General features: G+C 52.5%; 59 protein-coding genes, 4 tRNA genes and 1 pseudogene (1 of these 64 cut by a window edge). 25 read left to right on the top strand and 39 right to left on the bottom strand.

The features are described from left to right. The coding region (locus C0K55_RS14180; RefSeq protein ID WP_123059625.1) for an autotransporter outer membrane beta-barrel domain-containing protein at positions 1-281 on the top strand (281 nt) is incomplete at its 5' end. 122 nt (positions 282-403) lie between these two features. Here the strand turns inward: C0K55_RS14180 and luxS are convergent. From luxS to pncC, 13 genes are all read right to left on the bottom strand, one after another. Continuing rightward, positions 404-919, bottom strand: a complete 516-nt coding sequence (gene luxS / locus C0K55_RS14185) for an S-ribosylhomocysteine lyase (RefSeq protein ID WP_001516930.1) — start codon at positions 917-919, stop codon at positions 404-406. Positions 920-1,068: 149 nt separating this feature from the next. Further along, positions 1,069-2,625 carry a glutamate--cysteine ligase gene (gene gshA, locus C0K55_RS14190; RefSeq protein ID WP_001516931.1) on the bottom strand — a complete coding sequence of 519 codons (1,557 nt, stop codon included), beginning with the start codon at positions 2,623-2,625 and terminating at the stop codon, positions 1,069-1,071. A 72-nt stretch (positions 2,626-2,697) separates the two neighbouring features. Then, positions 2,698-3,126 (bottom strand): YqaA family protein, encoded by a 429-nt coding sequence (locus C0K55_RS14195; RefSeq protein WP_001287460.1) that lies wholly within the window; start codon positions 3,124-3,126, stop codon positions 2,698-2,700. Further along, complete coding sequence (gene yqaB / locus C0K55_RS14200) at positions 3,123-3,689, bottom strand: fructose-1-phosphate/6-phosphogluconate phosphatase (protein ID WP_001516932.1); 567 nt, start codon at positions 3,687-3,689, stop codon at positions 3,123-3,125. The genes C0K55_RS14195 and yqaB overlap by 4 nt, the downstream gene beginning before the upstream one ends. A 277-nt stretch (positions 3,690-3,966) precedes the next feature. After that, positions 3,967-4,043 (bottom strand) — tRNA-Arg (locus C0K55_RS14205). A 198-nt stretch (positions 4,044-4,241) separates the two neighbouring features. After that, positions 4,242-4,318: transfer RNA gene (locus C0K55_RS14210), tRNA-Arg, on the bottom strand. A gap of 198 nt (positions 4,319-4,516) precedes the next feature. Beyond that, positions 4,517-4,593, bottom strand: a tRNA-Arg gene (locus C0K55_RS14215). A gap of 3 nt (positions 4,594-4,596) precedes the next feature. Then, positions 4,597-4,689 (bottom strand) — tRNA-Ser (locus C0K55_RS14220). A 315-nt stretch (positions 4,690-5,004) separates the two neighbouring features. Beyond that, positions 5,005-5,190, bottom strand: a complete 186-nt coding sequence (gene csrA, locus C0K55_RS14225; RefSeq protein ID WP_000906486.1) for a carbon storage regulator CsrA — start codon at positions 5,188-5,190, stop codon at positions 5,005-5,007. Between the two features lie 234 nt (positions 5,191-5,424). Next, on the bottom strand, positions 5,425-8,055 hold the full coding sequence (gene alaS / locus C0K55_RS14230; protein WP_105263614.1) for an alanine--tRNA ligase: 2,631 nt from the start codon (positions 8,053-8,055) through the stop codon (positions 5,425-5,427). A 129-nt stretch (positions 8,056-8,184) separates the two neighbouring features. After that, the gene (recX, locus tag C0K55_RS14235) at positions 8,185-8,685 is read right to left on the bottom strand and encodes a recombination regulator RecX (RefSeq protein WP_000137971.1); all 501 of its coding nucleotides are present in this window, start codon (positions 8,683-8,685) and stop codon (positions 8,185-8,187) included. A 67-nt stretch (positions 8,686-8,752) separates the two neighbouring features. Further along, positions 8,753-9,814, bottom strand: coding sequence for a recombinase RecA (gene recA, locus C0K55_RS14240; RefSeq protein WP_001516934.1), 1,062 nt, complete (start codon positions 9,812-9,814; stop codon positions 8,753-8,755). Between the two features lie 79 nt (positions 9,815-9,893). Then, positions 9,894-10,391, bottom strand: a complete 498-nt coding sequence (gene pncC / locus C0K55_RS14245) for a nicotinamide-nucleotide amidase (RefSeq protein ID WP_000132228.1) — start codon at positions 10,389-10,391, stop codon at positions 9,894-9,896. A gap of 181 nt (positions 10,392-10,572) precedes the next feature. Between pncC and C0K55_RS14250 the strand changes: the two genes are divergently transcribed. Then, positions 10,573-10,812, top strand: a complete 240-nt coding sequence (locus C0K55_RS14250) for a hypothetical protein (protein WP_016249109.1) — start codon at positions 10,573-10,575, stop codon at positions 10,810-10,812. 39 nt (positions 10,813-10,851) lie between these two features. On the opposite strand, the gene mltB is transcribed toward C0K55_RS14250, so the two are convergent. After that, on the bottom strand, positions 10,852-11,937 hold the full coding sequence (gene mltB, locus C0K55_RS14255) for a lytic murein transglycosylase B (RefSeq protein WP_001516936.1): 1,086 nt from the start codon (positions 11,935-11,937) through the stop codon (positions 10,852-10,854). A 255-nt stretch (positions 11,938-12,192) separates the two neighbouring features. Here mltB and srlA point away from each other — a divergent pair, with 255 nt between their 5' ends. From srlA to gutQ, 7 genes are all read left to right on the top strand, one after another. After that, a complete protein-coding gene (srlA, locus tag C0K55_RS14260; RefSeq protein WP_000573320.1) occupies positions 12,193-12,756 on the top strand; it encodes a PTS glucitol/sorbitol transporter subunit IIC in 564 nt (187 codons plus the stop codon). After that, positions 12,753-13,712, top strand: a complete 960-nt coding sequence (gene srlE / locus C0K55_RS14265; RefSeq protein ID WP_000196931.1) for a PTS glucitol/sorbitol transporter subunit IIB — start codon at positions 12,753-12,755, stop codon at positions 13,710-13,712. The genes srlA and srlE overlap by 4 nt, the downstream gene beginning before the upstream one ends. Positions 13,713-13,722: 10 nt before the next feature. After that, positions 13,723-14,094, top strand: coding sequence for a PTS glucitol/sorbitol transporter subunit IIA (gene srlB, locus C0K55_RS14270; protein WP_016242534.1), 372 nt, complete (start codon positions 13,723-13,725; stop codon positions 14,092-14,094). Positions 14,095-14,097: 3 nt separating this feature from the next. Further along, on the top strand, positions 14,098-14,877 hold the full coding sequence (gene srlD / locus C0K55_RS14275; protein ID WP_001077342.1) for a sorbitol-6-phosphate dehydrogenase: 780 nt from the start codon (positions 14,098-14,100) through the stop codon (positions 14,875-14,877). A 202-nt stretch (positions 14,878-15,079) separates the two neighbouring features. Further along, positions 15,080-15,439 carry a transcriptional regulator GutM gene (gutM, locus tag C0K55_RS14280; RefSeq protein WP_000252920.1) on the top strand — a complete coding sequence of 120 codons (360 nt, stop codon included), beginning with the start codon at positions 15,080-15,082 and terminating at the stop codon, positions 15,437-15,439. Between the two features lie 66 nt (positions 15,440-15,505). Continuing rightward, positions 15,506-16,279, top strand: coding sequence for a glucitol operon DNA-binding transcriptional repressor SrlR (gene srlR, locus C0K55_RS14285; RefSeq protein ID WP_000804554.1), 774 nt, complete (start codon positions 15,506-15,508; stop codon positions 16,277-16,279). After that, complete coding sequence (gutQ, locus tag C0K55_RS14290) at positions 16,272-17,237, top strand: arabinose-5-phosphate isomerase GutQ (protein ID WP_016262458.1); 966 nt, start codon at positions 16,272-16,274, stop codon at positions 17,235-17,237. Before srlR ends, gutQ begins: the two co-directional genes overlap by 8 nt. Here gutQ and norR read toward each other — a convergent pair. Beyond that, positions 17,234-18,748, bottom strand: coding sequence for a nitric oxide reductase transcriptional regulator NorR (gene norR, locus C0K55_RS14295; RefSeq protein ID WP_105266370.1), 1,515 nt, complete (start codon positions 18,746-18,748; stop codon positions 17,234-17,236). The genes gutQ and norR overlap by 4 nt on opposite strands. A 186-nt stretch (positions 18,749-18,934) precedes the next feature. On the opposite strand from norR, the gene norV reads away from it, so the two are divergent. Together norV and norW are read left to right on the top strand one after the other, a co-directional pair. After that, positions 18,935-20,374 carry an anaerobic nitric oxide reductase flavorubredoxin gene (gene norV, locus C0K55_RS14300; RefSeq protein WP_000029627.1) on the top strand — a complete coding sequence of 480 codons (1,440 nt, stop codon included), beginning with the start codon at positions 18,935-18,937 and terminating at the stop codon, positions 20,372-20,374. Continuing rightward, positions 20,371-21,504 (top strand): NADH:flavorubredoxin reductase NorW, encoded by a 1,134-nt coding sequence (gene norW, locus C0K55_RS14305; protein ID WP_000064723.1) that lies wholly within the window; start codon positions 20,371-20,373, stop codon positions 21,502-21,504. Before norV ends, norW begins: the two co-directional genes overlap by 4 nt. 749 nt (positions 21,505-22,253) lie before the next feature. Here the strand turns inward: norW and hypF are convergent. The 13 genes from hypF to hycA all read right to left on the bottom strand — a co-directional run bounded on the left by hypF (position 22,254) and on the right by hycA (position 34,177). After that, entirely contained in the window at positions 22,254-24,506 is a 2,253-nt protein-coding gene (gene hypF / locus C0K55_RS14315; RefSeq protein ID WP_105266369.1) for a carbamoyltransferase HypF, read from the bottom strand. A 151-nt stretch (positions 24,507-24,657) separates the two neighbouring features. Beyond that, on the bottom strand, positions 24,658-25,185 hold the full coding sequence (gene hydN / locus C0K55_RS14320) for an electron transport protein HydN (RefSeq protein ID WP_105224738.1): 528 nt from the start codon (positions 25,183-25,185) through the stop codon (positions 24,658-24,660). Further along, positions 25,163-25,495, bottom strand: coding sequence for a hypothetical protein (locus tag C0K55_RS26200; protein ID WP_071985576.1), 333 nt, complete (start codon positions 25,493-25,495; stop codon positions 25,163-25,165). The genes hydN and C0K55_RS26200 overlap by 23 nt, the downstream gene beginning before the upstream one ends. Before the next feature lie 21 nt (positions 25,496-25,516). Further along, positions 25,517-26,272 (bottom strand): hypothetical protein, encoded by a 756-nt coding sequence (locus C0K55_RS14330; protein WP_001516942.1) that lies wholly within the window; start codon positions 26,270-26,272, stop codon positions 25,517-25,519. Positions 26,273-26,314: 42 nt separating this feature from the next. Next, positions 26,315-26,785, bottom strand: a complete 471-nt coding sequence (gene hycI / locus C0K55_RS14335; RefSeq protein WP_000132959.1) for a hydrogenase maturation peptidase HycI — start codon at positions 26,783-26,785, stop codon at positions 26,315-26,317. Beyond that, positions 26,778-27,188, bottom strand: a complete 411-nt coding sequence (gene hycH / locus C0K55_RS14340; protein WP_001291934.1) for a formate hydrogenlyase assembly protein HycH — start codon at positions 27,186-27,188, stop codon at positions 26,778-26,780. The genes hycI and hycH overlap by 8 nt, the downstream gene beginning before the upstream one ends. Continuing rightward, a complete protein-coding gene (gene hycG, locus C0K55_RS14345; RefSeq protein ID WP_000067394.1) occupies positions 27,185-27,952 on the bottom strand; it encodes a formate hydrogenlyase subunit HycG in 768 nt (255 codons plus the stop codon). Before hycG ends, hycH begins: the two co-directional genes overlap by 4 nt. Then, positions 27,952-28,494 carry a formate hydrogenlyase subunit HycF gene (gene hycF / locus C0K55_RS14350; protein WP_000493799.1) on the bottom strand — a complete coding sequence of 181 codons (543 nt, stop codon included), beginning with the start codon at positions 28,492-28,494 and terminating at the stop codon, positions 27,952-27,954. Before hycF ends, hycG begins: the two co-directional genes overlap by 1 nt. A gap of 9 nt (positions 28,495-28,503) precedes the next feature. Next, a complete protein-coding gene (hycE, locus tag C0K55_RS14355; protein ID WP_001288146.1) occupies positions 28,504-30,213 on the bottom strand; it encodes a formate hydrogenlyase subunit HycE in 1,710 nt (569 codons plus the stop codon). Between the two features lie 17 nt (positions 30,214-30,230). Beyond that, positions 30,231-31,154 carry a formate hydrogenlyase subunit HycD gene (hycD, locus tag C0K55_RS14360; protein ID WP_001516944.1) on the bottom strand — a complete coding sequence of 308 codons (924 nt, stop codon included), beginning with the start codon at positions 31,152-31,154 and terminating at the stop codon, positions 30,231-30,233. A gap of 2 nt (positions 31,155-31,156) precedes the next feature. Continuing rightward, positions 31,157-32,983 (bottom strand): formate hydrogenlyase subunit 3, encoded by a 1,827-nt coding sequence (gene hycC / locus C0K55_RS14365; RefSeq protein ID WP_105266368.1) that lies wholly within the window; start codon positions 32,981-32,983, stop codon positions 31,157-31,159. Continuing rightward, positions 32,980-33,591 (bottom strand): formate hydrogenlyase subunit HycB, encoded by a 612-nt coding sequence (hycB, locus tag C0K55_RS14370; protein ID WP_001079169.1) that lies wholly within the window; start codon positions 33,589-33,591, stop codon positions 32,980-32,982. The genes hycC and hycB overlap by 4 nt, the downstream gene beginning before the upstream one ends. Positions 33,592-33,715: 124 nt before the next feature. After that, positions 33,716-34,177, bottom strand: coding sequence for a formate hydrogenlyase regulator HycA (gene hycA / locus C0K55_RS14375; RefSeq protein WP_000158067.1), 462 nt, complete (start codon positions 34,175-34,177; stop codon positions 33,716-33,718). A 212-nt stretch (positions 34,178-34,389) separates the two neighbouring features. Here hycA and hypA point away from each other — a divergent pair, with 212 nt between their 5' ends. The 7 genes from hypA to C0K55_RS14410 all read left to right on the top strand — a co-directional run bounded on the left by hypA (position 34,390) and on the right by C0K55_RS14410 (position 40,632). Further along, complete coding sequence (hypA, locus tag C0K55_RS14380; RefSeq protein WP_001516945.1) at positions 34,390-34,740, top strand: hydrogenase maturation nickel metallochaperone HypA; 351 nt, start codon at positions 34,390-34,392, stop codon at positions 34,738-34,740. Between the two features lie 3 nt (positions 34,741-34,743). Further along, on the top strand, positions 34,744-35,616 hold the full coding sequence (gene hypB, locus C0K55_RS14385; protein ID WP_000337678.1) for a hydrogenase nickel incorporation protein HypB: 873 nt from the start codon (positions 34,744-34,746) through the stop codon (positions 35,614-35,616). Continuing rightward, entirely contained in the window at positions 35,607-35,879 is a 273-nt protein-coding gene (gene hypC, locus C0K55_RS14390; protein ID WP_000334875.1) for a hydrogenase 3 maturation protein HypC, read from the top strand. Before hypB ends, hypC begins: the two co-directional genes overlap by 10 nt. Then, positions 35,879-37,000, top strand: coding sequence for a hydrogenase formation protein HypD (gene hypD / locus C0K55_RS14395; protein ID WP_001212982.1), 1,122 nt, complete (start codon positions 35,879-35,881; stop codon positions 36,998-37,000). Before hypC ends, hypD begins: the two co-directional genes overlap by 1 nt. Continuing rightward, positions 36,997-38,007 (top strand): hydrogenase maturation carbamoyl dehydratase HypE, encoded by a 1,011-nt coding sequence (gene hypE, locus C0K55_RS14400; protein WP_001059917.1) that lies wholly within the window; start codon positions 36,997-36,999, stop codon positions 38,005-38,007. The genes hypD and hypE overlap by 4 nt, the downstream gene beginning before the upstream one ends. Positions 38,008-38,080: 73 nt before the next feature. Next, positions 38,081-40,159, top strand: coding sequence for a formate hydrogenlyase transcriptional activator FlhA (flhA, locus tag C0K55_RS14405; RefSeq protein WP_105266367.1), 2,079 nt, complete (start codon positions 38,081-38,083; stop codon positions 40,157-40,159). Positions 40,160-40,203: 44 nt separating this feature from the next. Further along, positions 40,204-40,632: a TOBE domain-containing protein gene (locus tag C0K55_RS14410; protein WP_001516948.1), complete on the top strand. Its 429-nt coding sequence runs from the start codon at positions 40,204-40,206 to the stop codon at positions 40,630-40,632. Positions 40,633-40,672: 40 nt separating this feature from the next. Here C0K55_RS14410 and C0K55_RS14415 read toward each other — a convergent pair whose 3' ends face one another. Then, positions 40,673-41,017 (bottom strand): nitrous oxide-stimulated promoter family protein, encoded by a 345-nt coding sequence (locus C0K55_RS14415; RefSeq protein ID WP_000015482.1) that lies wholly within the window; start codon positions 41,015-41,017, stop codon positions 40,673-40,675. 31 nt (positions 41,018-41,048) lie between these two features. Beyond that, positions 41,049-41,218, bottom strand: a pseudogene (locus C0K55_RS26205) (hypothetical protein). Between the two features lie 75 nt (positions 41,219-41,293). Here C0K55_RS26205 and mutS point away from each other — a divergent pair. Then, complete coding sequence (gene mutS / locus C0K55_RS14420; RefSeq protein WP_105266366.1) at positions 41,294-43,855, top strand: DNA mismatch repair protein MutS; 2,562 nt, start codon at positions 41,294-41,296, stop codon at positions 43,853-43,855. 41 nt (positions 43,856-43,896) lie between these two features. Here the strand turns inward: mutS and C0K55_RS14425 are convergent, their stop codons facing one another. Beyond that, positions 43,897-44,430, bottom strand: coding sequence for a hypothetical protein (locus C0K55_RS14425; protein ID WP_016249118.1), 534 nt, complete (start codon positions 44,428-44,430; stop codon positions 43,897-43,899). 92 nt (positions 44,431-44,522) lie between these two features. Here C0K55_RS14425 and pphB point away from each other — a divergent pair, with 92 nt between their 5' ends. Next, positions 44,523-45,179, top strand: a complete 657-nt coding sequence (pphB, locus tag C0K55_RS14430; protein ID WP_016249119.1) for a protein-serine/threonine phosphatase — start codon at positions 44,523-44,525, stop codon at positions 45,177-45,179. 50 nt (positions 45,180-45,229) lie between these two features. Here the strand turns inward: pphB and ygbI are convergent, their stop codons facing one another. Further along, the gene (gene ygbI / locus C0K55_RS14435) at positions 45,230-45,997 is read right to left on the bottom strand and encodes a DNA-binding transcriptional repressor YgbI (protein ID WP_016249120.1); all 768 of its coding nucleotides are present in this window, start codon (positions 45,995-45,997) and stop codon (positions 45,230-45,232) included. A 195-nt stretch (positions 45,998-46,192) separates the two neighbouring features. Between ygbI and ltnD the strand changes: the two genes are divergently transcribed. The 5 genes from ltnD to C0K55_RS14460 all read left to right on the top strand — a co-directional run bounded on the left by ltnD (position 46,193) and on the right by C0K55_RS14460 (position 51,229). Beyond that, a complete protein-coding gene (gene ltnD / locus C0K55_RS14440; protein WP_000847962.1) occupies positions 46,193-47,101 on the top strand; it encodes an L-threonate dehydrogenase in 909 nt (302 codons plus the stop codon). Beyond that, on the top strand, positions 47,098-48,360 hold the full coding sequence (gene otnK, locus C0K55_RS14445) for a 3-oxo-tetronate kinase (protein ID WP_061090683.1): 1,263 nt from the start codon (positions 47,098-47,100) through the stop codon (positions 48,358-48,360). The genes ltnD and otnK overlap by 4 nt, the downstream gene beginning before the upstream one ends. Further along, positions 48,357-48,995 carry a 3-oxo-tetronate 4-phosphate decarboxylase gene (gene otnC / locus C0K55_RS14450; protein WP_001278988.1) on the top strand — a complete coding sequence of 213 codons (639 nt, stop codon included), beginning with the start codon at positions 48,357-48,359 and terminating at the stop codon, positions 48,993-48,995. Before otnK ends, otnC begins: the two co-directional genes overlap by 4 nt. A gap of 4 nt (positions 48,996-48,999) precedes the next feature. Next, on the top strand, positions 49,000-49,776 hold the full coding sequence (locus C0K55_RS14455; RefSeq protein WP_016249123.1) for an HPr family phosphocarrier protein: 777 nt from the start codon (positions 49,000-49,002) through the stop codon (positions 49,774-49,776). An 88-nt stretch (positions 49,777-49,864) separates the two neighbouring features. After that, entirely contained in the window at positions 49,865-51,229 is a 1,365-nt protein-coding gene (locus C0K55_RS14460; RefSeq protein WP_000104436.1) for a GntP family transporter, read from the top strand. Positions 51,230-51,487: 258 nt separating this feature from the next. On the opposite strand, the gene rpoS is transcribed toward C0K55_RS14460, so the two are convergent. The 7 genes from rpoS to ispD form a co-directional block, all read right to left on the bottom strand. Further along, positions 51,488-52,480 (bottom strand): RNA polymerase sigma factor RpoS, encoded by a 993-nt coding sequence (gene rpoS / locus C0K55_RS14470; RefSeq protein ID WP_000081550.1) that lies wholly within the window; start codon positions 52,478-52,480, stop codon positions 51,488-51,490. Positions 52,481-52,542: 62 nt separating this feature from the next. Continuing rightward, positions 52,543-53,637, bottom strand: a complete 1,095-nt coding sequence (gene nlpD, locus C0K55_RS14475; protein WP_306667652.1) for a murein hydrolase activator NlpD — start codon at positions 53,635-53,637, stop codon at positions 52,543-52,545. A 184-nt stretch (positions 53,638-53,821) separates the two neighbouring features. Then, positions 53,822-54,448: a protein-L-isoaspartate O-methyltransferase gene (gene pcm / locus C0K55_RS14480; protein WP_000254703.1), complete on the bottom strand. Its 627-nt coding sequence runs from the start codon at positions 54,446-54,448 to the stop codon at positions 53,822-53,824. Continuing rightward, the gene (gene surE / locus C0K55_RS14485) at positions 54,442-55,203 is read right to left on the bottom strand and encodes a 5'/3'-nucleotidase SurE (protein ID WP_001516955.1); all 762 of its coding nucleotides are present in this window, start codon (positions 55,201-55,203) and stop codon (positions 54,442-54,444) included. The genes pcm and surE overlap by 7 nt, the downstream gene beginning before the upstream one ends. Continuing rightward, positions 55,184-56,233, bottom strand: coding sequence for a tRNA pseudouridine(13) synthase TruD (gene truD / locus C0K55_RS14490; protein WP_000568971.1), 1,050 nt, complete (start codon positions 56,231-56,233; stop codon positions 55,184-55,186). Before truD ends, surE begins: the two co-directional genes overlap by 20 nt. Beyond that, entirely contained in the window at positions 56,230-56,709 is a 480-nt protein-coding gene (gene ispF, locus C0K55_RS14495) for a 2-C-methyl-D-erythritol 2,4-cyclodiphosphate synthase (RefSeq protein ID WP_001219242.1), read from the bottom strand. Before ispF ends, truD begins: the two co-directional genes overlap by 4 nt. Then, positions 56,709-57,373 carry the 3' portion of a 2-C-methyl-D-erythritol 4-phosphate cytidylyltransferase gene (gene ispD / locus C0K55_RS14500; protein ID WP_000246161.1) on the bottom strand. Its footprint extends 46 nt past the window's final position, so the window shows 665 of its 711 coding nt (coding positions 47-711); its start codon lies beyond the right edge, outside the window — the gene reads right to left on this strand; its stop codon occupies positions 56,709-56,711. Before ispD ends, ispF begins: the two co-directional genes overlap by 1 nt.

Below are 57,373 nucleotides of genomic sequence, written 5' to 3' on the forward strand. Positions count from 1 at the left end.
AAGCGTATCTGCAAGGCCATAATGCTCTTGATGAGCATAAAGAGCGTTCCTTCCAGCCTTTTGTGGAAGCCAACTGGATTTATAACTCCCGCAATTACAGTGTGAAGATGGATGGCATCAGCGATGAAATCATCGGTGCGCGTAACATCGGTGAGTTAAAAGTCGGGGTGGAAGGTCAGCTTAATCCGCGTCTGCAACTGTGGGGCAACGTCGCCCAGCAGTTGGGTGACAACGGTTACAGCGATACCCAGGGAATGCTGGGCATGAAATATCTCTTTTAATGCCACTTTGCCGCCCGTCGCGGTATACGGGTGGCGCGCTCCCTGCATCAACCTGATAAGCGTAGCGCATCAGGCAAGCCGGACGGTGCTACTGCATGTCCGGCTTCTTCTGCTTAAACTGACTAGATGTGCAGTTCCTGTAATTTCTCTTTCGGCAACGCCAGCTCTTCGTTGCTGTTGATACGCACACCACGTTCCAGGATGCTACGTGCAATATCCTGCGCTTCCTGCAACGAGTGCATCTGGTAAGTGCCACACTGGTAGACATTCAGTTCCGGGATCTGATTCTGATCCTGCACTTTCAGTACATCTTCCATTGCCGCTTTCCAGGCATCAGCGACACGCTTCTCATCTGGCGTACCAATCAGACTCATATAGAAACCGGTGCGACAACCCATTGGCGAGATATCGATGATCTCAACGCCGTTGCCGTTAAGATGGTTGCGCATAAAACCAGCAAACAGATGCTCCAGAGTATGGATACCTTTTTCTGGCATTACTTCTTTGTTCGGCACGCAAAAACGCAGATCGAACACAGTGATTGCGTCGCCATGCGGGGTGTTCATTGTTTTCGCCACCCGAACTGCAGGCGCTTCCATCCGGGTATGATCGACTGTGAAGCTATCTAACAACGGCATTTAGCCACCTCCGGTAATTTTTTTTAAAATATTCTGAACTCTTTGTTCCCAGGCGAGTCTGAGTATATGAAAGACGCGCATTTGTTATCATCATCCCTGAATTCAGAGATGAAATTTTGGCCACTCACGAGTGGCCTTTTTCTTTTCTGTCAGGCGTGTTTTTCCAGCCACACCTTGAACGGTTCGGTATCTGCAGCTTCCATTTCCTGCTGACGGCGTTTAGACGCTTCGCGTTCGGCAATAAAATCCTCTTCACGCAGAATTTCCAGCGGCTCTTCACGCAGCAAATTGCGGTAAGCCTCACCAAATGCTTTACCAGTTCCGCCAATGCCAGTATCAATCATAGACCGTAAGATACGGGCAGAGAAAGTCAGATCGGGATTATCAAAGCAGGCTACCAGCTCATCACACACTTTCTGATACGCTTCGCCGCCGTTAATGCTGTCCAGGGTTTGCGCAACACGTTTCAGATCCCGGAACAGATCTTTGCCCACCTGCGGCAGCGGGAATTGTGCAGTTTCACAGCCAATTCCCAGCGTCAGCCCCGGCTTACGCCCTTCAAGGATCACCCGGTTCCAGTTGACGCGTGTACAGGCAAGTTCGCTACTGCTCATTTCCGGCGCGTCAGCTAACGCACACCAGACCATAAACAGGTCGAGGAAACGCACCTGCTGCTCATCAACACCTATCGGTGAGAAGGGGTTGATATCCAGCGAACGCACTTCGATATATTCAATGCCGCCGCGCAACAGCGCATCAGAAGGCGACTCACCGCTGCGAGTAACGCGTTTCGGACGAATCGGCGCATACAGTTCATTTTCAATCTGCAGTACGTTACTGTTGATTTGCAGTCGCTTGCCGTCTTTCTCAAGACCAATCTTCGCGTACTCTTCCGACGGCGTTTTAATTGCCCGCTTCAGACCAGCTACGTACTCGTAGAGATCGTTAAAGGTAATACCAAGATTACTTTGCGATTTATTGGTATAGCCCAGATCGCTCAAACGAAGAGAGGTCGCATACGGAAGGTAGTACATGCCACTCTCGGTTTTCTCAAACGGCAGCGACGTTGGTTTACCTTGCAGGAAAGAAGAACAAATCGCCGGGGAAGCGCCAAACAAATACGGGATAACCCAACCGAAACGATAGTAGTTACGGATAGCACGGAAGTAGCCCGCTGAGATTTTCTCTTTGGCGTCAACGCCCGAGATATCACCACACTTCGCCTGCCAGAATGCCATTGGTAAAGAGAAGTTGTAGTGTACGCCGGAGATGGTTTGCATCAGCGCGCCATAGCGATTTTTCAGCCCTTCACGGTACAGCGTTTTAAAGCGACCGGTATTGGAAGTGCCATACTGCGCCAGTTCGATATCCTGACCTTCCGCGATGTAACATGGCATACTTAACGGCCACATCCGCTCATCGCCAATGTTACGCGCGGTATAGCGATGCAAATCGCGCATAAAGGTCAGCATATGTTCAATATCGCCATCGACCGGCGTAATAAATTCCAGCAACGCTTCGGCAAAATCGGTCGTGATCCATTTATGCGTCAGTGCGGAACCTAATGCTTCAGGATGACCCGTTGTTGCTAGTGTGCCATCTGGATTAACACGTAAAGTTTCGCGCTCAAGACCGCGCTGTATCCCCGTTAATGCCTGAGGATGTTTTTCCAGCCAGGCCAGCGCCTGTGATACGTCCGGGATCAAATTGACCTCCCGCCTGTCAAAATCGTTTTAATTAGCATAACTGTAATGGTGGCCATGTGTGCAGGCCTACAATTAGTGCCACCACATCATGCCCTGAACGGTGGCTACTGCAACCGCAACGTAGCGCAACGCTTTACCAAGGCACAAAAAAAAGATTACTGGTCCCCACGAGATGCGCATCCATCCCGCTAACAGACACAGTAAGTCGCCAATCACTGGCATCCAGCTTAATAAGAGTGTGACTGCGCCATAGCGTTTCAGCCAGCCAATGGCTTCTTCTTGCCAGCGCGATGTTTTGCGCAATGGAAAGAAACGCCCAAGGATAACGTTAGTTAACCCTCCAAGGCTATTACCCATTGTTGCTGTTAATACTAAAACCCAGGGATGACTCACCCCAGAAAGTAACATTGCCACCAGCACAACTTCCGAATTGCCGGGTAATAGTGTAGCGCTGAGAAAACTACTGGCAAACAACGAGAAGAGCGATAGCGCCTCACTCACAACAAGCGAACATCCACAACGTCCATGCCTGCGGCGCGAGCAGCCTGAATACCGAAATCAGCATCTTCAAAGACTACGCACTGTGTTGGTTGCACTCCCATACGCTGTGCGCACAACAAAAATGTGTCTGGCGCAGGTTTATGATGTTTGACGTGATCGGCAGCAACGACCGCGTCGAAATAATGACGCAATCCCAGATGTGTTAACAGCACCTCAGCTATAGCGCTTTCACTCCCCGTACCGACAGCCATTGGGCGACGACCATGCCAACTCTTCACTACGTCAACAAGAGGAAGCGGCTCGACGCTATCCAGCAGCATGCTTCTTACCGCCTCTGTTTTTTCACGCGCCAGAGCATGTGGGTCGAGATCGGCCTGGTTCAACTCAATGATCGCCTGGGCAATACGCCAGGTAGGCGAACCATTAAGTGCGATCATGGCCTGTACATCGTACTGAAGACCGTAACGTCCTAATACTTCGCGCCACGCTTTACGGTGCGTAGGCTCGGTATCCAGAATGGTGCCATCCATATCAAATATTAAACCAGCATAACGCTCGTACATGGCCTTCTCACAAATCGAAAAATATGACGCTACTTTAGCGTAATTGCTTGATTTTGTCGCTGATGGCGAAGGGGAAGATTATTCAGGAAATGGATAAAATCGTCATTTAGAAATGAAATATTTTTGAGGGGATCTTTTGGAGAAGATGGTGTATCCGGGAGGATGACTCACTGGCGTTCGCCCTTCGGGCCGTTGCTGGCGCAACGTTATCCTTCCTGGTGCTTGCGTCAATTTTGCAGACCATGAAGATTATCAATCGTGGATAATACGAAGAGAATGGTGCATCCGGGAGGATTCGAACCTCCGACCGCTCGGTTCGTAGCCGAGTACTCTATCCAGCTGAGCTACGGATGCATCGGGAAAGCTTATTTTACTGCTGATATTGATATCGCTACTAAAGCCATATCAAGCAAGAGATGGTGCATCCGGGAGGATTACTCGCCTTGCGGCTCGCCCTTCGGGCCGTTGCTAAAGCAACGTTATCCTCCCTGGTGCCTGCGGTTAGTACCACCACCTCTTCGATACCTTCATCGCTGAAGGTTACGGAGAATATGGTGCATCCGGGAGGATTCGAACCTCCGACCGCTCGGTTCGTAGCCGAGTACTCTATCCAGCTGAGCTACGGATGCATCGGGAAAATTTATTTTACTGCTGATATTGATACCGCTACTAAAGCCATATCAAGTAAGAGATAGTGCATCCGGGAGGATTACTCGCCTTGCGGCTCGCCCTTCGGGCCGTTGCTAAAGCAACGTTATCCTCCCTGGTGCCTGCGGTTAGTACCGCCACCTCTTCGATACCTTCATCACTGAAGGTTACGTAGAATATGGTGCATCCGGGAGGATTCGAACCTCCGACCGCTCGGTTCGTAGCCGAGTACTCTATCCAGCTGAGCTACGGATGCAAATGGCGGTGAGGCGGGGATTCGAACCCCGGATGCAGCTTTTGACCGCATACTCCCTTAGCAGGGGAGCGCCTTCAGCCTCTCGGCCACCTCACCACACGCCTCTTACGAGTGCTTCGAAGAACTTGTTTATCGCTCATCGTCGCTGCGTGGCGCACATATTACTTTCTGAGACTTATAAGTCAAACAATTTTTCCCACACTTTTATCGTTTGCACACTTCACGCTCAATTAGTCTGTAAAAACGCCAAAAAGAGTGTTTTATCAACAGAAAAACGGGCATCTGAAAGGTAGCGGTAATACAGAAAAAGGGAGACTAAAGATGAATGAACGGGTGTAACGCGAAAAGAAAATGAAGTGAAGGAGAAATTTTGAGGGTGCGTCTCACCGTTAAAGATGAGACGCGGAAAGATTAGTAACTGGACTGCTGGGATTTTTCAGCCTGGATACGCTGGTAGATCTCTTCACGGTGAACAGAAACTTCCTTCGGGGCATTTACGCCAATACGTACCTGGTTGCCCTTTACCCCTAAAACTGTCACGGTGACCTCATCCCCAATCATGAGGGTCTCACCAACTCGACGAGTCAGAATCAGCATTCTTTGCTCCTTGAAAGATTAAAAGAGTCGGGTCTCTCTGTATCCCGGCATTATCCATCATATAACGCCAAAAAGTAAGCAATGACAAACACATTACATGTAAGCAGTCATGGCATTACATTCTGTTAAACCTAAGTTTAGCCGATATACACAACTTCAACCTGACTTTATCGTTGTCGATAGCGTTGATGCGAATGCCGCAGACTCACTCTGCGGCATTGCCTGACGCTTATATTATTGCAATTTCGCGCTGACCCAGCCTTTCACACTGGCTAACGCTGCAGGTAAGGCCGCAGCATCCGTACCACCGGCTTGCGCCATGTCAGGACGTCCACCACCCTTGCCGCCCACCTGCTGAGCGACCATACCAATCAGTTCCCCTGCTTTCACACGATCTGTGACGTCCTTAGATACGCCTGCAATCAGAGAAACCTTACCTTCGGCTACCGTTGCCAGCACGATAATTGTCGACCCCAGCTGATTTTTTAAATCGTCAACCATGGTACGTAACATTTTCGGCTCAACACCGCTAAGCTCGCTAACCAACAGCTTAACACCATTAACATCAATTGCCTTACTGGAAAGATTCGCACTCTCCTGCGCAGCAGCCTGTTCTTTAAGCTGTTGTAACTCTTTTTCCAACTGACGCGTACGTTCCAGCACTGAACGCACTTTATCAACCAGATTGTTGCTATCGCCTTTCAGCAGATGCGCGACTTCGCTTAAGCGATCGCTGTCCGCATGAACAGTGGTGATAGCACCTTCTCCGGTTACCGCTTCGATACGGCGAACGCCTGCAGCAGTACCCGATTCAGAGATGATGCGGAACAGGCCGATATCACCGGTGCGGCTGGCGTGAGTACCGCCACACAGCTCGGTAGAGAAATCGCCCATGCTCAGCACACGTACGCGTTCATCATACTTCTCACCGAACAACGCCATCGCGCCTTTCGCTTTAGCCGCCTCAAGATCCATGATGTTGGTTTCGATCGGCAGGTTGCGACGAATCTGTGCGTTCACCAGGTCTTCGACCGCCCGAATCTCTTCAGGTTTCATCGCTTCGTTATGCGAGAAGTCGAAACGCAGCACTTTGTCGTTAACCAAAGAACCTTTCTGGGAGACATGAGTACCCAGAACCTGGCGCAATGCAGCGTGCATCAGGTGCGTTGCGGAGTGGTTCAGACGAATACGGGCGCGGCGCGCTTCATCAACATCAGCCTGCACCGCGTCGCCCACTTTCAGAGAACCCGCAGCAAGTTTACCGATGTGACCTATCGCCTGGCCGTATTTTTGAGTGTCTTCCACCGCAAAAGAGAAGCTTGCGCCTTTCAGTTCGCCTTTATCGCCAACCTGGCCGCCTGATTCTGCATAGAATGGCGTTTGATCCAGTACGACAACCGCTTCCTGGCCTGCATTGATTGCATCAACAGCTTTGCCATCAACAAACAGTGCAGTCACTTTGCCGTTCAGTTCCAGATGGTCATAGCCTTTAAATTCAGAAGCGCTATCAACACGGATCATCGCGTTGTAATCAGCGCCAAAGCCACTGGCTTCACGTGCGCGACGGCGCTGCTCTTCCATTGCTGCTTCAAAACCGGCTTCATCGACTTTGATGTTGCGCTCACGACAAACGTCAGCCGTCAGGTCAACCGGGAAACCGTAGGTATCGTACAGACGGAAAGCCGTTTCGCCATCCAGCGTATCACCAGAAAGTTTCGCTAACTCTTCGTCCAGCAACGCCAGACCGCGCTCCAAAGTACGCGCAAACTGCTCTTCTTCAGTTTTCAGCACCTGCTCAACCAGCGCCTGCTGGCGTTTCAGGTCTTCACCCGCAGAGCCCATAACGTCGATCAGCGGACCAACCAGTTTGTAGAAGAAGGTTTCTTTCGCGCCCAGCATATTGCCGTGACGTACCGCGCGACGAATGATACGACGCAGTACATAACCACGGTTTTCATTGGATGGCATGACACCATCTGCTATCAGGAATGCGCAGGAACGAATGTGGTCAGCGATAACACGCAGCGATTTGTTGCTCAGATCGGTCGCGCCAGTGACTTTTGCAACCGCCTGAATCAGCGTGCGGAACAGGTCAATGTCATAGTTAGAGTTAACATGTTGCAGCACCGCAGCAATTCGCTCCAGCCCCATACCGGTATCAACAGACGGCTTCGGAAGCGGTTCCATAGTGCCATCGGCCTGGCGGTTGAACTGCATGAAGACGATGTTCCAGATCTCAATGTAACGGTCGCCGTCTTCTTCTGCGCTTCCCGGAGGGCCACCCCAGATATGGTCGCCGTGATCATAGAAAATTTCGGTGCACGGGCCGCACGGACCAGTGTCGCCCATCTGCCAGAAGTTGTCAGATGCGTATGGCGCACCTTTGTTATCACCGATGCGAATAATACGTTCGCGTGGGATCCCAACTTCTTTTTCCCAGATTTCGTAGGCTTCGTCGTCGCTTTCATAGACGGTAACCCACAGACGCTCTTTCGGCAGGGCAAACCATTTTTCGCTGGTCAGCAATTCCCATGCAAACTGAATAGCATCGTGTTTGAAATAGTCACCGAAGCTGAAGTTGCCCAGCATTTCGAAGAAGGTGTGATGGCGTGCGGTGTAACCGACGTTTTCCAGGTCGTTGTGTTTACCACCCGCACGCACGCAGCGTTGGGAAGTGGTAGCGCGGGAATAATTACGCTTGTCGAGCCCAAGGAACACATCCTTGAACTGGTTCATCCCGGCGTTGGTAAACAACAAAGTTGGGTCGTTATGGGGAACCAGGGAACTGCTGGCAACTACCTGATGCCCCTTACTGTGGAAAAAGTCGAGAAACGCCTGACGGATCTCAGCGGTGCTCTTGCTCATAATTATCCTGAAATCAAGCTAAAGAAATATCGCTACCAGCAGCAACGTGTTGTTAACCGCCGGGCTGGTAACTGAAAAAGTGGGAATAAGATAAGTTTTCTTGACTGGGAAGTAAAATACCGTATGCGTTCAGTCGGCAAAATTTCGCCAAATCTCCTGGATATCTTCCATCAGATAGCCACGATAGAGCAGAAAACGCTGGATCTTAACTTTTTCTGAAAAGATGGTTGGCAAAGGTTCACCATATTTTCGCGTCGCTTGATCACGCGCCAGCGCGCACCAGTCGATGTCACATTCACGCATCGCTTTTTCTGTCGCCTCTCGGGAGATCCCTTTCTGGCTCAGTTCCTGACGAATACGTGCCGGTCCATATCCTTTGCGACTGCGACTGGCGATAAAGCGTGCAACAAAGCGGCTGTCATCGAGATAACCGTGTTCATGACACCAGGCGATAACACGCTCATAATCTTCTGCCGTGGCATCAATCTCTTCCGGGCCATTTTTGCCCATAATCGGTGCTGCAAGTTTACGGCGCAGTTCCTGCTCACTGTGATCACGTACCGCCAGAATACGTACCGCGCGATCCAACAGGCGAGTATATATCGGGCGACGGGGCGTTAATTCGGTCATGGCATCCCCTTAAAACTTAAAAAGCAAAAGGGCCGCAGATGCGACCCTTATGTATCAAACAAGACGATTAAAAATCTTCGTTCGTTTCTGCTACACCTTCGCTGTCATCAACAGAGAAATCTGGCGTTGCATTTGGGTTGCTCAGCAGCAACTCACGCACTTTCTTCTCGATCTCTTTCGCAGTTTCCGGGTTGTCTTTCAGCCATGCTGTCGCATTTGCTTTACCCTGGCCGATCTTCTCGCCTTTATAGCTGTACCATGCACCCGCTTTCTCGATCAGCTTCTCTTTCACGCCCAGGTCAACCAGTTCGCCGTAGAAGTTGATGCCTTCGCCGTAGAGGATTTGGAATTCAGCCTGTTTAAACGGCGCAGCGATTTTGTTCTTCACAACTTTCACGCGAGTTTCGCTACCCACCACGTTTTCGCCCTCTTTCACCGCGCCAATACGGCGGATATCGAGACGAACAGAAGCGTAGAATTTCAGCGCATTACCACCGGTAGTGGTTTCAGGGTTACCGAACATCACGCCAATTTTCATACGGATCTGGTTGATGAAAATCAGCAACGTGTTGGATTGCTTCAGGTTACCCGCCAGCTTACGCATCGCCTGGCTCATCATACGTGCCGCAAGGCCCATATGAGAGTCACCAATTTCGCCTTCGATTTCTGCTTTCGGCGTCAGCGCCGCAACGGAGTCAACAACGATAACATCTACCGCGCCAGAACGTGCCAGAGCGTCACAGATTTCCAGAGCCTGCTCACCAGTGTCCGGTTGAGAGCACAGCAGATTATCAATATCGACGCCCAGTTTACGTGCATAGACTGGGTCCAGCGCGTGTTCAGCATCGATAAACGCACAGGTTTTACCTTCACGCTGCGCAGCGGCAATCACCTGTAGCGTCAGCGTAGTTTTACCGGAAGATTCCGGCCCGTAGATTTCGACGATACGACCCATCGGCAGACCACCTGCCCCAAGCGCGATATCCAGTGAAAGCGAACCGGTAGAGATGGTTTCCACATCCATGGAACGGTCTTCACCCAGGCGCATGATGGAGCCTTTACCAAATTGTTTCTCAATCTGGCCCAGTGCTGCCGCCAACGCTTTCTGTTTGTTTTCGTCGATAGCCATTTTTACTCCTGTCATGCCGGGTAATACCGGATAGTCAATATGTTCTGTTGAAGCAATTATACTGTATGCTCATACAGTATCAAGTGTTTTGTAGAAATTGTTGTCGCAACGTCTGTAATGCATAAGCCGTCGCCTGACGTCGTACTGCATCACGGTCACCGCTGAAGCATTCCCGGCGGGTAATGCCTTCGCCGCTGGCAGAAGCAAACGCAAACCAGACGGTGCCTACAGGCTTCTCTTCACTGCCGCCATCCGGTCCGGCAATGCCGCTGATAGACACGGCATAATCAGCTCGAGCCGCTTTCAGTGCACCAATTGCCATTTCCACCACGACGGGTTCACTCACCGCGCCATGCTGCGCCAGCGTCTCTTCACGTACGCCGATCATCTGCGCTTTAGCCTCGTTACTGTAGGTGACAAATCCGCGTTCAAACCAAGCGGAACTGCCAGCAATATCGGTAATAACTTTCGCGACCCAACCGCCGGTACAAGACTCAGCGGTTGTGACGGTTGCGCCACGGGCTTTCAGTGCCAGCCCGACCTGTTCACTCAATTGCATCAGTTCACTGTCAGTCATCACAACCTCTGTCAGTCAAAAATTTATGCCGGACAAGATAGCACTTTCCCGCAGAAGATGGGGACGAGCGATTCATTTTACGAGTCGCATTCCGAAATAAGACTGTTACGACCAACCGGTAAAGAAAAAAGGCTACCATGCCGCGTTCACATTGATATGTATTCACAGGGAGAGAAAAGCAATGGCAACAAAGAAAACGGATAACACCCCACAAAACGTGCTCAAACAGACCACGCAAATGCGCATGTGGGTCACCATTGGCGGCATCAGCGCCCTGGTTGCAGTAGTATGTAAGATTTTATCTTCTGGCTATCTTGAACCTTTCGACTTCGGTCAGGCTGCATTAGGCGTTGTCTGCCTGGGATATACGATATCGCTGTCGAAAAAAATCAAGCAATTACGTAATTCGAATAAACAGTAATAAAGCAGAGGGAAGTTTAAACTCCCCTCTTGTCAGTTGTTACTGTACGCGCGCCAGCGCCACAGCCTGTCCTAACTGCCAGACTGCCATTGCATAATGGGTGCTGTGGTTGTAACGAGTAATGGTGTAGAAGTTCGGCAGACCATACCAGTACTGGTAACCCGTCCCAACATCCAGACGCAGCAAGCTGGCCTGCTGATGATTCCCCAACGGCTGCTGCGGCGTCAAACCTGCCGCAGCAAGCTGCGAAATGCTGTACTTAGTTTTGAAACCATTTGGTAAACCTGGAGCCTGGCCGTTTGCCATCACCGCCACCAGGTCACCTTTCACCCAGCCGTGCGCTTTGAAATAGTTTGCCACACTACCAATAGCATCAACCGGATCCCACAGGTTGATATGACCATCACCGCTAAAGTCCACGGCGTATTGTTTGTAAGACGATGGCATAAACTGTCCATAGCCCATCGCTCCGGCAAAGGAACCTTTCAGATTGAGCGGATCATCCTGCTCATCGCGCGCCATTAGCAGGAAGGTTTCCAGTTCGCCAGAGAAATATTCCGCGCGGCGTGGATAGTTAAATGACAGCGTTGCCAGCGCATCAAGGATGCGGGTTTTACCCATCACGCGTCCCCAGCGGGTTTCGACGCCAATAATTCCGACGATAATTTCTGGCGGTACACCATATACCTGCCACGCGCGATTCAGCGCATCTTCATATTGATTCCAGAAAACCACGCCGTTCTGCACGTTATCCGGAGTAATAAATTTTTTGCGATAACGCAGCCATGCACCGTTCGGGCCTGATGGCGGCTGCACCGATGTGGTCGGTGCCTGGTTATCCATCAACCGCAGTACCGAATCCAGACGTTTCGCCTGGGAAAGGATTTCTTGCAGTTGCTGACGATCGAAGCCGTGTTTGCTCACCATTTTATCGATGAACTGCTGGGCATTCGGGTTGTTGGCGAAGTCACCGCCCATCTGCATCACATTGTGCTGCGGCTCAAGCAGGAAGCCGCCAGACGGCGTTCCGGTGGTCGTTTCAGTCTCGGTAGGTTTTGGCTTGCTGCTGCAGGCGGCAAGCAACACAAAAAGGGGAAGCAATGTTACATAACGACGCTTGAACATGAGGAGTCCATTTAACAGATTCAACCTGGGGCAAGTATGGTAAAGCATCGCGCCCTGCACAAGGAAGCGGTAGTCGCTCCCCGATACGGACTTTACATAACTCAAATACCCTTCATCGACACACCTTCACCATAACTTTCAAATTAAAATATTTATCTTTCATTTTGCGATCAAAATAACACTTTTAAATCTTTCGATCTGATTAGATTAGGTTGCCGTTTGGTAATAAAACAATAAATTCTGAAGGAGAGAACAATGATAGAAACCATTACTCATGGCGCAGAGTGGTTCATCGGGCTGTTCCAGAAAGGCGGAGAGGTGTTTACCGGGATGGTGACCGGCATTCTTCCGCTGTTGATTAGCCTGCTGGTAATCATGAACGCACTGATTAATTTTATCGGTCAACATCGTATTGAACGTTTTGCTCAACGTTGTGCCGGTAATCCTGTTTCCCGTTACCTGCTGCTACCGTGCATTGGTACGTTTGTCTTTTGTAACCCCATGACCTTAAGCCTCGGTCGCTTTATGCCGGAAAAGTACAAACCCAGCTACTATGCGGCGGCTTCTTATAGCTGCCACTCAATGAATGGCCTCTTCCCCCATATCAACCCCGGCGAATTGTTTGTTTATCTTGGAATTGCCAGCGGTCTGACAACGCTGAACCTGCCACTTGGCCCGCTGGCCGTCAGTTATCTGTTGGTAGGCCTGATCACTAACTTCTTCCGCGGTTGGGTGACCGACCTGACCACCGCCATTTTTGAGAAAAAGATGGGCATTCAACTTGAACAGAAAGTTCGTCTGGCAGGAGCAACATCATGACACGTATTCGGATCGAAAAAGGGACGGGGGGCTGGGGCGGCCCGCTGGAGCTGGAAGCCACTCCGGGGAAAAAAATCGTCTATATCACCGCCGGTACACGTCCTGCGATTGTCGACAAACTGGCACAGCTTACTGGCTGGCAGGCTATCGACGGATTTAAAGAAGGTGAACCCGCAGAAGCGGAAATCGGCGTCGCGGTAATCGACTGTGGCGGTACACTGCGCTGCGGCATTTATCCCAAGCGGCGTATTCCCACTATCAATATCCACTCAACGGGCAAGTCCGGTCCGCTGGCGCAGTACATCGTGGAAGATATTTATGTCTCCGGTGTAAAAGAAGAAAACATCACTGTAGTGGGTGATGCTGCTCCACAATCCTCTACCGTAGGTCGTGACTACGATACCAGCAAGAAAATCACCGAACAAAGCGATGGCTTACTGGCGAAAGTAGGAATGGGCATGGGGTCTGCGGTTGCCGTGCTGTTCCAGTCTGGCCGCGACACCATCGACACCGTATTAAAAACCATCCTGCCGTTTATGGCGTTCGTCTCGGCGCTTATCGGCATCATTATGGCTTCCGGTCTTGGCGACTGGATAGCCCACGGTCTTGCTCCGCTGGCCAGTCATCCTCTGGGACTGGTGATGCTGGCACTCATCTGCTCCTTTCCGCTGCTTTCGCCTTTCCTCGGCCCTGGCGCGGTTATCGCGCAGGTTATCGGCGTATTGATTGGCGTGCAGATTGGTCTCGGCAATATTCCGCCGCATCTGGCTTTACCGGCGCTGTTTGCCATCAACGCGCAGGCGGCCTGCGATTTTATCCCGGTCGGTTTGTCTCTGGCGGAAGCCCGTCAGGACACGGTTCGCGTCGGTGTCCCTTCTGTACTGGTGAGCCGCTTTCTGACCGGCGCGCCTACCGTACTTATCGCCTGGTTTGTCTCCGGTTTTATCTATCAATAGAGGTTAAAACATGACCGTTATTTATCAGACCACCATCACCCGTATCGGCGCGAGTGCGACTGACGCTCTCAGCGATCAGATGCTCATCACCTTTCGTGAAGGCGCGCCTGCGGATCTCGAAGAGTATTGCTTCATTCATTGCCACGGCGAATTGAAAGGTGAACTCCATCCCGGTTTGCAATTTTCTCTCGGACAGCATCGCTATCCGGTAACCGCCGTTGGCAGCGTGGCGGAAGACAACCTTCGCGAACTGGGTCATGTCACCCTGCGCTTCGATGGTTTAAGCGAAGCGGAATTTCCGGGCACTGTCCATGTGGCAGGCCCCGTACCCGACGATATCGCGCCGGGATCAGTTTTGAAGTTTGAATCTGTTAAGGAGTAAAAAATGAATCAGGTTGCTGTTGTCATCGGTGGTGGGCAAACCTTAGGCGCGTTCCTGTGCCACGGTCTGGCTGCCGAGGGGTATCGCGTGGCGGTTGTCGATATTCAGAGCGACAAAGCTGCAAATGTGGCGCAAGAAATTAATGCAGAATATGGCGAAGGCATGGCATATGGTTTTGGTGCTGATGCCACCAGCGAGCAGAGCGTACTGGCACTCTCTCGTGGGGTAGATGAGATCTTTGGTCGTGTGGATTTACTGGTCTACAGCGCCGGAATTGCTAAAGCAGCGTTTATCAGCGATTTCCAACTGGGGGATTTTGACCGCTCGCTACAGGTAAATCTGGTGGGCTACTTCCTTTGTGCGCGTGAATTTTCGCGCCTGATGATCCGCGACGGCATTCAGGGACGGATTATTCAGATCAACTCGAAATCAGGCAAAGTGGGCAGCAAACACAACTCTGGTTACAGCGCCGCGAAATTTGGCGGAGTCGGTCTTACCCAGTCACTGGCGTTGGATCTTGCGGAGTACGGCATTACGGTGCATTCACTGATGCTCGGTAACTTGCTGAAATCACCTATGTTCCAGTCACTATTGCCGCAATACGCCACTAAGCTGGGCATAAAACCGGATCAAGTCGAGCAATATTACATCGATAAAGTGCCACTTAAGCGCGGCTGTGATTATCAGGATGTACTGAATATGTTGTTGTTCTACGCCAGTCCCAAAGCGTCGTACTGCACCGGGCAGTCGATTAATGTCACTGGCGGTCAGGTCATGTTCTGATCAACAGCGGAGATCCTTTAAGGATCTCCGCGAGACTGCCTGATGCGCTACGCTTATCAGGCCTACGACACCCATACAACACATTGAATTAACAAAACTTTTAAGACCTAATAAGGCGTTCACGCCGCATCCGGCATGAATAAAGCACACACTGTAAACATTCTCAGCGGAAATCCTCCGCCACCACATATAAGGAGAAGTTATGGTATCCGCTCTCATCACCGTCGCCGTTATCGCCTGGTGTACACAACTGGCCTTAGGCGGCTGGCAAATTTCTCGTTTTAACCGTGCCTTCGATGCACTTTGCCAGCAAGGCCGCGTTGGCGTGGGCCGTTCCAGCGGGCGCTTTAAACCGCGGGTCGTAGTCGCCATCGCCCTGGACGATCAGCAGCGCATCGTCGACACCTTGTTTATGAAAGGACTGACCGTTTTCGCCCGACCGCAAAAAATTCCTGCCATTACGGGTATGCATTCTGCTGATTTACGGCCCGATGTGATCTTTCCCCATGATCCATTATCGCAGAATGCTCTATCATTGGCGCTTAAACTGAAACGTAGATAATTTCGTTGTGAATGCTACTTGCTTGCGAAGTTATCATTTTGAAACCTAAATCAGGTAATCACGCCTATGAAACCTCGTCAGCGTCAGGCCGCCATTCTGGAGTATCTGCAAAAGCAGGGGAAATGCTCGGTTGAAGAATTGGCGCAATACTTTGACACCACAGGCACAACCATTCGTAAAGATCTGGTCATTCTGGAACATGCCGGAACCGTCATTCGTACCTATGGCGGCGTGGTGTTAAATAAAGAGGAATCCGATCCGCCAATCGATCATAAAACGCTCATCAACACCCACAAAAAAGAGTTGATAGCGGAAGCCGCCGTCAGTTTTATCCACGATGGCGACTCAATCATTCTCGATGCTGGCAGTACCGTATTGCAGATGGTGCCAATGCTCTCGCGCTTTAATAACATCACAGTGATGACCAACAGTCTGCATATTGTCAATGCGCTATCCGAACTGGATAACGAGCAAACCATCCTGATGCCTGGCGGAACATTTCGCAAAAAATCGGCCTCATTTCACGGGCAACTTGCCGAGAATGCCTTCGAACATTTCAGCTTCGATAAATTGTTTATGGGCACCGACGGCATCGATCTGAATGCAGGCGTAACGACTTTCAACGAGGTCTACACCGTCAGTAAAGCGATGTGTAATGCTGCGCGCGAAGTTATTTTGATGGCTGACTCATCGAAGTTTGGTCGTAAAAGCCCCAATGTAGTTTGCAGTCTTGAAAGCGTCGATAAACTCATTACCGACGCAGGCATTTCTCCAGCGTTTCGTCAGGCGCTGGAAGAGAAAGGGATCGACGTGATCATCACCGGAGAAAGCAATGAGTGAAGCACTACTGAACGCGGGACGTCAGACGTTAATGCTGGAGTTGCAGGAAGCAAGCCGTTTACCTGAACGTCTGGGCGATGATTTTGTTCGCGCCGCCAATATCATCCTGCACTGCGAAGGCAAAGTGGTGGTTTCGGGAATTGGCAAATCGGGCCACATTGGTAAGAAAATCGCCGCAACGCTTGCCAGCACTGGCACGCCTGCTTTTTTTGTCCATCCGGCAGAGGCACTGCACGGCGATCTGGGGATGATTGAAAGCCGCGATGTAATGCTGTTTATCTCGTACTCCGGTGGCGCAAAGGAACTGGATCTGATTATTCCGCGTCTGGAAGACAAATCTATTGCTCTGCTGGCAATGACCGGTAAACCGACGTCACCGCTGGGTCTGGCGGCGAAAGCGGTGCTGGATATTTCCGTAGAACGCGAAGCCTGCCCGATGCACCTTGCGCCGACTTCCAGCACCGTCAATACCCTGATGATGGGCGATGCGCTGGCGATGGCGGTCATGCAGGCGCGTGGGTTTAATGAAGAAGATTTTGCCCGCTCCCATCCAGCCGGCGCGCTGGGCGCTCGCTTGCTGAACAAAGTGCATCATCTGATGCGCCGTGATGATGCTGTCCCGCAGGTGGCGTTAACCGCCAGCGTGATGGACGCGATGCTGGAACTCAGCCGCACCGGGTTAGGGCTGGTGGCAGTGTGTGATGATCAACGACTGGTGAAAGGCGTCTTTACCGACGGCGATTTACGTCGCTGGCTGGTTGGCGGTGGTGCACTCACCACGCCCGTTAATGAAGCGATGACGGCTGGTGGCACCACATTACAGGCACAAAGCCGCGCCATTGACGCCAAAGAGATCCTGATGAAGCGCAAAATCACCGCCGCACCGGTGGTAGATGAAAACGGTAAACTCGCCGGCGCGATTAACCTGCAGGATTTCTATCAGGCCGGGATTATTTAATCCTTCAATCCCAGACGTTTCGCCAGCCGATGCAGGTTGGCGACGTCGATTTCCAGCATCCGCGCACAGGCGGCCCAATTGTGATTATTTTGTGCCAGCGCCTGGCGAATGGTTTCGCGCTGGAACTCTTCTGTCGCTTTACGCAGGTTTTGTTTAACGACGGGCACTGTCGTCACTTCTGGCGACGGCAACGTCACCTCAGGAAAAGCAAAATGTTGCGCCTCAAGAATTACTTCATCACCGCTGCGGGTCGCTCTCGCCAGCACTACCGCCCGATGAATAGCATGTTCCAGTTCGCGCACGTTTCCCGGAAAACGGTAGTGTTGCAATAAATTCCGCGCACTGGCGCTCAACACCACGCGAGAAAGTCCCAGTCGCAGACGGCACTGCTCGCAGAAATAACCCGCCAGCAAAATAACGTCATCGCCCCGCTCACGTAGCGGCGGCACGGAAAGCGGAAACACACTCAGGCGATGGAATAAATCGGCGCGAAATCGCCCTGCCAGTACTTCTTCGTGCAAGTCGCGGTTAGTCGCTGCCAGTACGCGCACATCCACCCGCAAACTGCGGTCATCGCCAACGCGCTGAATATCGCCATACTGCAACACCCGCAGTAGCTTGACCTGCAATGCCAACGACAACTCACCGATCTCATCCAGAAACAGCGTACCGTTATCCGCCATTTCAAACTTACCACTGCGGTTACTGATAGCGCCGGTAAACGCCCCTTTCACATGCCCGAACAGCTCACTTTCCGCCACGCTTTCCGGCAGTGCGGCGCAGTTGAGATAAACCAGCGGATTCACCGCCCGCGGCGAGGCTTCATGAATCGCTTTCGCCACCAGCTCCTTACCTGTTCCCGTCTCACCGCTAATTAAGACGTTGAGATCGGACGCTGCCACAATCTCAATCTCTTTTTTCAGTTGCGTCATACCTGGCGACAGGCCAATCATCTGCATCTCTTTCACCGCTTCAAACGGCACGGCATGACCCGGCAACATATTCTGGCTTTCCAGTTGTTCAATCAGCAACGCATTGCTTAACGCCCCCGCCGCCAGTGCGGCAATCAGCCGTAACTCTTCATCGCTGAAAACATCGAACTGATCGGGCTGCATCCCGTCGAGCGTCAATGCGCCAATCAGGTTTTGCCCGGCAAACAATGGCAGACCAACACAGGCATGAACCTTCAGACTCTCCTGCCCGGGAATCAAACCGTCATAGGGATCGGGTAATTCGCTGTCTGCAGGAAAACGCACCACGTCCCCGGCACGGGCAATCGCTTCCAGCCGCGGATGCCCTTCCAGCGCAAAGCGTCTGCCGAGCACATCTTTTGCCAGCCCGTCGATGGCGAGCGGAATAAATTGCCGCGAGTCGTAGCGCAGCAACGCTGACGCATCACACTCCAGCACCTGACGCAGCGTGGTAATCAGGCGTTGAAAACGATCCTGATGGCCAATCCCGCGCTGCAATTCGATGGCGATATTCGCCAGCACATCAACGGAAAAACTCATCTTTGCCTCACTGTCAATTTGACTATAGATATTGTCATATCGACCATCTGATTAATAGTCATTTTGACTACTCATTAATGAGCATAAATTAATTTATAGAGTAAAAACAATCAGATAAAAAACTGGCACGCAATCTGCAATTAACAAGACATCTTTTTAGAACACGCTGAATAAATTGAGGTTGCTATGTCTATTGTGGTGAAAAATAACATTCATTGGGTTGGTCAACGTGACTGGGAAGTGCGTGATTTTCACGGCACAGAATATAAAACGCTGCGCGGCAGCAGCTACAACAGCTACCTCATTCGCGAAGAAAAAAATGTGCTAATCGACACTGTCGACCATAAATTCAGCCGCGAATTTGTGCAGAACCTGCGTAATGAAATCGATCTGGCAGATATCGATTACATCGTAATTAACCATGCAGAAGAAGACCACGCCGGGGCGCTGACCGAACTGATGGCGCAAATTCCGGATACGCCAATCTACTGTACTGCCAACGCCATCGACTCAATTAATGGCCATCACCATCATCCGGAGTGGAATTTCAACGTGGTGAAAACCGGCGACACGCTGGATATCGGTAACGGCAAACAGCTCATTTTTGTCGAAACACCAATGCTCCACTGGCCGGACAGCATGATGACTTACCTGACGGGCGATGCAGTGCTGTTCAGTAACGATGCCTTTGGTCAGCACTACTGCGACGAGCATCTGTTCAACGATGAAGTGGATCAGACCGAGCTTTTCGAACAGTGCCAGCGTTACTACGCCAATATCCTGACGCCGTTCAGCCGCCTGGTAACGCCGAAAATTACCGAGATTCTGGGCTTTAACTTGCCGGTCGATATGATTGCCACCTCTCACGGTGTGGTGTGGCGCGATAACCCGACGCAGATTGTCGAGCTGTACCTGAAATGGGCGGCGGATTATCAGGAAGACAGGATCACTATTTTCTACGACACCATGTCGAATAACACCCGCATGATGGCTGACGCTATCGCCCAGGGGATTGCAGAAACCGACCCGCGCGTAGCGGTGAAAATTTTCAACGTCGCCCGGAGCGATAAAAACGAAATCCTGACCAATGTCTTCCGCTCAAAAGGCGTGCTGGTTGGGACTTCGACGATGAATAACGTAATGATGCCGAAAATCGCCGGGCTGGTGGAGGAGATGACCGGATTGCGCTTCCGTAACAAACGCGCCAGCGCTTTCGGCTCCCACGGCTGGAGCGGCGGTGCGGTTGATCGTCTTTCTACGCGCTTGCAGGATGCAGGCTTCGAAATGTCACTTAGTCTGAAAGCCAAATGGCGACCGGATCAGGACGCGCTGGAGTTATGTCGTGAACACGGTCGTGAAATCGCCCGTCAGTGGGCGCTCGCGCCGCTGCCGCAGAGCACAGTGAATACGGTGGTTAAAGAAGAAACCAGTGCCACCACAACAACCGACCTCGGCCCACGGATGCAGTGCAGCGTCTGCCAGTGGATTTACGATCCAGCAAAAGGCGAGCCAATGCAGGACGTCGCGCCGGGAACGCCGTGGAGTGAAGTTCCGGATAACTTCCTGTGCCCGGAATGTTCCCTCGGCAAAGACGTCTTTGATGAACTGGCATCGGAGGCAAAATGAGCAACGGTATTGTGATCATTGGTTCGGGCTTCGCCGCCCGCCAACTGGTGAAAAATATTCGCAAACAGGACGCCAGTATTCCATTAACCCTGATTGCTGCCGATAGCATGGATGAGTACAACAAACCTGATCTCAGCCATGTTATCAGTCAGGGACAACGTGCCGACGACCTTACCCGCCAGACGGCGGGAGAATTTGCCGAACAGTTTAATCTGCGCCTGTTTCCACAAACCTGGGTGACGGATATTGATGCCGAAGCCCATGTGGTGAAAAGCCAGAATAATCAGTGGCAGTACGACAAGTTAGTGCTGGCAACCGGTGCCAGCGCCTTCGTCCCGCCGGTGCCTGGGCGTGAGTTAATGCTTACTTTAAATAGTCAGCAAGAGTATCGCGCCTGTGAAACGCAACTACGGGAAGCACAGCGCGTGTTGATTGTCGGTGGCGGCCTGATTGGTAGCGAACTGGCGATGGATTTTTGTCGGGCAGGCAAAGCAGTCACGCTGATCGACAACGCCGCCAGTATTCTGGCATCGTTAATGCCACCGGAAGTAAGCAGTCGCTTACAACATCGGTTGACGGAGATGGGCGTCCATCTGCTGTTGAAATCTCAGTTACTGGCGCTGGAAAAAACGGATTCTGGCATCCGTGCAACCCTGGACCGCCAGCGCAGCATCGAAGTGGATGCGGTGATTGCCGCCACCGGGCTGCGCCCGGAAACCGCCCTGGCACGACGCGCCGGGCTGACGATTAATCGCGGCGTTTGCGTCGATAGTTATCTGCAAACCAGCAATGTCGATATTTACGCGCTGGGCGATTGCGCGGAAATTAACGGTCAGGTATTGCCGTTTCTGCAGCCGATTCAACTTAGCGCAATGATGCTGGCAAAAAATCTGCTCGGCGCTAATACGCCTCTGAAACTACCGGCGATGCTGGTAAAAATCAAAACGCCGGAGTTACCACTGCATCTGGCAGGGGAAACCCAGCGTCGGGATTTACGCTGGCAGATTTGTGCCGAAAACCAGGGAATGGTGGCACGCGGTCTGGACGATACCGATCAGTTACGTGCCTTTGTGGTCAGTGAAGATCGGATGAAAGAGGCGTTTGGATTGTTGAAAACGTTACCGGTGTAGGCGCATCTGGCTACTGTGCCCAAAATGCCAGCGTCGCATCAGGCAACACGGTTGTCGGATGCGGCGCGAGCGCCTTATCCGACCTACGGAGAGCGCATATGTTGATCACATAATGCGTTCATGTCACATTCGCCTACTGTGCCCAAAATGCCGGATGCGACGCTGGCGCGTCTTATCCGACCTACGGGGAGCGCATATGTTGATCACATAATGCGTTCATGACGCATCCGCCTACTGTGCCCAAAATGCCGGATGCGACGCTGGCGCGCCTTATCCGACCTACAGAGAGCGCATATGTTGGTCACATAATGCGTTCATGTCGCATCCGCCTACTGTGCCCAAAATGTCGGATGCGACGCTGGCGCGCCTTATCCGACCTACGGGGAGCGTATATGTTGGTCACATAATGCGTTCATGACGCATCCGCCTACTGTGCCCAAAATGTCGGATGCGACGCTGGCGCGCCTTATCCGACCTACAGAGAGCGCATATGTTGGTCACATAATGCGTTCATGTCGCATCCGCCTACTGTGCCCAAAATGTCGGATGCGACGCTGGCGCGTCTTATCCGACCTACTACGGAGAGCGCATATGTTGGTCACATAATACGTTCATGACGCATCCGCCTACTGTGCCCAAAATGTCGGATGCGACGCTGGCGCGTCTTATTCGACCTACGGGGAGCACATGTGTAGGCCGGATAAGGCGTTTACGCCGCATCCGGCAATGGTGTCCAAATGCAACACGTTTTATCCGTTCTGGACTTCTTCCGCCAGCCAGCGAGCCGCAGCAATAACCCCCTGCCCCAGAGATAATCCACCATCACCCGCAGGTAAACTCTGCGGGAAAAGCAATGTGAAATCAGCGAGATAATGCGCCAGACGTGCACGCAGCAGGCGGTTATGAATAACCCCGCCGCTGAATACCAGCGTAGTGATACCGCGCATCGTAGCCTGCTCGCGCATCAACTCGGCAAACCCCTGCGCCAGCGCATCATGAAACGCCCACGCCCGTTGATTAACCGGAGCTTGCCAGTTCAGCCACTGCCGCCAGAAAATGGCGAGATCCAGGTGATTATTGACCAACGGCATTGTCACCGGATGCTTCACGCCGTGGCATGAAGACGCCAGCGCCTCCAGCGTACAAGCCGCTTCCCCTTCATAACTTAACGTGGCTGGCGCACAGCCCAGCGCCGCCGCCACGGCATCGAACAAACGCCCGCACGATGACGCCAGCGGCGCGTTAATGCCTCGTTCAATGGCCCGCGCCAGCACGCTCCAGTTTTGCTGTTGCACACTTACCGTTTCAGGATAATTCTGCCACTCCGGCACAAAGCGCAGGCACTGCGCCAGCAGGTTACGCCACGGCTGCTTTGCGGCAAGATCACCACCAGGAAGCGCCACTGCAGGCAAGCCGCCCAGGCGCTCGCATTCACGATAGTTCACCCGCAGGCACTCGCCGCCCCACAAAGCGCCGTTCTCGCCCATACCGATACCGTCAAGCGTCAAAGCAATGACATCACCGCCATCCAGCGGCCAGTTATGCTCCGCCAGACACGCCGCCGCATGAGCATGATGATGCAACACCGTTTGCGTCGGCAGATTCATTTCACTCGCCCACTGGCTGGAGACATAGCCCGGATGCGCGTCATGCACAACACATTGCGGGGTGAAATCGTAGATGTTCTGCATCAGGCGTAACGCTTCGCGCCACTGCATCTGGATACCATCGTCGCTTAAATCGCCCAGATGCTGACTCAACACGGCTTGTTCACCACGCACCAGGCTGAAGGTGTTTTTCAGATCTGCGCCAAGACACAGCATCGGCGGCACATTTTTAAAACCCGGCGGCAAAGCCAGCGCATCCGGTACATAGCCACGCGAACGGCGCAACATTTCGCCACTTTCGCGCACTACCGAGTCATCCATCCGCTGCACAATATCGCGGTTATGCAACAAGAATCCGTCGGCAATGTCCTGCAAATCCTCCAGCGCCTGTTCATTGCTGATAGCCGGAGGTTTGCCACTCAGGTTGCCGGAGGTCATCACCAGCGGGCATTGCAGTTCCTGCAACAACAAATGTTGCAGTGGATTCGCAGGCAACATCACCCCAACTTCGTTAAGGCATGGGGCAATGTCGTCACAAAGTTCGGGAACGAATTTTTTATCCACCAGCACAATCGGCGCGGCAGGCGTGGTGAGCAACTGACGGACAGCCTCTGGTAGGTTTTCTACCGTTGGCAACATAACCGCCAGCGGTTTCGCCGGGCGATGTTTGCGCGCTCGTAGTGTTGCTATCGCGTCACTGTTACGTGCATCACAGGCGAGATGAAATCCGCCAATCCCTTTGATGGCGACGATTTTTCCCGCTTTTAACTGTGCTATAGCAGCCTGTAAAGCAGCCTCTTGTTTGGCATGAACATCATTACTTACCCATTCAAGATGCGGACCACATTCCGGGCAAGCCACCGGCTGGGCATGGAAGCGACGATCGAGCGGGTCGCGGTATTCTTTGTCACAGGCCGGACATAACGGAAACGCTGCCATCACGGTAAATGGGCGGTCATAAGGCATCGCGCGAATAATGGTGAAACGCGGGCCGCAGTGGGTACAGTTGATAAACGGATAACGATAACGCCGTTCGCCCAGGGTATTCATTTCAGCAAGACAGGCAGGGCACGTGGCGGCATCCGGAACAATTTGCGTATTCATGGTGCCGCCTGTGCTCTGGCGGATAGTGAACTCAGTGGGCAGTTGTGACCAGATAAACGGCTCACGATCAACGCTATCAATACGCGCCAGCGGCGGGCAGTGTTGATGCAATTGAACAAGAAACGTTTGCGGATCTTCCAGCAGCCGGACTTCCACGCCATCGCCGTCATTACAGACATCGCCGTGAAGATTTAATTGCTGTGCCAGTTGCCAGACAAACGGACGAAAACCAACGCCCTGCACTTTGCCACGAATACGCAGTTGAACACCGCAAGATGTGTTTTTTGCCATTGAGTTATTCCCGCCATCATGAATCCATAACCCACCCTACCGGATGCGACAGCATCGCATCCGGTAGTCACAGGTCAGCAATATCGCCCGCTCCGTATTCTACGAATATTTCGGGGAATTCCTTTGATGCCAGAATAGTTATGTAAGATTTTTAGAACATCATCGCCGTGCGGCGGCGTTTTTCTGCGCTCAGTTGCTCAAGTTTATTACGATCGACACAAATCAGCGCATGCGTCGGGCACGCAGACATACACGCAGGGCCGTCTTCACGATGGTTACACAGATCGCATTTATTGGCTTCGGCTTTATCGGCACGTACATTCAGCCCCGCGCCGCTGTTGCGAATCACCGGACGCACCACCACTTCCATCGCGCCGTACGGGCAAGCCACAACGCAGGTTTTGCAACCAATGCAGCGTTCCTGCATGACATGAACAAACCCTTTATCACGGCTGATAGCACCATTCGGGCAGACATTAGCGCACGGAGCATCTTCACACTGACGACAAACAGTAGCAGTGGAAATGTTCACACCTTTAATGACATGGATACGCGGTAAAAAAGTTTCCGGAGTCAGCGAAGCGCAATCCTGATTTTCCTGATGAGAAACCACGCACGCTACTTCACAGGTACGGCAACCAATACATTTACTCGCGTCAGCAATGATGAAACGGTTCATCAAATTCTCCAGCAATGACAGTTAATGCGCCGATACATTCATAAATCATGCCAGTTTTTAATTTGCTGTTATATAAGGAAAATAATTTTCTGGGGCCGACAAAAACACTGTCATCGACACTAGTGACGATGACATGTGATGACGGTAAGGCAATGAGAGAATCGCAGTGAATCAATTTTCTGATGAATGTTTTATCGTCGCCAGTATAAAAAAGTGATTGCCAGTAATGGTGAAGATTTAGATTAGGCAACCCTGCCGGATGCAGCTTACACGTCGCACGAACCATCCAGGCCCGATAAACGTAGCGCATCAGGCAATTTAGCGTTTGCTGTCAGAGCTGATTCACCCCATCAAGCACATCCCCCTTTATCAAACAACGCTGCGTCAGCGCCAGATCTTCCGTTTGCGGGTCGCGCCCGGCGATGGGTTTGATGATGAGTTTACGGTTGGGGGTATAAGCAAAACGCGTGAGAGCGGGATAGCTTAACTTGCCAAACCAGCCGTGAACGCGCTGCCATTTGGCGTCTTTTACCTGATACAGACTGGTTATCCAGTAACCAGAATCAAACTGCATATCCAGCAATTGCGTGTGACCATTGCCTTGCAAATCCAGCAAATCATCTACGCCAGTTTTGCTTGCGGTGTAAAAACCATCGACCTGGAAAACACACGGGCGACCTTGCTGATTAAAGGTCATCAGGATCAAAAACGAGGAAGGCGCCAGCCCGTTTCCCGAAACGCCTCGCCAGATAACCAAATCCTGAATGCCATTACGATCGAGGTCAGCACGGTAAAATTGCGCATTACCCGCCATATTTTGCAGCACACCCACAGGCACAAACCAGGATTTACCAGCGCGGTCTTTAGCGGTTAATTGCCAGTAATCCTCTTCATTTGGCATCTTCTCAAGCGTCACGCCAGCAACGCCCACTTTTCTAAAATGCCAGTTTTGATCGGTAAAATAAGGCATGGTCAGGAGAGATTTCAGCGCACGCTTTTGCGCGTATTCGCTGTCACTCATCGGCAGATATTCGGTAAAGCTGGTGGCCTGCGCAGGCAGCACAAAGCCCAATAAAAAAGCGCACATCCCTGTCCTGATTTTCAATTCCCTGAATTCCTTAACGAAGAACTACTCTTCTTCCGCCGCTAACTGCGCAAATCCGCCGTTTCCTTCCCAGCCTTCCAGCCGTTGATAAACGGTTTCCACCGCATCTTTAATCGGCTGGGTCATCGGGTAGTAAAAGCCGACGATATCCGGCTGGATGCCGAGGAAAATCACTTCGCCAATATCTTCTTTCAATTGGTCGATAAGGTAATTCAACGGCATGTTATGGGTCGTCATCATAAACATCTCAGCGATGTCATCCGGGTCGATGATGCGGATCTCGCCGGGGTTTAGCCCCATATCAGTGGCGTCGACAATCAGCAGTCGTGTCGGGCGCAGCTCGCGGATGGCGACAATGTCGTTTTCCGGTGCGCTACCGCCGTCAATCACCACCCAGTTACCTTTCGGCGCGGCGGCGCACTTTTCTGCCAGCAACGGGCCCGCGCCATCATCGCCCATCATGCTATTGCCAACACAAAGTAAAACGTCAGTCACGCAATCTCCTCACCATCAAATAGATGGCGTTTTCCTGATGAATATCATGCAGCATACTTAACAGCATTGTACTCCATTCCTTCTGCTGCGAAGTTTGCGCTGCCCGGGCTTTATCGAATGCATTGGCCAGCATCGGCACATGGTTAATGTCGATGACGATCTCACCGTATTTCGGCACGCCTTCCATTTTTCGGCGGGCTTCGCTGCCCGCCTCCAGTGTCGCAATCCATGCCAGGTATTCATCCCACGGGCAGGTAAGCGCCGCTTCCAGGCAATCGATAACCCCAAGGTGGTGACCAATCGCCAGGCTGTAATAGACCACCTGCTGCGCCTCAGAAGGCGTGGCATCGTTCTCATCAATAAATTTACGGCTCAGTTGACTGAACACCACCTTTTCACTCATCGGATACGCGCCTCTTCAACAACATGATTCAGATGGCTGACAATCTCGTTCAGACGCGGATCGTTTTCCGCCTCCAGCCAGCGTGCAACCTGCTCTTCGCCCTGCCCTAACTGCGTCAGGAAATCATCAGCAATCTGGCGACCGTAACGGTAACCCGCCAGGCGGCGCGCTTCGCGATCCACTTTTACGCGCAGCGGCTGCACCATTTCCGGGTGCAGGATTTCTGCTGGTTGTTCATCCAGTTCGCCGGGGCCACGGGCGTGGATTTTCTGTTCCAGCAAACCGAGCGCCATCGCAAAGCCGTACAGCGTGGCGGCAGGCGTTGGCGGGCAACCCGGAATGTAGACATCCACCGGGACGATTTTATCTGTACCGCCCCACACGCAGTAGAGATCGTGAAAAATGCCGCCGCTGTTACCGCAGGCACCGTAGGAGATACAGATTTTCGGGTCCGGCGCGGACTGCCACGCACGCAGCGCAGGGGATCGCATTGCACGGGTGACCGCGCCGGTAAATAGCAAAATATCCGCATGACGCGGGGACGGAACGACTTTAATGCCGAAGCGTTCTGCATCGAACAGCGGCGAAAGCGTGGCAAAAATTTCGATTTCACAGCCGTTACAGCCGCCACAGTCCACGCGGTAAACGTAGGCAGAACGTTTGATTTTTTTCAGTAACGACGCCTTCATGCTGGCGATGGATTCATCCACCGTCATCGGGACCGGAATGCCGTTGGCGTCACGGGGGCCTAATAAATTGCTCATCAGATGGCCTCTTTCATATGGCGAGTCAGTTCAATACGGTCGGACGGCACCAGGCATTTCTGGCGCTTACATTCCGGGCAAGTCTCAAAGCTTTCGCGGTGGTTTTCCGCGCGGCTGTCGCCGTTGTGCTTAAGCAGCGCAATGGCGTAGTCGATCTCTTTCTGTACGGCGAAAGGACGATTGCAGACGCGGCAGTTGCACAGCGCGAAACGGGACTGTTGCAGGAAGTCTTCTTTCTTCCACACTGCCAGTTCGTACTCTTGCGACAGTTTAATCGCCGCTGTCGGGCAGACTTCTTCGCAGCGGCCACAGAAGATGCAACGACCAAGATTGAACTGCCACGCCAGCTCACCAGTGGCGAGGTCGGTTTCAACCGTTAAGGCGTTTGACGGGCAGGCATTGACACAGGCCGCACAGCCGATGCACTGCTGCGGGTTCTGCTCTGGCTTACCACGGAAGTTTTTATCAACCGCAATCGGCTCCAGCGGATAAGACGAGGTCGCCGTGCCGGTTTTGATGACTTTTTTGATAAAGGTAAACATGGCGATTCCTTATTTCAGCGGCGAGTTTTTACGCTCAATGCTGTAGCGCTCAAGTTCTTTGTACGGCACCACTTTGCTCTTCTTCTTACGCACATCGACCACGGTCATGCGGTCGGTACAGGAGTAGCAAGGGTCGAGGCTACCGATAATCAGCGGTGCATCAGAAACGGTGTTGCCACGCAGCATATAGCGCAGGGTCGGCCAGTTAGCGTAGGTTGCCGCGCGGCAGCGCCAGCGGTACAGCTTCTGGTTGTCGCCGGTCATGCTCCAGTGAATATCATCACCACGCGGCGCTTCGGCAAAGCCCAACGCAAAACGGTGTGGAATATAGGTGAATCCTTCCACCGCCAGCGGGCCACCTGGCAAGTTATCCAGGCCGTAGTCGATCATATTGAGCGAAGTAAAGACTTCGTTGATACGCACTTTCAGGCGCGAAATAACGTCACAACCCTGTTCGCTGTGTACTTCCATCGGCAGCAAGCCATAACCAACAAACGGGTGATCGGCACGGGTATCACGAGCGTGGCCGCTGGCGCGAACCATCGGCCCAACGTTACTGAAGTCGCGGGCGATTTCTGGATCAAGACGACCAATTCCGACGGTGCGCTGTTCCATGTTTGGCGTACTCAGCAGCACATCCACCAGTTCCCGCACTTCACGACGCATTTGCTGCGCCAGTTGGCGGGTCTGGATCATGTCATCTTTCAGTAGATCGCGACGAATCCCGCCGATCAAGTTCAGACCGTAAGTTTTACGCGCCCCGGTGAGGATCTCCGCCATTTTCATGGAGGATTCGCGCACGCGGAAGAACTGCATAAAGCCGGAGTCAAAGCCAGTAAAGTGGCAGGCAAGGCCGAGGTTGAGCAGATGCGAGTGCAGACGTTCCACTTCCAGCAGAATGGCGCGGATCATCTGCGCACGCTCTGGTACCTGAATGCCCATCGCGTTTTCCACCGACGTGGTGTAGGCGGTGCTGTGGGCGAAGCCGCAGATCCCGCAAACACGGTCAGAGAGGAACGTCACTTCGTTATAACCCATGCGGGTTTCCGCCAGTTTTTCCATGCCACGATGGACGTAGAACAGGCGGTAGTCGGCGTCGATAATGTTTTCACCATCGACGAACAGACGGAAGTGCCCCGGTTCGTCAGAAGTGACATGTAGCGGACCAATCGGTACAACGTTATTTTTCTTATCACCCAGTTCGTTGATGAACTCGTAGGTTTCAGCATCGGTGGTCGGTGCCGGACGCTGACGATAATCCATGCTGTCTTTACGCAGCGGGTAGAGTTCATCCGGCCAGTCATCCGGCAGCACCAGACGACGTTCATCCGGCAGGCCAACCGGAATCAAACCGTACATATCGCGCACTTCACGCTCGCCCCACACCGCCGCCGGAACGCGCGGCGTCACGGACGGATATTCTGGTTTGTTGGCGTCAACTTCGACACGCACGGTTATCCAGCACCTGGTGCCCTTCTCCATCGACAGCACGTAGTAAACGGCATAATGGCCATTCAGTTTGCGCTCGTCGTTACCAAACAGCACCGACAGCCAGCCACCCTGTTTGTAGTAGAGAAACTCCACCACTTCCGGCAGGTAGTTCACCTTTACGGTAACGGTAAGCTGATCTTTGGTCTGCCAGGCGTGGTCCAGCACGACGCCCGGAAATGCCTCATTCAGCGCGGCGAGATAATGTTGACCTAATTTTTCTTCAGACATGCTCAAACTCTCTTTAATCACGCCGCCAGCAAGGAGACGAACGCTAAAAATGCAAAGCCAAAACCAGCCCAGGTCATGCGCGGAGTAATATCAAGACGCAGACGGGCCATGCTGTTTTCGAATAGCGCGATAACCAGTACACCGACCACCAGTTTGACGATGGCAATCACCAATGCCAGCAGCAGCCCACCGGCGGTGAAGGTTTCCATTTGTCCCCACGGGATAAACACCCCGACGAACATCTGCAACACCACCAGTTGTTTCAGGCTGATACCCCATTTCATTACGCCAAAGCCGCTACCGCTGTATTCAGAGAGCGGCCCTTCCTGCAACTCCTGCTCGGCTTCCGCCAGGTCGAACGGCAGTTTGCCCATTTCGATAAAGGTGGCGAATGCACAGGCGCAGAGCGCCAGCACCAGTGGAATACTTTGGCTCAGCGGCCAGTGATAAACGGTGTCGGTGATGTTGCTGATGTTGGTGGAACCGGCAACCTGTGCGGCGACCCACAGCCCAAGCAGCAGCATCGGCTCAACCAGCACACCCAGCATCGCTTCACGGCTCGCGCCGATAGCGGTAAACGGGCTACCGGTATCCAGACCGGAAATGGCAAAGAAGAAACGCGCGATAGCGAAGAGATACAGTAAGGTGATCAAATCACCCAGTTGCGGCAGCGGAGAACCGACGGTCACTACCGGTAACGCAGTGGCGATAGTCAGCATGACGCCCACCATCACATACGGCGTCAGGCGAAACACCCAGCCAGAGGCATCCGGGCCAACGCTCTGGCGACCCAGCAGTTTGATAATGTCGCGATACTCCTGCAGCACGCCTGGTCCGCGACGGTTATGCAGACGGGCGCGCGCCACGCGGGTAATACCGGAGAGCAGCGGCGCAACGGCAAATAACACCAGCGCCTGAATTAACGGATACAAAACACTCATTCTCAGGCTCCTCGTGAAACAATAATCACCACCAGTACCGCCAGTTCAACCAGCGCCATCCGGCGGAACAGCAACGCACTTCCCTCGCTCTGCCAGCCCGGCACCAGCGACACCGGATTCAGCACTTTGCGCAGTTTCAGCACCGGCGCAAACGCCTGTTTCACCGGCATGGCAAAACCGTGAGCAGTAATCACCATTGATTTTTCGTGGTCATAGCCACACACCCATGCCGCGCCACGGGAACGTGACTGCAGACGGTCGCCTTTGCAAATCGCCATAATGATGAATGGCAGCAGCGGGCAGGCAATCAGCAGCAACGTGATCATCGGTTGAGAAACGGTGGTGTTAGCAGGCTCCAGCGGCAGAGGTACAGCAGCAGACAGCATCGGCAGCAGCCACGGCGCAGCAACACCGCCAATCACGCAGCAAATCGCCAGTGCCACCACACTTACGCTCATCAGGATCGGCGCACAGGTGGCGTTTTCGGCTTCTTTGGTACGCGGTGCGCCGAGGAAGGTTACGCCATAGACTTTCGCCATACACATCACCGCCAGCGCACCGGTAATTGCCAGACCCACAGCGAGCAGCGGCCCCAGCAGACGGGCAACAAACGCGCCGCTATTGCTCAGTTTGAAGAAGGATTGATAGATAACCCATTCACCGGCAAACCCGTTCAGCGGCGGCAGCGCCGCCATTGCCATCAGCCCGACTAACATGGCGATGGAGATAACCGGCATTTTCTTGCCAATTCCGCCCAGTTTTTCGATATCGCGATGACCAGTACGGAACCAGACGCTACCCGCACCGAGGAACAGTACGCTTTTGAACAGGCTATGGTTAAGCAGATGGTACAGACCACCGACCAGGCCAAGGGCAATCAGCGCCGGTTGTTCAAGCGCGATACCCGTTACACCAGCGCCCAGCCCCAGCAGGATAATGCCGATATTTTCCAGCGTGTGGTAAGCCAGCAGACGCTGGATATTGTGCTCCATCAGTGCATACAGACCGCCGACGAACGCGGTGATCATGCCGAGCACCAGCAGCGCAATCCCCCACCACAGCGGTGCGTTACCCCCCAGCAGCGACAGAGTTAAAATACCCAGCAGGCCAATTTTCATCACTACTGTGGAAAACAGCGCTGCCGCTGGCGCAGAGGCGTTGGCATGAGCCTGCGGCACCCAACCATGCAGTGGGATAATCCCGGCCAGCAGGCCAAAGCCAATCACGCCAAGCAGCCAGATATCGGAACCGAGCGGCAGTTGTTGCACGCGCATATCCAACAGGCGCAAATCCAGCGTGCCATAACGCTGCCACACCAGCCAGCAAGCGATCGCCAGCAGCAAAGTGCCAAGACGCCCCAGCGCAAACCACAGTTTGCCCTCTTTGCTATTACTGGTGAGGAACACCGCGCACAGGGCCATGATTTCAGCCATTACCACGAACATGCCCAGGTTACTGGCGATGACAGCGCACACGGCGGCAGCCATCAACATATTGATCTGCAAGCCGTTGCATTTCACCTGCGCATGGCGATGCCAGTCAATGTTGTAGAGGCTGACAAACAGGCCGCACAGACCAAGGGTAATCAGCCAAATCGCGTTAAGCGGGGAAATTTGGATATCAAAACTCACCAGCGACAGCGCACCGCTCACGCCGACCGCGCCAGTCAGCACGGTGAACCCTGCAGCAGCCGTGTACAGGCTACCGACCGCGCCGCCAATCCCGGCAATCCAGCCACTTAGCGCCTTATGAAAAGAAAAGAGAAATGCCAGAACAGCGGCGGCGGCAAACCACGCCACGCCGCTATTGATCAGTGAAATTGCGCTCATTTAGCCTCTCCACTTTGAGCCTGCTGAAACAAGGTGAGATCGCCAAAGTCCGTGTTAAAAGTCAGCTCACGCTTACGCTTGCTGACGCGGGCGATATCGGTGTTATCCACCAGATGCAGGGCTTTGGTCGGGCACATCCGCACGCAGGCCGGACCTTGTTCATCAAAACTACAGAGGTCACATTTGACGGCGATTGCGCGAATACCCGGCACCCAGTCAAGCAACGTGCTGACACGCGCCGGAGCAGGCGGTGCCGGTGGCGCTTTCGCGGTATTGGCGTTTGCCGGAATATCCAGCGGACGGCTGCCGGAAAATTCGATTGCGCCAAACGGACAGGCAATGCCGCACAGTTTGCAGCTTACGCACAGACTTTCATTAAGCTGGACTGCGCCATCAACGCGGGTGATAGCGTTAACCGGGCAGACCACCGCACAGGGCGCATCTTCGCAGTGATGGCAAAGCTGCGGTGCAGATTCTTTATCATTCAGCATCACTCGCAGGCGCGGCATAGATTGCAGGCCGTGCTGGCGATGCGTCTCTGAACAGGCTGCTTCACAGGTGTGGCAGCCGATACAGAGCGTGGAGTCAGCAATTACAAAACGATTCACCAGGCATTCCTCAGGTGATTGTCATTTTTGACGAAAACATGCCGATGAAATGTCATTTTCGACACTCATCGACACGCCCATCCCCAAACAGGCATGACGCCTGCAACACAGGCAAAGCCTCAACTCATGCTGCCGAGCTTTGTCCCTTTACCAGTTGGCTTAAATTCACCGGGGTATTGTTTTCAATGGCGGTGTATAAGCTGTCGTAAACGCCAGCGATTTTTTCGAGATAGTGTTCCAGCACTTGTTCGCGATTGCGGATGTTGACCTTGCCATCAATCATGCCGTCAATGCCCAACTGAGCCTGTGCAATCTGCTGTTTATCTTCGCCGTCTTTCGTTTCAACGTAGTACTCGATGGTGTGGCTGTTAAAACCATCCCCGAGGGTGACGTAAATTCGAAAATGCTCAAAAAGAACGAAACAGAGTTCTTTATCTGGCGCGCAGCTCATAGCGTGATGCAAACGCGCTTTTGATAACGTGATCCCCTGAACCAGCGAATTGCAGTAAATATGCCACTGGTCCTGTAGGCGACGATGCCGCTGTGCGATGTAATCGGCTTTCTCGCTTATTTCCCAAATAGTCATTGTCAGGTTACCCGTTTAACAGAGATGCCTGCCCTCAAGCATTTTTTGTGCCAATTTTTAATCTATTGTTATTTAAGTATTTTTTATGATTCCACTGAATTTCGACGCCGTGTCGACGTGTCATTTCGACATCATCGACATTATTCACCGCAGCGATAATCAACGCTGGCACAATTATTGCTTATAGCTGGCAATAGTTAATGGGAGGCGATATGCACGAAATAACCCTCTGCCAACGGGCACTGGAATTGATCGAACAGCAGGCCGCAAAGCATGGCGCAAAACGCGTAACTGGGGTCTGGCTCAAAATTGGCGCATTTTCTTGTGTCGAAACCAGCTCTCTTGCCTTTTGTTTTGATCTGGTTTGCCGCGGCAGCGTGGCGGAAGGTTGTAAACTGCACCTCGAAGAACAAGAGGCCGAATGCTGGTGTGAAACATGCCAACAGTATGTGACGCTACTGACCCAGCGCGTCCGCCGCTGTCCACAGTGTCATGGCGACATGCTGCGCATTGTGGCAGACGACGGTTTACAGATTCGGCGGATAGAAATAGACCAGGAGTGAGCGATGTGTACAACATGCGGTTGCGGTGAAGGCAACCTGTATATCGAGGGTGATGAACATAACCCTCATTCCGCGTTTCGTAGCGCGCCTTTTGCCCCGGCAGCACGCCCGAAAATGAAAATCACCGGCATTAAAGCGCCTGAATTTACCCCCAGCCAGACTGAAGAAGGCGACCTGCATTACGGTCACGGAGAAGCTGGCACTCACGCGCCGGGCATGAGCCAGCGCCGGATGCTGGAAGTGGAAATTGACGTGCTGGACAAAAATAACCGTCTGGCTGAACGCAATCGCGCACGCTTTGCTGCCCGCAACCAACTGGTGTTAAACCTGGTTTCCAGCCCTGGTTCCGGTAAAACCACGCTGCTGACCGAAACCTTAATGCGCCTGAAAGATAGCGTTCCGTGTGCGGTTATCGAAGGTGACCAGCAGACAGTTAACGACGCCGCGCGCATTCGCGCTACCGGCACACCGGCAATTCAGGTAAACACCGGTAAAGGCTGCCATCTCGACGCACAGATGATTGCCGACGCCGCACCGCGTCTGCCATTAGACGATAACGGTATTCTGTTTATCGAAAACGTTGGCAATCTTGTATGCCCGGCCAGCTTCGATCTCGGTGAAAAACACAAAGTGGCGGTGCTCTCGGTCACTGAGGGTGAAGATAAGCCTCTGAAATATCCGCATATGTTTGCCGCTGCCTCGCTGATGTTGCTCAACAAAGTTGATCTGCTGCCGTATCTCAATTTCGACGTTGAGAAATGCATCGCCTGCGCCCGCGAAGTCAATCCAGAAATTGAAATCATCCTGATTTCCGCCACCAGCGGCGAAGGGATGGACCAGTGGTTGAACTGGCTGGAGACACAGCGATGTGCATAGGCGTTCCCGGCCAGATTCGCACCATTGACGGCAACCAGGCGAAGGTCGACATCTGCGGCATTCAACGCGATGTCGATTTAACGTTAGTCGGCAGTTGCGATGAAAACGGTCAGCCACGCGTGGGTCAGTGGGTACTGGTTCACGTTGGCTTTGCCATGAGCGTAATTAATGAAGCCGAAGCGCGCGACACCCTCGACGCCTTACAAAATATGTTTGACGTTGAGCCGGATGTCGGCGCGCTGTTGTATGGCGAGGAAAAATAATGCGTTTTGTTGATGAATATCGCGCGCCGGAACAGGTGATGCAGTTAATTGAACATCTGCGCGAACGTGCTTCACATCTCTCTTACACCGCCGAGCGCCCACTGCGCATTATGGAAGTATGCGGCGGCCATACCCACGCCATCTTTAAATTCGGTCTCGACCAGTTGCTGCCGGAAAACGTTGAGTTTATCCACGGTCCGGGTTGCCCGGTGTGCGTACTGCCGATGGGCAGAATCGACACTTGCGTAGAAATTGCCAGCCATCCGGAAGTCATCTTCTGTACCTTTGGTGACGCCATGCGCGTACCCGGTAAACAGGGGTCGCTGCTACAGGCAAAAGCGCGCGGTGCCGATGTGCGTATTGTCTACTCACCAATGGATGCGTTGAAACTGGCGCAGGAGAACCCAACCCGCAAAGTGGTGTTCTTCGGCTTAGGGTTTGAAACCACCATGCCGACCACCGCCATCACTCTGCAACAGGCGAAAGCCCGCGATGTGCAGAACTTTTACTTCTTCTGCCAGCACATTACGCTGATCCCGACTCTGCGCAGTTTGCTGGAACAACCCGACAATGGCATTGATGCGTTCCTCGCGCCGGGCCACGTCAGTATGGTTATCGGCACCGACGCCTATAATTTTATCGCCAGCGATTTTCATCGTCCGCTGGTGGTCGCTGGATTCGAACCACTTGATCTACTACAAGGCGTAGTGATGCTGGTAGAGCAGAAAATAGCGGCTCACAGCAAGGTAGAGAATCAGTATCGCCGGGTAGTACCTGATGCCGGTAATCTGCTGGCGCAACAGGCGATTGCTGATGTGTTCTGCGTTAACGGTGACAGCGAATGGCGCGGACTGGGCGTGATTGAATCTTCTGGCGTGCACCTGACGCCGGACTATCAGCGGTTTGACGCTGAAGCGCATTTCCGCCCGGCTCCGCAGCAGGTTTGCGATGATCCGCGCGCGCGCTGTGGCGAAGTATTGACGGGCAAATGTAAGCCGCATCAATGCCCGTTATTTGGGAACACCTGTAATCCTCAAACCGCGTTCGGTGCGCTGATGGTTTCCTCCGAAGGAGCCTGTGCAGCGTGGTATCAGTATCGTCAGCAGGAGAGTGAAGCGTGAATAATATCCAACTCGCCCACGGCAGCGGCGGCCAGGCGATGCAGCAATTAATCAATAGCCTGTTTATGGAAGCTTTTGCCAATCCGTGGCTGGCGGAACAGGAAGATCAGGCACGTCTTGACCTGGCGCAACTGGTGGCGGAAGGCGACCGTCTGGCCTTCTCCACCGACAGCTACGTCATTGACCCGCTATTCTTCCCTGGTGGCAATATTGGCAAGCTGGCGATTTGTGGTACGGCGAATGACGTTGCGGTCAGCGGCGCAATTCCACGTTATCTCTCCTGTGGTTTTATCCTTGAAGAAGGGTTGCCGATGGAGACGCTAAAAGCGGTCGTCACCAGCATGGCAGAAACCGCCCGCGCGGCTGGCATTGCCATTGTGACTGGCGATACCAAAGTGGTACAACGCGGTGCTGCAGACAAATTGTTTATCAACACCGCAGGAATGGGCGCAATCCCGGCGAATATTCACTGGGGCGCACAAACTCTGACCGCAGGCGATGTATTGCTGGTTAGCGGTACGCTCGGTGACCACGGTGCAACTATCCTTAACCTGCGTGAGCAACTGGGGCTGGATGGCGAACTGGTCAGCGACTGTGCAGTGCTGACGCCTCTGATTCAGACACTGCGTGACATTCCCGGCGTGAAGGCGCTGCGCGATGCCACCCGCGGTGGAGTGAACGCGGTGGTTCATGAATTCGCGGCAGCCTGCGGTTGCGGTATTGAACTTTCAGAAGCTGCACTGCCGGTTAAACCTGCCGTGCGCGGCGTTTGCGAACTGCTGGGACTGGATGCCCTCAACTTTGCCAACGAAGGCAAGCTGGTGATCGCCGTAGAGCGTAACGCGGCAGAGCAAGTGTTGGCGGCGCTGCATTCCCATCCACTGGGACAGGATGCTGCGTTAATTGGTGAAGTGGTGGAACGTAAAGGTGTTCGTCTTGCAGGGCTTTATGGTGTGAAACGAACTCTCGATCTACCACACGCCGAACCGCTGCCTCGTATATGCTAATAAAAATCTAAAGCTCCTTTAATTTGTCATTTACCTTTTGCACCGCTTAGCGGTGCTTTCCTGGAAGAACAACATGTCGTATACACCGATGAGTGATCTCGGGCAACAAGGGTTGTTCGACATCACTCGGACACTATTGCAGCAGCCCGATCTGGCCTCGCTGTGTGAGGCTCTTTCGCAACAGGTAAAGCGTTCTGCGCTCGCTGACAACGCGGCGATTGTGTTGTGGCAAGCGCAGACTCAACGTGCGACTTATTACGCGTCGCGTGACAAAGAAACCCCAATAAAATACGAAGACGAAACCGTTCTGGCGCATGGGCCGGTGCGCAGCATTTTGTCGCGTCCTGATACGCTGCATTGCAGCTACGAAGAATTTTGTGAAACCTGGCCACAACTGGCCACAAGCGGTTTATATCCCAAATTTGGTCACTATTGCCTGATGCCACAGGCAGCGGAAGGGCATATTTTTGGTGGCTGTGAATTTATTCGTTATGACGATCGCCCGTGGAGCGAAAAAGAGTTCAATCGCCTGCAAACATTTACGCAGATTGTTTCTGTTGTCACCGAGCAAATTCAGAGCCGCGTCATCAACAACGTCGACTACGAACTGTTATGTCGGGAACGGGATAACTTCCGCATTCTGGTCGCCATCACCAATGCGGTACTCTCCCGCCTGGACATGGACGAACTGGTCAGCGAAGTGGCGAAAGAGATCCACTACTACTTCGATATCGACGATATCAGTATCGTCTTACGCAGTCATCGTAAAAACAAACTCAACGTTTACTCCACTCATTATCTTGATAAACAGCATCCCACTCACGAACAGAGTGAAGTTGATGAGGCCGGAACCCTCACCGAGCGCGTATTTAAAAGCAAAGAGATGCTGCTGATTAATCTCCACGAACGAGATGATTTAGCCCCCTACGAACGCATGCTGTTCGACACCTGGGGAAACCAGATCCAGACGTTGTGCCTGCTACCATTGATGTCTGGTAATACCATGCTGGGCGTATTGAAACTGGCACAGTGTGAAGAGAAAACCTTTACCACCACCAACCTGAGTTTACTGCGCCAGATTGCCGAACGTGTGGCGATTGCCGTGGATAATGCTCTTGCCTACCAGGAAATCCACCGTCTGAAAGAGCGGCTGGTTGATGAAAACCTCGCCCTGACAGAACAACTCAACAATGTGGATAGTGAATTTGGCGAGATTATTGGTCGCAGCGAAGCCATGTATAGCGTGCTCAAACAGGTTGAGATGGTGGCGCAAAGCGACAGCACCGTACTCATTCTTGGTGAAACTGGCACAGGAAAAGAGCTGATAGCCCGCGCAATTCACAATCTGAGTGAGCGAAACGGTCGTCGAATGGTGAAAATGAACTGCGCCGCCATGCCTGCCGGATTGCTGGAAAGCGATCTGTTTGGTCATGAGCGTGGCGCCTTTACTGGTGCCAGCACCCAGCGCATCGGTCGTTTTGAACTGGCGGATAAAAGCTCGCTGTTCCTCGATGAAGTGGGTGATATGCCGCTGGAGTTACAGCCGAAGCTACTGCGCGTGTTGCAGGAACAGGAGTTTGAACGCCTCGGCAGCAACAAAATTATTCAGACGGACGTGCGTTTAATCGCCGCGACTAACCGCGATCTGAAAAAAATGGTCGCTGACCGTGAGTTCCGTAGCGATCTCTATTACCGCCTGAATGTCTTCCCGATTCATCTGCCACCGCTACGCGAGCGTCCGGAAGATATTCCGCTGCTGGCGAAAGCCTTCACCTTCAAAATAGCCCGCCGTCTGGGGCGCAATATTGACAGTATTCCAGCCGAGACTCTGCGCATATTGAGCAACATGGAATGGCCGGGTAACGTCCGCGAACTGGAAAATGTCATTGAGCGCGCGGTGCTGCTGACTCGCGGTAACGTTCTACAACTCTCTTTACCCGATATCTCACTACCGGAACCTGAAACGCCGCCTGCCGCGACGGTCGTCGCCCAGGAAGGTGAAGATGAATATCAACTGATTGTCCGTGTACTGAAAGAGACCAATGGTGTAGTTGCGGGGCCGAAAGGAGCTGCACAACGTCTGGGGCTAAAACGCACCACCCTGCTGTCACGGATGAAACGGCTGGGAATTGATAAAGCGGCATTGGTTTGACAGATTTAGTTATACTCAGTCAACATTCAATGAAAGGAGGCAGTATGGCAGTTTCAGCAAGAAATCAATTAACCGGAACCGTTAGCGCAGTAGCAATGGGCGCGGTGAATGATGAAGTAGAACTGACGCTGGCAGGTGGCGCTAAGCTGGTGGCGATTGTGACCCACAGCAGTCAGCAAGCCCTGGGTCTGGCAAAAGGGAAAGAAGCGATTGCCCTGATTAAAGCCCCGTGGGTAACGCTGGCAACGGAAGACTGTGGACTGAAATTCTCCGCTCGCAACCAGTTTGCTGGCAGTGTGTCGAAAATCACCGAAGGCGCAGTGAATGCCACTGTCCATATCAAAACGGATGCGGGTTTTGAAATTGTGGCGGTGGTAACAAATGAAAGCCAGGATGAGATGAAACTCACCGCTGGCTCGCGCGTTATTGCGTTGATCAAGGCATCAGCAATCCTGATTGCGACCAAAGCGTAAGCGCCGTATTTGCCGGGGAATATAAACTCCTCCGGCAAATTTATTTCTTCGGGCGATATTTTTCTGGCAGTTCCGGCACCGGACGCTTGTCATCAATCAGATGACGCACGGTTAAGATCGGATGACGCCACAGCATTCGCGGCCCCGCCCAACGCATAATCTGCTTCATCTCTTCACGCTTCGCAGGCTGATAACAGTGCACCGGACACTGCTTACAGGCCGGTTTCTCTTCGCCAAACACACATTTATCCAGCCGTTTTTGCGCATAAGCAAACAACGCCTCGTAATGCTCCGGCTCCGCTGACGCCTGCGGGCATTTCGCTTGATAAAGATCGATCATTTTTTTAATCGTCAGTTTTTCACGAGAGATACGCTTGCCGGACATGCTGCCTCCACACTCTTAAGGTGCATTTATATTACAACTTAATTTTAAAGGGGACTATGGCTCTGAAGGAGGAGGTTTCTTCAACCAACGCAATGTTTTCATAATCAACACGCAAAAGCTGCAAAACAGCATCTTTCCCGGAACCAGCATCAAGAACTCACCGTTCGCGTCTTCCCCTGAAATGATTAACTCCGGTATCATGTGCGCCTTATGTGATTACAACGAAAATAAAAACCATCACACCACATTTAACATCAGGGAACCGGACCTAACTCCATGAGTGTAATAGAAAATTTCGAAGCCCATACGCCTATGATGCAGCAGTATCTCAAGCTGAAAGCACAGCATCCGGAGATCCTGCTGTTCTACCGGATGGGTGACTTTTACGAGCTGTTTTATGACGACGCGAAACGGGCGTCGCAACTGCTGGATATTTCGCTGACTAAACGTGGCGCTTCCGCGGGTGAGCCAATCCCGATGGCAGGTATCCCCTATCACGCGGTAGAAAACTATCTTGCCAAACTGGTAAATCAGGGCGAATCCGTCGCTATTTGTGAACAGATTGGCGATCCGGCGACCAGCAAAGGGCCCGTTGAGCGCAAAGTTGTCCGTATCGTCACGCCGGGTACTATCAGCGATGAAGCCCTGTTGCAGGAGCGCCAGGACAACCTGCTGGCGGCTATCTGGCAGGACAGTAAAGGTTTCGGTTACGCGACGCTGGATATCAGTTCCGGGCGTTTTCGTCTGAGCGAACCGGCTGACCGCGAAACGATGGCAGCAGAACTGCAACGCACCAATCCGGCGGAACTGCTGTACGCAGAAGATTTTGCTGAAATGTCGTTAATTGAAGGTCGTCGCGGCCTGCGACGTCGCCCGCTGTGGGAGTTTGAAATCGACACCGCGCGCCAGCAGTTAAACCTGCAATTTGGCACGCGCGATCTGGTAGGTTTTGGTGTTGAAAATGCGTCACGCGGTCTTTGTGCCGCTGGTTGCCTGTTGCAGTATGCAAAAGATACCCAGCGCACAACCTTGCCACATATCCGCTCTATCACGATGGAACGCGAGCAGGACAGCATCATTATGGATGCTGCGACGCGCCGTAATCTGGAAATCACCCAGAATCTGGCGGGTAGCGCGGAAAATACGCTGGCTTCCGTGCTTGACTGCACCGTCACGCCGATGGGTAGCCGTATGCTGAAACGCTGGCTACATATGCCAGTGCGCGACACCCGCGTGTTGCTTGAGCGCCAGCAGACCATCGGCGCATTGCAGGATTTCACCGCCGAATTACAGCCGGTACTGCGGCAGGTGGGCGATCTGGAGCGTATTCTGGCACGACTGGCGTTACGTACCGCTCGCCCACGCGATCTTGCTCGCATGCGTCACGCCTTCCAGCAACTGCCGGAACTGCGCGCACAGTTAGAAACTGTCGATAGTGCACCGGTACAGGCGCTGCGTGAGAAAATGGGCGAATTTGCCGAACTGCGCGATCTGCTGGAACGGGCAATCATCGACACGCCGCCGGTACTGGTGCGCGACGGTGGTGTTATCGCACCGGGCTATAACGAAGAGCTGGATGAGTGGCGCGCGCTGGCTGACGGCGCGACCGATTATCTGGAGCGTCTGGAAGTCCGCGAGCGTGAACGTACCGGCCTGGACACGCTGAAAGTTGGTTTTAACGCGGTGCACGGCTATTACATTCAAATCAGCCGTGGGCAAAGCCATCTGGCACCGATTAACTACATGCGCCGCCAGACGCTGAAAAACGCTGAACGCTACATTATTCCGGAGCTGAAAGAGTACGAAGACAAAGTCCTCACCTCAAAAGGCAAAGCACTGGCGCTGGAAAAACAGCTTTATGAAGAGTTGTTTGACCTGCTGCTGCCGCATCTGGAAGCGTTGCAACAGAGTGCGAGCGCACTGGCAGAACTCGACGTGCTGGTTAACCTGGCAGAACGTGCCTATACCCTGAACTACACCTGCCCGACCTTTATTGATAAACCCGGTATTCGCATTACCGAAGGTCGCCATCCGGTGGTTGAACAGGTACTGAATGAGCCGTTTATCGCTAACCCGCTGAATCTGTCGCCACAGCGCCGCATGTTGATCATTACCGGTCCGAACATGGGCGGTAAAAGTACCTATATGCGCCAGACCGCGTTGATTGCGCTGATGGCCTATATCGGCAGTTATGTACCGGCACAAAGCGTGGAAATTGGTCCGATTGACCGTATCTTCACCCGCGTCGGCGCGGCGGATGATCTGGCTTCCGGGCGTTCAACCTTTATGGTGGAAATGACCGAAACCGCCAATATTCTGCATAATGCCACCGAGTACAGTCTGGTGTTGATGGATGAGATTGGTCGCGGGACGTCCACTTACGATGGTCTGTCGCTGGCGTGGGCGTGTGCGGAAAATCTGGCGAATAAGATTAAAGCGTTGACACTGTTTGCCACCCACTATTTCGAACTGACACAGCTACCAGAGAAAATGGAAGGCGTGGCGAACGTGCATCTTGATGCACTGGAGCACGGCGACACGATTGCCTTTATGCACAGTGTGCAGGACGGCGCGGCAAGTAAGAGCTACGGTCTGGCGGTTGCTGCGCTGGCGGGCGTACCAAAAGAGGTAATCAAGCGCGCGCGGCAGAAACTGCGTGAGCTGGAGAGCATTTCACCTAATGCGGCCGCTACGCAGGTTGATGGTACGCAGATGTCTTTGCTGTCATTACCGGAAGAAACCTCACCAGCAGTCGAAGCACTGGAAAATCTCGATCCAGATTCACTGACCCCGCGTCAGGCGCTGGAGTGGATTTATCGGTTGAAGAGTCTGGTGTAAACCTGATATTCCCGACGGCACTATGCCGTCGGGTTGATTCACTACTTTTTCATTTGCACCCGGCAATACTGAGTCACCACATCTGAAATAGAGGGATATTTCACTTTCACCTGGTAATCAGGAAATGTCGTAAATGTGATATCCTCATGATCAATAAACACGGGGGCAGTTTTCCGTGCAGCTTCTGCTAAGATCGCTTCTTGCTCTGGTGCTAACGGATAAAATACCTTTACACTGTCAGGTACAATCTCTTCTTTTATCTTCGATTTTTCATGAGTAACAATGATATCCATCTCATGGCGGACAAAGGATATTGTGGAACCATTTAAACGATAATATTGTGTCGTGTGGTAGCGTTTTTCATTTTCTACCGAGTAAATGACTTTCATTATTCCCAAAATGCTAAGTTGATATTTTTCGTTATTCTCCGTCACACTGAAATCTGTTGTACACTTAACTACATCACCTTCAGTTATAAGTTTTTCAAAACGATTTATTTCTTCTATAGAAGCAGCTTGTACATTAGATGTAAAAAAACAGAAAGCTAACAGGAAAGCATAAAAATATCTAAGCATCTTAAAACATCCTTTTGTAATTTATTACTCCAAAGACTTCGACACTCTGGTCGGGTATAATAATACATTGCTATAATTTTGAGTCTATGCAAATGTCTACCACCCGCTATCAAAAAATTGATGCTCATAACTATCGCCATATATGGGCCGTTGGTGATATTCATGGTGACTATCAATTATTACAATCCCGCTTACATCAATTATCTTTTTGTCCCGAAACAGACTTACTTATTTCTACAGGCGATAATATTGATCGTGGGGCGGAGAGTCTTAACGTACTACGCCTGTTAAACCATCCCTGGTTTACCTCTGTTAAAGGCAACCACGAAGCGATGGCTCTTGATGCATTCGCGACTGGCGATGGCAATATGTGGCTGGCCAGTGGCGGTGACTGGTTTTTCGATTTAAATAAGACGGAACAAAAAGAGGCAATAGATCTGTTGCTTCGTTTTCATCATCTTCCCCATATTATTGAATTAGATAACGATAATATAAAATATATCATCGCACATGCGGATTACCCAGGAGATAAATATCAGTTTGGTAAAGAAATAGCGGAAAGTGAATTACTCTGGCCTGTTGATCGCGTGCAGAAATCGCTTAAAGGCGAATCACAAAAAATAAACGGTGCCGACCGCTTTATCTTTGGTCATATGATGTTTGATAACATTCAGACGTTCGCTAACCAGATTTATATTGATACCGGCTCACCGAAAAGCGGACGGTTATCGTTTTATAAAATAAAGTAATCTCATGCTTCCTCTGTGAAGCATGAGTATCCCGGTTTTATTTCAGGCCATTATTCGTTTTTCGCCAGCAGCAAAGAGAGATCAAGCTTCGCCAGCGTGCGGCTGGCGCTTTCCGGCAGACCGCCGTCAGTAATGATCTGATCAAACTCACTTAACGGTAACGCCAGCCATGTCGCCACCTGACCATATTTCGTGGCATCACAGACCAGAATCCGCTGGCGGCTGGCACTGGCAATCGCCCGTTTCACCGTGACTTTATCTTCCGCTGGCGTAGAGATCCCCCGCACACTCCATGACGATGCAGAAATAAAAGCCTGATCAATCATCAAGCTGCGCAGCATGGTCGCGGCGGCTTCTCCGACACAGGAACGGTTTTCCCGACAAACTGCACCACCAGTGTGAATAATTGTGCAATTACTGTTGTCGAGCAAGTAGTTTGCGATAACGAAATCGTTGGTGACTACAGTGAGTGGCTCCATGTGAATCAAATGCTGTGCAATCGCTAACGTGGTCGTTCCCGCATCCAGATAGATACAACTCCCCGGCTGAACGAGACTTGCCGCCAGCTTGCCAATAGCCGCTTTTTGCGTCATTGCCAGCGCAGTTTTTACCTGGTGAGAAGGTTCATGCGCCACACGTCCCGGCGACTGGACACCTCCGGACACCAACACAACAGCGCCCTGCTGCTCCAGTTTTTGCAAATCCCGACGAATGGTCATATGTGACACATTCATTCTGTCCGTCAGTTCAGCAATACTGACAATGCCTTTTTCAGCTACCATCTCAAGGATGATTTGGCGACGCTCTACGGGTATCAACTTTTGCTCCTTCCTTTGTCCTGCGGACATTCTACGCTATTTGCCTGCGAAACGTGCGCAACGCAACTATCGCTTAGTTCACATAAAATAACACATCATGTTAATTTTTGTGAATCAGCTCACCATATCGTTATCGCCTGGCGCTTATATTCACAACATCAAACAAAATATCACTTAAATTAACAAGGAGAGCAGATGAAAACGGGATCTGAGTTTCATGTCGGTATCGTTGGTTTAGGGTCAATGGGGATGGGAGCGGCGCTGTCGTGTGTCCGCGCGGGTCTTTCTACCTGGGGCGCAGACCTGAACGCCAATGCCTGCGCTACGCTGAAAGAGGCTGGCGCTTGCGGGGTTTCCGATAACGCCGCGACGTTTGCCGAAAAACTGGATGCTCTGCTGGTGCTGGTGGTAAATGCGGCCCAGGTCAAACAAGTACTGTTTGGTGATAAAGGCGTTGCACAGCATCTGAAACCCGGCACGGCTGTAATGGTTTCTTCCACTATCGCCAGTGCTGATGCGCAGGAAATTGCCACTGCTCTGGCTGCGTTCGATCTGGAAATGCTGGATGCGCCAGTTTCTGGTGGCGCGGTAAAAGCCGCTAACGGTGAAATGACCGTTATGGCCTCCGGTAGTGATCTTGCCTTTGAACGCCTGACCCCCGTGCTGGAAGCCGTCGCCGGAAAAGTTTATCGCATTGGTGCAGAGCCGGGTCTGGGTTCGACAGTAAAAATTATCCACCAGTTGTTAGCTGGCGTGCATATTGCTGCCGGGGCCGAAGCGATGGCGCTTGCTGCCCGTGCGGGGATCCCACTGGATGTAATGTATGACGTCGTAACCAATGCCGCCGGAAATTCGTGGATGTTCGAAAACCGGATGCGCCATGTGGTGGATGGCGATTACACCCCGCATTCTGCCGTAGATATTTTTGTGAAGGATCTCGGGCTGGTTGCTGATACTGCTAAAGCCCTGCACTTTCCGCTGCCGTTGGCCTCAACAGCGTTGAATATGTTCACCAGCGCCAGCAACGCAGGTTACGGAAAAGAAGACGACAGCGCAGTCATCAAGATTTTCTCTGGCATCACTCTACCGGGAGCGAAATCATGATCAGGATTGGCGTTATCGCTGATGATTTTACCGGCGCGACGGATATCGCCAGTTTTCTGGTGGAAAATAGTCTGCCAACGGTGCAAATCAACGGTGTCCCGACAGGGGAAATGCCGGAAGCAATCGATGCCGTTGTGATCAGTCTGAAAACTCGCTCCTGCCCGGTGGCAGAAGCCACACAGCAATCGCTGGCGGCTCTGCGCTGGTTGCAACAACAAGGTTGCAAACAAGTCTACTTCAAATACTGCTCCACTTTCGACAGTACTGAGAAAGGCAATATCGGCCCGGTGACTGATGCATTAATGGATGCACTCGACACGCCGTTTACGGTCTTTTCCCCGGCTCTGCCAGTCAACGGGCGCACGGTTTATCAGGGTTATTTGTTCGTGATGAATCAACTGCTGGCCGAATCCGGGATGCGGCATCATCCAGTAAATCCTATGACCGACAGCTACCTTCCGCGTCTGGTTGAAGCACAATCCACAGGGCGCTGCGGCGTCGTTTCGGCGCATATTCTCGAAAAAGGTGTGGAAGCCATGCGTCAGGAACTGGCCCGTTTACAGCAAGAAGGCTATCGCTACGCGGTGCTTGATGCCCTGACCGAACGCCATCTGGAAATTCAGGGTGAAGCCTTGCGTGATGCCCCATTAGTAACCGGCGGTTCTGGCCTTGCGATAGGTCTGGCCCGGCAGTGGGCGCAAGAAAACGGTAACCAGGCACGCGAAGCAGGGCGTCCACTCGCAGGGCGCGGCGTAGTGCTCTCCGGTTCATGCTCACAAATGACCAATTGCCAGGTGGCACATTACCGTCAGATGGCGCCAGCCCGTGAAGTTGATGTGGCACGTTGTCTCACAACAGAAACACTGGTCGCTTATACACACGAACTGGCGAAATGGGTTCTGAGTCAGGAAAGTGAACTTGCTCCGCTGGTTTTTGCCACCGCCAGCACCGACGCGCTGGCCGCTATTCAACAGCAATATGGCGCACAAAAAGCCAGCCAGGCAGTGGAAGCGCTGTTTTCGCTACTGGCTGCCAGGTTAGCGGCGGAAGGTGTAACGCGTTTTATTGTCGCAGGCGGTGAAACTTCCGGAGTGGTCACGCAGAGTCTGGGCATAAAAGGGTTCCATATTGGCCCAACAATTTCCCCCGGTGTGCCGTGGGTTAACGCACTGGATAAACCTGTCTCACTGGCCCTTAAATCCGGCAATTTCGGTGACGAAGCCTTTTTTTCACGAGCCCAAAGAGAGTTTCTACCATGAGCGATTTCGCAAAAGCAGAGCAGTCTTTGCGAGAAGAGATGACGCGGATTGCCAGTTCGTTCTTTCAGCGCGGCTATGCCACCGGTTCGGCTGGCAATCTGTCGCTGCTTTTGCCTGACGGGAATTTACTGGCAACGCCGACAGGTTCATGCCTGGGTAATCTCGATCCGCAGCGGCTTTCCAAAGTCACCGCGGATGGCGAATGGCTAAGTGGTGACAAACCCTCAAAAGAAGTGCTCTTTCATCTGGCGCTGTATCGCAATAATCCGCGCTGTAAAGCTGTCGTGCATTTGCACAGTACGTGGTCGACGGCACTTTCCTGCCTTCAAGGGCTGGACAGCAGTAACGTTATTCGTCCGTTCACACCGTACGTGGTGATGCGGATGGGGAACGTCCCGTTGGTGCCCTATTATCGCCCGGGCGATAAACGCATCGCACAGGATCTGGCGGAACTGGCAGCAAATCATCAGGCCTTTTTGTTAGCAAATCATGGCCCAGTGGTTTGCGGTGAAAGCCTGCAAGAAGCTGCCAACAATATGGAAGAGCTGGAGGAAACGGCCAGGCTAATTTTTATTCTCAGCGACCGCCCGATCCGCTATCTGACCGCAGATGAAATTGCGGAATTAAGGAGTTAATGCAATGCCTCGTTTTGCAGCTAATTTATCCATGATGTTCACCGAAGTGCCTTTTATTGAACGCTTCGCCGCAGCGCGAAAAGCTGGTTTTGATGCCGTGGAATTTCTATTTCCCTATGACTATTCCATCCAGCAAATCCAGCAACAACTGGCGCAAAACCATCTGACGCTGGCGCTGTTCAATACCGCTCCTGGGGATGTTAATGCGGGTGAATGGGGATTATCCGCCCTTCCCGGACGTGAGCACGAAGCTCGCGCGGACATCGATCAGGCTCTGGAATATGCGCTGGCGCTCAATTGCGAACAAGTTCATGTGATGGCAGGAGTAGTGCCCGCAGGCGAAGACGCTGAACGGTATCGGGCAGTGTTTATCGATAATCTCCGCTACGCTGCCGATAGCTTTGCGCCGCACGGCAAGCGAGTTTTGGTTGAAGCACTCAGCCCAGCCGTTAAACCTGGTTATCTCTTCTCCAGTCAGTATCAGGCACTGGCAATTGTTGAAGAGGTCGCTCGCGATAATGTGTTTATTCAGTTGGATACCTTCCATGCGCAAAAAGTAGATGGCGACCTGACGCATTTAATCCGCGATTACGCTGGGAAATATGCCCACGTGCAAATTGCCGGACTGCCTGACCGACATGAACCAGACGATGGCGAGATCAATTATCCGTGGCTGTTTCGCCTGTTCGATAAGGTGGGATATCAGGGTTGGATCGGTTGTGAATACAAACCCCGCGGCCTCACCGAAGAAGGGCTTGGCTGGTTTGACGCCTGGCGCTAATTCGCTAAATCCATAATTACAACGTACCCATACATCCCACCATCTACGGATGGGGTAGGTTAACTATAACTTTCAGACAGGGTTTTCCATGTCCACAATTACATTGTTATGCATTGCGTTAGCTGGCGTAATCATGCTGTTGCTGCTGGTCATCAAGGCAAAGGTACAACCATTCGTCGCGCTGCTTCTCGTCAGCCTGTTAGTCGCACTTGCAGCGGGTATCCCGGCTGGCGAAGTAGGTAAAGTGATGATCGCCGGGATGGGTGGCGTGCTTGGTTCCGTCACCATTATCATCGGCCTTGGTGCTATGCTGGGACGCATGATCGAGCACTCTGGCGGCGCAGAATCACTGGCCAATTATTTCAGCCGCAAGTTAGGGGATAAACGAACAATCGCCGCACTGACTCTGGCAGCATTCTTCCTCGGCATCCCCGTCTTCTTTGATGTCGGCTTTATTATTCTTGCGCCAATCATTTATGGCTTTGCCAAGGTTGCAAAAATATCACCGCTTAAATTTGGTCTGCCTGTTGCTGGGATCATGCTGACCGTTCACGTAGCTGTGCCGCCACATCCTGGCCCCGTCGCCGCAGCGGGACTCCTTCACGCAGACATCGGCTGGCTGACCATAATCGGTATTGCGATTTCTATTCCAGTGGGCATTGTCGGCTATTTTGCAGCGAAAATAATCAATAAGCGCCAATATGCGATGTCGGTGGAAGTACTGGAGCAGATGCAACTGGCTCCAGCCAGTGAGGGAAACGCAACAAAATTAAGCGATAAAATAAATCCGCCAGGCGTAGCGCTGGTCACCTCGCTAATTGTTATCCCTATCGCGATTATTATGGCGGGTACGGTTTCGGCAACACTAATGCCAGCCTCGCATCCCCTGCTTGGTACGTTGCAACTGCTCGGCTCACCGATGGTAGCATTGATGATTGCGCTGGTACTGGCGTTCTGGTTATTAGCCTTACGTCGCGGCTGGAGCCTGCAACACACCAGCGATATTATGGGCTCAGCCCTTCCCACTGCGGCGGTAGTTATTCTGGTTACTGGAGCTGGTGGGGTGTTCGGCAAAGTGCTGGTGGAATCTGGCGTCGGTAAGGCTCTTGCCAACATGCTACAAATGATTGACCTGCCTCTGTTGCCTGCGGCATTTATTATTTCACTGGCGCTGCGTGCATCGCAGGGTTCGGCAACCGTAGCAATCCTGACAACAGGCGGACTGCTTTCAGAAGCGGTTGTGGGGCTGAATCCGATTCAGTGCGTACTGGTGACACTGGCGGCCTGCTTTGGTGGGCTTGGCGCATCGCACATTAACGACTCCGGTTTCTGGATCGTCACCAAATATCTGGGTTTATCGGTGGCAGATGGTCTGAAAACCTGGACAGTGTTAACGACCATCCTCGGTTTTACCGGATTCTTAATCACCTGGTGCGTGTGGGCAGTAATTTAACCTTAGCGAAAAGGTTCGATGGGTACTTGCTGCGGCGATCCCATTGGTAACCGCGTGGATGATGAATTTTTGGGGCGTTTGAGTAGAGAAGAGCAGGTGTTGTTTATGCGACTGGTGCGCAAGATGATGAACACATAGGGTGCTGATTGCCGGATGCGACGCTGTCGCATCTTATCCAGGCGACAAAATACACCAACGCCCCAAACAAAAGAAAAAGGCCAGCCTCATATGAGACTGGCCTTTCTGACAGATGCTTGCTTATTCGCGGAACAGCGCTTCGATATTCAGCCCCTGAGTCTGCAAAATCTCACGCAGACGGCGCAGGCCTTCAACCTGAATCTGGCGAACACGTTCTCGAGTGAGGCCTATTTCACGACCTACATCTTCCAGTGTTGCCGCTTCATACCCCAGCAAACCGAATCGACGTGCCAGCACTTCACGCTGCTTGGCGTTCAGTTCGAACAGCCATTTGACGATGCTCTGCTTCATATCGTCATCTTGCGTGGTGTCTTCCGGACCGTTCTCTTTTTCGTCGGCCAGGATGTCCAGCAACGCTTTTTCGGAATCACCACCCAGCGGGGTGTCTACCGAGGTAATGCGCTCGTTAAGACGAAGCATACGGCTGACGTCATCAACTGGCTTATCCAGTTGCTCTGCAATTTCTTCCGCGCTCGGTTCGTGATCCAGCTTATGGGACAACTCACGTGCGGTTCGCAGGTAAACGTTCAGTTCCTTTACGATGTGGATCGGCAAACGAATAGTACGGGTTTGGTTCATAATCGCCCGTTCGATCGTCTGGCGAATCCACCATGTTGCGTATGTTGAGAAGCGGAAACCACGTTCCGGGTCAAACTTCTCAACCGCGCGGATCAGCCCCAGGTTACCCTCTTCGATAAGATCCAGCAACGCCAGACCACGATTGCCATAACGGCGGGCAATTTTTACCACCAGACGCAAGTTACTCTCGATCATCCGGCGGCGGGAGGCGACATCTCCACGCAGTGCGCGACGCGCAAAATAAACTTCTTCTTCGGCCGTTAACAGTGGCGAATAACCAATCTCACCAAGGTAAAGCTGAGTCGCGTCCAGCACACGCTGTGTGGCACCCTGCGATAACAGCTCCTCTTCGGCCAAATCGTTATCACTGGGTTCCTCTTCAACTAAGGCCTTTTCGTCAAAAACCTCAACTCCGTTCTCATCAAATTCCGCATCTTCATTTAAATCATGAACTTTCAGCGTATTCTGACTCATAAGGTGGCTCCTACCCGTGATCCCTTGACGGAACGCTCAAGCAAAAGCCTGGTTCCGCCGAATTATCGCTGCGGTAAATAACGCAGCGGGTTTACGGATTTCCCCTTGTAACGAATTTCAAAATGCAATCGTGTTGAACTGGTTCCGGTGCTACCCATGGTTGCTATTTTTTGCCCCGCCTTCACTTCTTGTTGTTCCCGGACCAGCATTGTGTCGTTATGGGCGTAGGCACTCAGGTAATCATCATTATGTTTGATGATAATCAGATTACCGTAGCCGCGCAGCGCATTACCGGCATAAACAACGCGGCCATCTGCGGTCGCGATAATTGCCTGTCCTTTGCTACCTGCGATATCAATCCCCTTGTTGCCTCCCTCAGAAGCGCCAAAGGTTTCAATCACTTTGCCCTCAGTTGGCCAGCGCCAGGTGGAAATCGGCGTACTGGTTGATGTACTGCTGACAGTCGGCTCGGTTGTGCTTGCTGTTGGTACAGTTACAGGCGCTGTGACCGTGGTCGCAGTTGGCTTGTTGTTCGGCAACATTTTGTTAGCACTCTGTTCACCCGAAGATTCAGAATACGTAATTGTCGGTTGCGACGCAACAGCAACGGTGGAATTTTGTGCAGGCTTGATCACAACTCCTTGCTCTGCTGCGTCGGCCTGGGTAATGGCATTTCCGCCAGTGATTGGCGTGCCAGAAGCATTGCCAACCTGTAAAGTCTGACCTACGTTCAACGCGTATGGTGCCTCAATATTATTACGTTGGGCGAGATCGCGGAAATCGTTACCGGTGATCCAGGCAATATAGAAAAGTGTGTCGCCTTTTTTCACGGTATAAGTACTACCGCTATAACTGCCTTTCGGAATATTCCCGTACTGACGGTTGTAGACGATACGCCCATTTTCCATTTGCACCGGTTGCTGAGTGACAGGCTGCACCGGCTGGATTTGTGGTTGTTGCGTAGATTGAATTTGTGGCTGCTGTACCGGCTGAATTTGCGGTTGCTGCGTTTTAGACGTCGTCCCCATTTTCGGCGGTGGCGTAATCAACATACCTGAATTGGTATTTGCAGGTGCATTGCCGTTAACGGAACTGACTGGTGCCGGTGGATTCGATGTGTCAGAACAGCCAGCCAACCATAGCGAAACCAGTGACAAAGCCGCAATACGGCGAACGGTGAATTTTGGGCTTCCCGCGCTCATTTATCCCCCAGGAAAAATTGATTAATAACCAGTGACATAATTACCGTGCAAGGCACCCTACTGAACACTGGAAAAGATGTTCACGATACGCTGACCTGCTGCAAAATAACCAGGAAAATTCCAGGTATTTCCTCGCACTTTAAGCCAGCTCCCCCTTCACTAAGGGAACAAAGCGCACGGCCTCTACGGTATCGATAATAAATTCGCCCCCGCGACGACGCACCCGCTTCAAATACTGGTGCTCTTCCCCTACCGGCAAGACGAGAATCCCGCCTTCATCCAGTTGCGTCATTAGTGCAGTAGGAATTTCGGGCGGTGCTGCCGTTACAATGATAGCGTCAAACGGCGCACGTGCTTGCCAACCTTGCCATCCATCGCCGTGACGGGTTGAAACATTATGTAAATCAAGATTTTTCAGGCGGCGACGCGCCTGCCACTGCAATCCTTTAATCCGTTCAACCGAACATACATGCTGGACAAGATGTGCCAGGATTGCCGTTTGATAGCCCGAACCGGTGCCGATTTCCAGCACCCGCGACTGCGGCGTCAGTTCGAGTAATTCGGTCATTCGCGCCACCATGTACGGCTGCGAAATTGTCTGCCCCTGACCTATCGGCAACGCGATATTGTCCCAGGCTTTTTGTTCAAACGCTTCATCAATGAATTTTTCACGCGGCACGGCGGCAAGTGCGTTCAACACCTGCTCATCCTGAATACCTTGCGCACGTAATTGATCCAGAAGTGCTTGTACGCGTCTGCTTACCATTGCGTGCCAACTCCCACGCTGTTTAACCAGTCTGAAACCACATCTTGCGCGTTGTGCGCGGTTAAATCTACATGCAGCGGCGTGATGGAGACATAGCCTTCATCTACCGCAGCAAAATCAGTCCCCGGACCGGCATCGCACTTACCGCCCGGCGGGCCAATCCAGTACAGCGTATTACCGCGCGGATCCTGTTGCGGAATAACTTGATCTGCCGGATGTCGTGTACCGCAGCGAGTGACGCGGATACCTTTAATCTGATCCAGCGGTAAATCCGGGACGTTAATATTGAGAATACGCCCGGTGCGCAGCGGCTCTTTGCACAGTGCGCGCAAAATAGAACAGGTTACCGCCGCAGCAGTGTCATAATGCTTATGCCCGTCAAGCGAGACGGCCAGCGCTGGAAAACCTAAATGACGGCCTTCCATCGCGGCTGCCACCGTACCGGAATAGATAACATCATCACCCAGATTCGGCCCGGCGTTAATGCCCGAAACCACAATATCCGGACGCGGACGCATCAGTGCATTCACACCAAGATATACACAATCGGTCGGGGTTCCCATTTGCACGGCGATATCACCATTTTCAAAGGTAAACGTGCGCAGGGAGGATTCCAGTGTCAGAGAATTTGAAGCGCCGCTGCGGTTACGATCGGGGGCAACCACCTGAACGTCAGCAAACTCACGCAAGGCTTTCGCCAGCGTTTGTATACCGGGTGCATGTACCCCGTCATCATTACTCAGCAATATGCGCATAATCACCTGTTGTGTTGATAAGTTCCCTGACAACGCTGGTTGCAAAACTTCCCGCCGGAAGCCAGAAACGGATTTCTACGGTGACGTCATCCCACCAGTTCCAGCTTAATTGTTGTGGATATAACAGCATCGCTCTGCGCGCGGCGTCTACTTTTTCGCGTACCAGTAATGCTTGCAATTCAGTTTCGTCGGCAACCGCCGCTTGTTCGAATGCCAGCGCCTCACGCTGGGTTCCCCACTCGCCGCTACCGGGCAAAGCAGCGGTAATCATCAGCTCTTTATCGTTGACGCGACGCTGTAATTCCGCCATTTCATCGTTAGTAGCAACAAACCAGCTACCACGCCCGGCTAATTGTAGCGCATCGCCGTCAACAACTTGATTAACGTCCGCTTTTTTGAGGCGCTCAGCAACAATCTGATTAAACAACGCACTACGGGCTGCCGACAACCAAAAACTGCGTTTATTGCGATCGCGCACCGGAGTATTCGTTTGCGCCCAGCGCAGCGCCCCCTGCAAGTTACTGCCGCCAATACCAAAACGTTGCGCACCAAAGTAGTTCGGTACACCTTTCACGCAAATATCGATCAGACGCTGTTCAACGTCATCGCGATTGCTCACTTCGCGTAGCACCAGGGTAAAGGCGTTACCTTTCAGCGCCCCTAAACGCAGCTTACGCTTGTGCCGCGCATACTCCAGCACCTGGCAACCTTCCAGTTGAAACGCACTCAGATCAGGCATTTCTTTGCCCGGTACACGCGCGCATAACCACTGTTCCGTAACGGCATGTTTGTCTTTCTGCCCCGCGAAGCTGACTTCACGAGCATGAATTTTCAGGAATTTTGCCAGTGCGTCCGCCACAAACCGGGTATTGCAACCGTTTTTAAGCACCCGCACCAGAATATGCTCACCTTCACCATCAGGCTCAAAGCCTAAATCTTCCACCACCACAAAGTCTTCCGGGTTGGCTTTCAGCAGCCCGGTGCCTTGCGGTTTGCCGTGGAGGTAAGTGAGATTATCAAACTCAATCATTTTGTTGCCTTAATGAGTAGCGCCACCGCTTCACAGGCAATCCCTTCCCCACGTCCGGTAAATCCAAGTTTTTCCGTGGTGGTGGCTTTCACGTTAACATCATCCATATGGCAGCCGAGATCTTCGGCAATAAACACGCGCATTTGTGGAATGTGCGGCAACATCTTCGGTGCCTGAGCGATGATAGTGACATCAACGTTGCCGAGGGTATACCCCTTCGCCTGAATGCGTCGCCAGGCTTCGCGTAGCAGCTCGCGGCTATCGGCACCTTTAAATGCCGGATCGGTATCCGGAAACAGCTTGCCGATATCCCCCAGCGCCGCGGCACCAAGTAGTGCATCGGTCAGCGCATGCAGCGCCACGTCGCCATCAGAATGCGCCAACAGCCCTTTTTCGTAAGGAATGCGCACGCCACCAATGATAATTGGGCCTTCGCCACCAAAGGCGTGTACATCAAAACCGTGTCCAATTCGCATTATGTATTCTCCTGATGGATGGTTCGGGTGAGGTAAAATTCAGCAAGCGCCAAATCTTCCGGGCGCGTGACTTTAATGTTATCCGCACGGCCTTCGACAAGCTGCGGATGAAAACCGCAATATTCCAGCGCCGAGGCTTCATCGGTAATGGTTGCGCCTTCATTTAAAGCACGCGTCAGGCAGTCATATAACAGCTCTCGAGGGAAAAATTGCGGCGTCAGCGCGTGCCATAAACCGTTGCGATCAACGGTATGTGCAATGGCATTTTTATCAGGTTCGGCGCGTTTCATGGTATCGCGCACCGGAGCGGCAAGAATCCCCCCCGTGCGGCTGGTTTCGCTCAGAGTTAACAGCCGTGCAAGATCATCCTGATGCAGGCAAGGACGAGCGGCGTCATGCACCAACACCCACTGCGCGTCGCCAGCAGCTTTCAGTCCTGCCAGCACAGAATCGGCACGCTCTTCACCACCATCAACAACAGTGATTTGCGGATGATTCGCCAGAGAAAGTTGTGCAAAACGACTATCGCCCGGGCTTATTGCAATGACGACACGCGTCACCCGGGGATGCGCCAGGAGCGCATACACCGAGTGTTCAAGAATGGTTTGATTACCTATTGAGAGATATTGCTTAGGACATTCCGTTTGCATTCGGCGGCCAAATC

Origin of the sequence: Escherichia sp. MOD1-EC6098 (genome assembly GCF_002965865.1) — a bacterium.
GTDB lineage: Bacteria > Pseudomonadota > Gammaproteobacteria > Enterobacterales > Enterobacteriaceae > Escherichia > Escherichia marmotae.

Coding starts and splice junctions, on each gene's coding strand:
- luxS (WP_001516930.1), bottom strand. CDS start 919: ATGCCGTTGTTAGATAGCTTCACAGTCGATCATACCCGGATGGAAGCG.
- yqaB (WP_001516932.1), bottom strand. CDS start 3,689: ATGTACGAGCGTTATGCTGGTTTAATATTTGATATGGATGGCACCATT.
- csrA (WP_000906486.1), bottom strand. CDS start 5,190: ATGCTGATTCTGACTCGTCGAGTTGGTGAGACCCTCATGATTGGGGAT.
- alaS (WP_105263614.1), bottom strand. CDS start 8,055: ATGAGCAAGAGCACCGCTGAGATCCGTCAGGCGTTTCTCGACTTTTTC.
- recX (WP_000137971.1), bottom strand. CDS start 8,685: ATGACCGAATTAACGCCCCGTCGCCCGATATATACTCGCCTGTTGGAT.
- recA (WP_001516934.1), bottom strand. CDS start 9,814: ATGGCTATCGACGAAAACAAACAGAAAGCGTTGGCGGCAGCACTGGGC.
- pncC (WP_000132228.1), bottom strand. CDS start 10,391: ATGACTGACAGTGAACTGATGCAATTGAGTGAACAGGTCGGGCTGGCA.
- C0K55_RS14250 (WP_016249109.1), top strand. CDS start 10,573: ATGGCAACAAAGAAAACGGATAACACCCCACAAAACGTGCTCAAACAG.
- mltB (WP_001516936.1), bottom strand. CDS start 11,937: ATGTTCAAGCGTCGTTATGTAACATTGCTTCCCCTTTTTGTGTTGCTT.
- srlA (WP_000573320.1), top strand. CDS start 12,193: ATGATAGAAACCATTACTCATGGCGCAGAGTGGTTCATCGGGCTGTTC.
- srlE (WP_000196931.1), top strand. CDS start 12,753: ATGACACGTATTCGGATCGAAAAAGGGACGGGGGGCTGGGGCGGCCCG.
- srlB (WP_016242534.1), top strand. CDS start 13,723: ATGACCGTTATTTATCAGACCACCATCACCCGTATCGGCGCGAGTGCG.
- srlD (WP_001077342.1), top strand. CDS start 14,098: ATGAATCAGGTTGCTGTTGTCATCGGTGGTGGGCAAACCTTAGGCGCG.
- gutM (WP_000252920.1), top strand. CDS start 15,080: ATGGTATCCGCTCTCATCACCGTCGCCGTTATCGCCTGGTGTACACAA.
- srlR (WP_000804554.1), top strand. CDS start 15,506: ATGAAACCTCGTCAGCGTCAGGCCGCCATTCTGGAGTATCTGCAAAAG.
- gutQ (WP_016262458.1), top strand. CDS start 16,272: ATGAGTGAAGCACTACTGAACGCGGGACGTCAGACGTTAATGCTGGAG.
- norR (WP_105266370.1), bottom strand. CDS start 18,748: ATGAGTTTTTCCGTTGATGTGCTGGCGAATATCGCCATCGAATTGCAG.
- norV (WP_000029627.1), top strand. CDS start 18,935: ATGTCTATTGTGGTGAAAAATAACATTCATTGGGTTGGTCAACGTGAC.
- norW (WP_000064723.1), top strand. CDS start 20,371: ATGAGCAACGGTATTGTGATCATTGGTTCGGGCTTCGCCGCCCGCCAA.
- hypF (WP_105266369.1), bottom strand. CDS start 24,506: ATGGCAAAAAACACATCTTGCGGTGTTCAACTGCGTATTCGTGGCAAA.
- hydN (WP_105224738.1), bottom strand. CDS start 25,185: ATGAACCGTTTCATCATTGCTGACGCGAGTAAATGTATTGGTTGCCGT.
- C0K55_RS26200 (WP_071985576.1), bottom strand. CDS start 25,495: ATGCGCTACGTTTATCGGGCCTGGATGGTTCGTGCGACGTGTAAGCTG.
- C0K55_RS14330 (WP_001516942.1), bottom strand. CDS start 26,272: ATGTGCGCTTTTTTATTGGGCTTTGTGCTGCCTGCGCAGGCCACCAGC.
- hycH (WP_001291934.1), bottom strand. CDS start 27,188: ATGAGTGAAAAGGTGGTGTTCAGTCAACTGAGCCGTAAATTTATTGAT.
- hycG (WP_000067394.1), bottom strand. CDS start 27,952: ATGAGCAATTTATTAGGCCCCCGTGACGCCAACGGCATTCCGGTCCCG.
- hycF (WP_000493799.1), bottom strand. CDS start 28,494: ATGTTTACCTTTATCAAAAAAGTCATCAAAACCGGCACGGCGACCTCG.
- hycE (WP_001288146.1), bottom strand. CDS start 30,213: ATGTCTGAAGAAAAATTAGGTCAACATTATCTCGCCGCGCTGAATGAG.
- hycD (WP_001516944.1), bottom strand. CDS start 31,154: ATGAGTGTTTTGTATCCGTTAATTCAGGCGCTGGTGTTATTTGCCGTT.
- hycC (WP_105266368.1), bottom strand. CDS start 32,983: ATGAGCGCAATTTCACTGATCAATAGCGGCGTGGCGTGGTTTGCCGCC.
- hycA (WP_000158067.1), bottom strand. CDS start 34,177: ATGACTATTTGGGAAATAAGCGAGAAAGCCGATTACATCGCACAGCGG.
- hypA (WP_001516945.1), top strand. CDS start 34,390: ATGCACGAAATAACCCTCTGCCAACGGGCACTGGAATTGATCGAACAG.
- hypB (WP_000337678.1), top strand. CDS start 34,744: ATGTGTACAACATGCGGTTGCGGTGAAGGCAACCTGTATATCGAGGGT.
- hypC (WP_000334875.1), top strand. CDS start 35,607: ATGTGCATAGGCGTTCCCGGCCAGATTCGCACCATTGACGGCAACCAG.
- hypD (WP_001212982.1), top strand. CDS start 35,879: ATGCGTTTTGTTGATGAATATCGCGCGCCGGAACAGGTGATGCAGTTA.
- flhA (WP_105266367.1), top strand. CDS start 38,081: ATGTCGTATACACCGATGAGTGATCTCGGGCAACAAGGGTTGTTCGAC.
- C0K55_RS14410 (WP_001516948.1), top strand. CDS start 40,204: ATGGCAGTTTCAGCAAGAAATCAATTAACCGGAACCGTTAGCGCAGTA.
- C0K55_RS14415 (WP_000015482.1), bottom strand. CDS start 41,017: ATGTCCGGCAAGCGTATCTCTCGTGAAAAACTGACGATTAAAAAAATG.
- mutS (WP_105266366.1), top strand. CDS start 41,294: ATGAGTGTAATAGAAAATTTCGAAGCCCATACGCCTATGATGCAGCAG.
- C0K55_RS14425 (WP_016249118.1), bottom strand. CDS start 44,430: ATGCTTAGATATTTTTATGCTTTCCTGTTAGCTTTCTGTTTTTTTACA.
- pphB (WP_016249119.1), top strand. CDS start 44,523: ATGTCTACCACCCGCTATCAAAAAATTGATGCTCATAACTATCGCCAT.
- ltnD (WP_000847962.1), top strand. CDS start 46,193: ATGAAAACGGGATCTGAGTTTCATGTCGGTATCGTTGGTTTAGGGTCA.
- otnK (WP_061090683.1), top strand. CDS start 47,098: ATGATCAGGATTGGCGTTATCGCTGATGATTTTACCGGCGCGACGGAT.
- otnC (WP_001278988.1), top strand. CDS start 48,357: ATGAGCGATTTCGCAAAAGCAGAGCAGTCTTTGCGAGAAGAGATGACG.
- C0K55_RS14455 (WP_016249123.1), top strand. CDS start 49,000: ATGCCTCGTTTTGCAGCTAATTTATCCATGATGTTCACCGAAGTGCCT.
- C0K55_RS14460 (WP_000104436.1), top strand. CDS start 49,865: ATGTCCACAATTACATTGTTATGCATTGCGTTAGCTGGCGTAATCATG.
- rpoS (WP_000081550.1), bottom strand. CDS start 52,480: ATGAGTCAGAATACGCTGAAAGTTCATGATTTAAATGAAGATGCGGAA.
- pcm (WP_000254703.1), bottom strand. CDS start 54,448: ATGGTAAGCAGACGCGTACAAGCACTTCTGGATCAATTACGTGCGCAA.
- surE (WP_001516955.1), bottom strand. CDS start 55,203: ATGCGCATATTGCTGAGTAATGATGACGGGGTACATGCACCCGGTATA.
- truD (WP_000568971.1), bottom strand. CDS start 56,233: ATGATTGAGTTTGATAATCTCACTTACCTCCACGGCAAACCGCAAGGC.
- ispF (WP_001219242.1), bottom strand. CDS start 56,709: ATGCGAATTGGACACGGTTTTGATGTACACGCCTTTGGTGGCGAAGGC.